This window comes from Pseudomonas sp. GW821-FHT04D07 (assembly GCF_059420225.1).
Genome location: NZ_JBWKTH010000010.1, coordinates 1 through 56,179, shown reverse-complemented (window position 1 = coordinate 56,179; position 56,179 = coordinate 1). Strand labels below are relative to the sequence as shown.

Here is a 56,179-nt window from a genome sequence, read left to right as displayed (position 1 = left end):
TGGCTGCCGCCGGCGATCAGGAACTCTTCTTCAGTGCCCACGATCAGGTCGAAGCGTGGAAGGATGCTTTGCACATGCTGGCTGACCTGCTGGTCGGCGACAAACCGGGTTGCGCCATCGGCCTTGCCGGCCAGCCCCCAGAGCACCGGGCGGTAGTCGATATCGAGCACGCGGCGGACATTGTGTTTTTCCGCGTAGTCCAGGGCCTGGATACTGGCGTTGTAGACGCTGGCGGTGGAAAAATGAGTGCCGGTGATCAACAAGGCCTTGCTGGAGGCGACGAAGTCCTCGCGGATGTCTTCGGCGCGCAGGGCCATGTCGGCGCAGTTCTCGCGGTAGAACACCAACGGAAAGGTTTCGCGGTCCTTGAGACCGAGCAGCACCATGGCGGTGAGGCGTTCCGGATCGACCGTGATACCGCGGGTGTCGCAACCTTCGCGGGCCAGGGATTCGACCAGGAAACGCCCCATATGGTCGTCTCCCACCCGACTCAACATCGCCGACTTCAGCCCCAGGCGGGCCGTGCCGAAGGCAATGTTGGCGGAGGACCCGCCAAGGTATTTGGCAAAGCTTGAGACATCCTCCAGCCGCGCCCCGACTTGCTGCGCATAGAGGTCGACGCCAAGGCGCCCGAGGCAGATCAGATCCAATTGACGCCCACTGGCAAAACGAGTCTGGCCCATGCTGGCTCCTGTTATTTTTATCAGCCTGCGTTCGCCGCGAGGTAGCCGCGAACACTTTTGGTGTGAGGCCAGACTAGAACGTCCGCCAGAGACATTCAATATATTTTCTATTATTTTTTATATGGAATATATTTTCCATTATACTTGAATGTGACAGAACTTCCGAGGTGGATCGATTCAGCATCGCCCTACCTGACTCCACACTCAAGATTTTATTGGCATCGCCCCTGTAGACTAGGCGCAGCTACCCAGCCACAAGCACACACCAGAAGGATTTTCTATGTCCCGCACCGATCAGCCGGCCATGACCGACAGTGCACCCGAGGGCGATATCGCCAGCCCTCCGATCAATGCCGAGCGTCTGCTGCAACTGATCACCGAGGAATACGAAAGCCTGCCGCGCCAGCTCAAACGCATCGCCACCTATATGAGCCAACAAAGCGACCGGATCATGGTCGACCGCATCAGCGATATCGCCCAGGAATGCGAAGTCCACCCCTCGGCCATCGTGCGCTTTTCCCAGCGCTTCGGTTTCAGCGGTTTCAGTGAAATGCAGGCGTTGTTTCGCCAGGCCTATACCCACAAGACCACGCCGGCACAGAACTACCAACAGCGCATTCGCAGCCTGATCGACAACAAGACGCAGAAAGCCAGCGCCGCCGACCTGGCGCGCGAATGTATCAATGCCACGCTGTCGGGTATTGAACGCCTGGGGTTGGAACTGGACGATCAGGCATTCGACGACGCCGTGGACCTGGTGGTCAATGCCGATAACATTTATGTGGTGGGGGTGCGCCGCTCATTCGCGGTGGCCGATTACCTGGTCTACAACCTGCAGCACACCCACAAGCGCATTCACCTGGTCTCGGGCCTGGGCGGCAGCTATCGCGAGCAGATGCGCAGCGTGCGCGCCAACGACCTGGTGATTGCCATCAGCTTCTCGCCGTACGCCAAGGAAACCCAGCAGTGCCTGCGGATCGCCCAATTGCACCAGGCGAAAACCCTGACCATCACCGACAGCAACCTGTCGCCGCTGGTCAAGCGCGCCAGTACGGCGCTGCTGGTGAATGAGGGCAGCTCGTTCGCCTTTCGCTCGTTGAGTGCGAGCCTGTGCCTGTGCCAGGCGCTGTTTATCGCCGTGGCCTATCGCCTGGAATTGAAGGTGGATGGGATTCACGAGCAGGTCGGCTTCGAGGACTGACCCGGTGGCGACCTGAATACCTAGTCGTCCAACTGCAGGTTCTCGGCCATCAATGCCACCATGTCCATCGGGCTGCGACTGTTGATCACGTTGTAGATCAGCTCGCGTTTACCACGGGGCAATTTTTTTACACAGCTCCTGGCCGATGCCCGCACGGCGTCATCCGTGCCATGGATACGGGCTGCCAGCAGCAGAATCAGAACAGCGTCGGTGAGGGTCATCGAAAACGCACTCGAGCAATCAGGACAGCAGTGTATCGGCTGCGCCTGGGTTTTCTCCACTGCATCTGCGCGCTCTTCGATCGATTGTAGCCTCAGAGTCGCAATCTGCTATTTTCCAGTCTTTCAAATCTGTCCTGCAGCTTGTGGAGCTCCTAATGACAACCCTTTCGCCATCCGCCGAGCGCAAACCGGACCCGCAAGCGGTCTATAGCCCCATCACCAGCAGCGCGATTTTCATCGTCGCCACCTTGGCCCCCGGTGGCGAGGCTGCCGAGAAAGTACGCGGCTGGTGCGAAGATGTCGCCGCCCTGACACGATCCGTGGGCAAGCGTGTGCCTTCCGGCAATTTGTCCTGTGTCTGCGGTTTTGGCTCCAGTGCCTGGGACCGCCTGTTCGGTGGCCCGCGCCCGGCCTCGCTGCACGGGTTTCGTGAAGTCGGTGTAGAGGGCCGGCGCGCGGTGGCGACGCCAGGCGATATCCTGCTGCACATCCGCGCCGATCAGATGGACCTGTGTTTCGAATTGGCCACGCAATTGCTCGCGCCGTTGGGCGATGCCATCGCGGTGGTCGATGAAGTCCAGGGCTTTCGTTATTTCGACATGCGCAGCATGGTCGGTTTTGTCGATGGCACGGAAAATCCGGTCGGTCACGCAGCGGTCGACTTCACCATGGTCGGGGATGAAGACCCGGCGTTTATCAACGGCAGTTATGTGTTGGTACAAAAGTACCTGCACAACATGGCGGCGTGGAACAAGCTGTCCGTCGAAGCACAGGAGCGCATTATCGGCCGCACCAAGCTGTCCGATATCGAACTCGACGAATCGGTCAAGCCGAGCTGTTCCCACAGTTCCCTGACCACCCTCGAGGAGGACGGCCGGGAAGTGAAGATCCTGCGCGACAATATGCCCTTCGGCCGGCCTGGTGCCGGCGAGTTCGGCACCTACTTCATCGGCTATGCGCGCTCGCCCGCCCCTGTCGAGCAGATGCTCGAGAACATGTTTATCGGCCGGCCAGCGGGCAACTACGATCGCTTGCTCGATTTCAGCACCGCGGTCACCGGCGGCCTGTTCTTCGTGCCTTCCGCCGATCTGCTGGAAGAGCTGGCTGGGCGCAAGCCAGCATCACCGTGATGGCGGCGAATAGGCAAATATCAGCTCCACTTGTATGCCATTCGGATCCTCCACGAACAGCTGATGTTCCAACAGGTCAGGCACCACGCGCTCGTTGAACGGCAATCCCTGGTTGAGCAGACGTTGCCGATGACTCTCCAGATCGCTGCCACGGAACGCGACGTGATCAAGCGCGCCCGAGCCCTCTGCCAGGACACGGGTTCCAAGATAGGCGTCAAGCTGCGCACTGCTGTTGTCCAGGTTGGCGATATGCAAAAGCGCGCGACCCGCCGAGTAGAGCCAACTACCCGGGAATGGGAACGCAGGGCGCCAGCCCTCTTCGAGCCCGATGGCATCACGAAAGAACGCCACCGTCTCATCGACTTTGGCCGTGCGCAATGTGAAGTGATCGAGATGTTGAATGGTCATGCTTGATCTCCTGTCGATTGATTGATAAGAACCCCGTTCATTGCTGCGCTTACCGTCGACTTCAGATGCCGTCGCTCATAACGCACCAAGCTGCTTCATCAAGGTCAGGTTGTCTTCGAGGTGCCAGTTCGCGGCAATCTTGCCGTTTTCAATCTGGTAGATATCGGTAGCAATGAAATCCACGGTTTGACCACGACCTTTGATCTCGCCAAAGGTGCCGCTGAAGTGCCCGCGAAAGTGCAGGTGCGCCACCACCCGATCGGCGGCGATGATCATCTGCTCGACCTCGCAACGGAGGTCGGGCACCGCACCACGAAACGCCCGGGAAGCCAGCAAGGGTCCCTCCGGCCCCTGCTTGCGACCCGCTGGCGGGGTCTTGTCGATGAAGTTGTTCGCCAGAGCTTCAAGGGCGAAGCTTTCGTCGCCGCTGTTCCAGAACGTGTCGTAACGTCGGGCGGCGGTTTCCATGATTTCCAGTTGTGCGGGCGCCAGACTCTTGTCGATCACTAATACGCCAGGCTTCACCAGATCGACGGTTGCGGCAGATGCAGCGCCTGCAAGTGTCAGGGCGAAGAACACTGCCGCGACGCGGAAACGGGGCAGGTTGGAATGTTGTTGCATGGTCAGGATTCCTTGATGAAGGGCAAACACGCGAGACCGTGGCGATCCGCTATGGAGAGTGTTGCTCCTTGCCTCAATGATGAGAATATGGCTATTGGTAGATGGATTATTGAATAGGGGTTGAGAATATGTTGGACGACCTCAATGAGCTTCGTACCTTCCAGCGGATCCTGGTCTGCGGCAGCCTGTCAGCGGCAGCCCGCGACCTGGGCGTAGGGCTGGCGGTGGTCAGCAAACGGCTTATGACACTGGAGCGCCGCGCGGGACAGCGGCTGATCAACCGGACCACCCGCACACTGTCCGCGACCAATGAGGGGCTGGCCCTGATTGCCCATGTCGATCGAATCCTCGAGGAGCTGGAGGCGGCGGAGTCGCGCATGACGCAAGGAGGTGAAGAGCCGTTCGGCAGGCTCCGGGTCAGCTCGCCCATTTCTTTCGGGCGGATTCATCTGGTGCCCTTGGTGGCGGAACTGATTGAGCGTTATCCGAAGCTGGATATCGAGCTCAGGCTCGACGACCGCCTGGTTGATCTGACCTATGAACGGATCGATGTCGCGGTGCGTATTGGCCAACCTCGAGACAGCAGCGCGATCCTGCGCAAGCTGGCTGACAACCGGCGGATTCTGGTAGCCGCGCCCACGTATCTCGAACGCCATGGGGAGCCCGGCTGTGCCCAGGATCTGGAGCGGCATGGGTGCCTGCGCTACGACGACCCTTCCCTACCCTGGCGCCTGGAAGGTCCAGACAACGAAGTGATCGATGTCCAACCGCGCTCGCGGCTCCAGGCCAACAGTGGTGATGCGGTGCGCGACTGGGCGATTGGCGGCCACGGGATCATGCTCAAATCCAGTGTCGACGTTGCCGACGACCTGACTGCCGGCCGCCTGGTGCATATCCTGCGTGACTGGCACAGTGCCCCGGCACCGATCTACGCCCTGCTGCCTTCCAGACGTTTTACCCCGAGCAAGACGAAGGTGTTTCTTGATGCGCTCGGTGCTCGGTTGGCGGCTCTTAATGAACAACCATCAGCCTGAAGCGATGACGTATGTCGCAACCACCGGCTAATAGAATTTTCCAACGTAGCGAACGGAGCAACAGGTGTCACACTGTCGACCCAATGGATTTTTCAAAGGAATTGAATTGTCATGACCACACTGGATAACGTTTTTCACAGCCTGCATCAGCATGGACTTCTGGTCCTGGCCAACGTGGCCGATGCCGGCGGGGCGCGCATCGTCGAACGCCTGGGTGGCAAGGCAGTGGCGACCAGTAGCGCGGCCATGGCCTGGTCCCATGGCTACCAGGATGGCAACCAGCTGCCGCTCGACCTGCTGAGCACCACCGTCAAGTCGATGGCACGGGTACTCAGCGTCCCGCTCACGGTGGATATCGAGGCGGGTTACTCGAATGACCAGGAGCAGGTCGGCCAGGTGATCAATGCTGTGAGCATCGCCGAGTTCCTGCACGGCGCCATGGACACATGGGTCCGCAGCTTCCTGGACCACGGCCAGCTCGACACCCACGCCTTGAAAACCCACACCTACGCTGAGCTGAATGCCTTGATGGCGGCGAAAACCGAGTAATTTATTGGCCCATTGCGGACCTGAACTCCCCCGGCGTCGTTCCACTCCAGCGTGAAAACGCCCGAACGAACGCCGGCGGCTCGCTGTAGAAGAGCTTGAAACTGATGGTTTTGATCGAGTCCTCGGAGTGACGCAGCAGGTAGATCGCCCGCTCGAACCGTAGCTTGTCCAGCAACGCGGAATACTGCACCCCCTCCTCCTCCAGATGCCGCCGCAGACTGCGCTCCGAGCAGTTGAGCTTGGTGGCCATGGCGGCGGCGTTCGGATAGAAGTCGATGCAGGCCAGGATGCTGCTCACCCGGCTTTGCCAGGACAACGATGCACGCTCGGCCTGGGCTTCGCGGCACAGTCGTAGATACAGGTGATAAGCGTGCGGATTTCGCCGGGCATTGCGCAGGCAGCCCAGTTCATTGTCGTAGGTGACATAGGTGTAGTCATGACCAAAACTCACCGGGCAATCGAACTCGAGCGGATAGCGCTCCGCATCTTCGGGCTCGGGATAACCAAATGCCACTGCGCGGACATAACCCTCTGCCGCCACGCCAAAGATGTCACGTAACAACTGGCGCGTGCCGAGGATATCGCGGTCGATAAGAAACCGGTACAGAGAGGGCAATCCGCCGGCCTGACGGTATCGGACAGTCGATTGGCCTGTCGCCAGACTACCGATCAGTTCGGGCACGATCCAGGGATTGGACAGCGAATAGAACCGCCGCGACAGATAGCCGGCATGGCCCAGGTCGATCGCGTTTGCCAGCAGCGCGCCCAGCACACCCACGCTATTCACATTGGTCAGTCGACCGAGGTCCAGCCCGGCCGCCGTGCCGCGGTAAAGACGCAGGATGTTCTCGTAGACCCTCTGCTCCTGACGGCTGTTGGGAACCGATTCCGGTAGCGCAAAACTGTCGACATCCAGACCACTCCCCGCCAGCACCTCATGCAACGCATAGCCCCAAGCGTCCATCTGCGCGATGCAGAAGCACAGCGGTGCCTGGCTGGCACGGGGAAACAGGGAAAGGCTCATGGCAGCTCATGCTTCGCACAAAGGGCTATTTAATGTCTTTTTGGCCGGAATAATCAATCATCTGACACGTTCGAACATCGCCTCAATGGGACCGGCTTGGCTTAATGCGCCTGGAGAAAAACAATAATGAGGCAGCGTTCATGAGCAAATCGGTCTTCATCACCGGCGCATCTTCTGGCCTGGGGCGCCAGCTGGCGGGTGAATTCGCCAAACGCGGCTATGACCTGGCGTTGGCAGCCCGTCAACTCGACGTCCTGCAAATCATCAAGTCCGAACTGGAGGAACACCATGGCGTGCGGGTGCGGGTCTATCCGCTGGATGTCAGTGATACCGAACAGGTACGCGACACACTGAATACCGCCAGCGCCGAACTGGGCCAGCTCGATATCGTGGTGGCCAACGCCGGGTTGGGTAGCGACGGACGCATAGGCCGCATCGATTTCGCCAATTCCCGTCAGATGTTCGAAGTCAACGTCATCGGCGCCTGCGCCACCATCGACGCCGCCATCACCCTGTTCAAGAACCAGGGTCATGGCCAGATTGTCGCGATGAGTTCGGTCGCCAGTTGGCGCGGCCTGCCCGGCAGTGGCACCTACAGCGCCAGCAAGGCCGCCGTCAGCGTCTACATGGAGGCCCTGCGTGCCGAATCGCTGGGCAAGAACCTCACCGTGACCGTCATCTATCCGGGCTTTATCGATACGCCGATGAACAACAAGCTCAAGCACCGGCCCTTCCTGCTGTCGCTGGAGGACGGTGGCAAACGGATCACCGATGCCATTGTGCAACGGCGCAAGCGTGCAGTGATTCCCGGCTATCCCTGGCTGCTGCTGCGCCCCCTGCTGAAACTGCTGCCGACCGCGCTGATCGGCAAACTCTTCTGAGCACACGACCATGACCGCCAATATCTGCCAGATCGCGCTGAGCGTGCGCGACACCACCGCATCCCTGCATTTCTACCAGAAACTGTTCGGCCTCAAGCATGTCTTCGGCACCCTGTCCTTTCGCGGCAAGCAGGCCGAGCGGATACAAGGTCTGGCCGGTGTGGCATCGCGGGTCAGTTGGCTGATCGACGACCGGGCGTTCTTCCAGCTGGAACTGTTCGAATTCGAGTCGCCGGTCGCCGCCGCCCTCTCCCCCGAGGACGACGAGCGCGTCGGTTATCGACGCATCCTTGCACGGGTCGATTCGCTGGCACGTTTCGAGGCGCTCGCCCAGTCCCTGGGCATGGCCCTGGAAACCCGCCAGGTTGCCAATCGCCGTTTCATCCGGGATCCGGACGGCATTCTCATCGAACTGATCGAGGACCGCTCGCTGCAAGGGTCGCCCTACCAGTGCAAGCTGACAGGCCTGGGTCTGATTGTCGCCGATTGCGCACACACCGTAGCGGCCTTTGTCGACGGGTTGGCTTTCCAGCGTGGCGACGCGGCTGTTGATCCGGATAACGCTAGCGTCGCCCACGCCCGCCTGAGCAAAGGCGACATGTGGCTGGACATCCGCCAAGCAGCAGCCCCCAAGCCCTGGCCGCCGCGTTACCGACTGAGCGACATCGGCATCATGAACCTGGCCGTCGGCTTCGACAGCCAGGAGGGGTTCAGCGCACTGTTCGAACGGGCGCTCATGGCCGGCTTCGTGCCCAACTACAAACCGCTGGGTCAGGCGGGACTGGTGCAGTGCGTCTACGTCAACGACCCGCAGGGGTTTTCCGTGGAGATGCTGTACTGCTCGCCGCGACTGTACGCCCTGGTCGGCTTCAGCAAGCCGGACTGGAAAGCCCGGTTGTTCAACCGCCAACGCGAGAGGCAGGCCTACAAAGCGCTGGGCACTCGCCGCGACAGTCTCTTCTCGCGGCAGATCAGGACCGAAATCGAGATTGATGCAGCACCCGGCGTGGTGTGGAACTGCCTCGTCGACTTCGAGCGCTACGCGCAGTGGAACCCCATGCTGGAAATCCAGCAGATCGATCACCGCCCCGGCGGCCAGGTGCGCTTCGCGGTCAAGCTGGGCAAGGAACGCAAGGCCTCCTTTCAGGCCCGCATCAGCAGCGACGAAGCACCACACCGTTTCGCCTGGCGTGGCGGCAACCCTTTCACGGTGGCCGGCGAACACTTCTTCCAGCTGATGGAGAACGCCGATGGCTCCACCCGTTTCATCCACGGAGAGCGTTTTTCCGGCCTCTTGCTACCGGCACTCTGGCAGCGCCTGAGCCAATCGAAACGACTCTATCAACGTATGAACGAGGCGCTGAAACAGCGTGTCGACACCGCCCATCAGGAGGTAACAGATGAAAGACTTGAACGGTAAGGTCAGCGTGATCACCGGCGCTGGCGGAGGCCTGGGCCGCGAGCTGGCGATGGCTTGCGCGCGACGGCGAATGAAGCTGGTACTGGCCGATGTCGAAGCCGGCAACCTGGAGACCACCCGCACCTTGATCCAGCAGGAACTCCCTGGCACCGACATCGCCACCCAGCAAGTAGACGTTTCCAAATTCGAGCAAGTTGCCGCGCTGGCGCAACTGGCCATGCAGCGTTTCGGTGGCGTCCATCTACTGTTCAACAACGCCGGCGTGGGCGTCACTGCCCCTATCTGGGAAAACACCGTCTCCGATTGGCAATGGGTCACCAATGTCAATCTGTATGGCGTCGCCTGGGGCGTGAAAGCCTTCACGCCGATCATGCTCGACCAGGGCGAGGGACACATCGTCAATATCGCCTCGGCGGCGGGTTGGATGTACTCGGCCGGCAGTGGCATTTACAACGCCACTAAAGCGGCGGTGGTGGCGCTCTCGGAGAGCTTGGCCAATGACCTGAAAATGGCCCACAGCACGGTCGGTGTCAGCGTGCTCTCACCGGCCTTTTTCCCCACCGGCATCATCGAGGCCGAGCGCAATCGTCCGGCGGAATTCGCCGACGCTGCGGCCGACAGCGAGATGAAGCGTCAGTACGAGGAACGGGTGAGACGCGCGGTGGAAGCCGGCAAGATTTCCGCCTGGGAAATCGCCGAAATAACCCTGAAGGGCGTGGAGGAGAACCGCTTCTACCTCTTTCCCCATGCCTGGGTACCCGGCGCGATAGCCCTGCGCAGCCAACAGGCGCAGGCGGGCATGACAGCTTTCGATCCCCATGCCGGATCAGTCTGAGCAGCGGGCACGAACAATAGGCCCTGGCAATCATGCAGATCGTGGACTCGCCGACGCCACCGGCTCACCTGCTGCTGGGGTGCGATGCGGTGCAATTGCTGAAGGAAAAACTCACGGCGCTGCAGGCTGAAATCCAGCAATGGGAAACGCTTTCGCAAAGTACCGATTTCGCCTGATTTACAACGCCAGTTCCGAGCTGATGGTGTCAATCAATGCCCGGACACGGCGCGGCACGACGTTAACTGGCGGATACACGATCTGCAGCGCCGTCTGGCCGGGCGAATAATCCGGGAGCACCTCCACCAGGCGCCCGGTGGCGATATCGGCCTGGACATCCCAGATGGACTTGTTGCAGATACCGTGCCCGTCCAGGCACCACTGCCTGACCAGCCCACCGTTGTTCGCCACCCGGCGCCCCCGGACTACAACACGGTAGGCCTCGTCCGCCACCCGGAACGTCCAGACCCGATCGATGTTGCTGCCAAAGCGCATGACCAGGCAATCGTGCCGCGAAAGATCGTCCGGATGCCCGGGGACGCCATGGCGTTCAAGGTAACTGGGAGCGGCACAGACAACCCGGCGGTTCTCGCCAATCGGCTTGGAACGTAAGGTGCTGTCGGCGAGGATCCCGTAGCGGATGGCGAAGTCGATCCCCTGGCTGACCAGATCGACAAAGCCATCGGTGAGATTGAGATCGATGGTCACGGCGGGATGCTCGGCCAGGAAACGATCAAGAATCGGCACGATCCGCGCTTGCCCGAGATCGACCGGGGCACTGAGACGGATCAGCCCCGAGACCTTCTGCGTCCCCAGTCGGATGCTGCTTTCCAGCTCATCGGCTTCCGCCAGCAGGCGGCGGGCACCCTCGGCCAGCAAACGGCCCTCGTCGGTCAGGCTGATCGAGCGGGTGGTGCGAGTCAGCAGGCTCGCGCCGTAATAGCCCTCCAGCAGCGCCAGGCGCTCGGACATCGACGCCGGGGACAACCCCAACTCCCGCCCGGCGGCGGACAGGCCGCCCTTCTCGACGATCATCAGGAACAGCGCCAGGTTATCCAGGGTCATTATTCGGAATCTCCGAAATATAATTTCGAATCCTAAGCAATTATCAAACCAATCCGCAATGTCTATCTTCGCCACATCAACCGACTGATCCACTGTTTTTTGCGCAAGGAGAACTCCCATGACACTGACCTCAAGAATGCCGATCCAGATCTGGATCCTGACCCTTTCCGCCTTTGCCATCGGCACCGCCGAATTTCTGATCGCCGGCATCCTGCCCCAGGTCGCCGACAGCCTGAAGATCAGCACCGGCCAAGCCGGCAACCTGATTACCGCCTATGCCCTCGCCATCGTAATCGGCGGCCCCCTCCTGACGTTGTGGCTGGCGCGCTTCGAAAAACGCAACGTACTGATTGCCCTCATGGGGTTGTTTGTCGCTGGCAACCTGATTGCGGCCTTCAGCACCGACTACACGACACTGCTGATCAGCCGCGTGGTCGCCGGTCTGACGCAAGGCCCGTTCTACGGCATCGGCGCGGTCGTGGCGACCCGCATGGTGGCCGATAATATGGCCGGCCGGGCGGTGGGCCAGATGTTCGGCGGCCTGACACTCGCCAACGTCCTCGGCGTACCGGCCGGCGCCTGGATCGGCAATGCCTTCGACTGGCACAGCACCTTTCTCGTCGTGGCCGTCATGGGGGTCATCGCCCTGCTGATGATTGCCGCCACCATTGCCCGCAGCCCCGAAAACAAACCCGCTTCGATACTGACCCAACTGTCGGTTTTCCGTGACCGCAACCTCCTCGCCAGCCTGGCCTTCACCACCCTCGGCTGGGTCGGCTTCATGACGCTGTATGGCTATATCGCTCCGGTTGCCGAACAGATCGCCGGGTTCGACCGCAGCGCGATCACCTGGGTCCTGGTTGTGGTGGGTGCCGGCCTGGTGGTCGGTAACAGCATTGGTGGCCGTACCGCGGATGCCAACCTGCGCCGCTCGCTGAGTGTCTGGCCGCTGGCAATGATCGCCGCACTGATCCTGGTCGGCTTCCTGGCCCCTTACAAATGGCTGTTCCTGGCGGCGGCCTTCATCTACGGCGTGACGACGTTCGCCAATCTGCCCTCCATGCAAATGCGGGTCATGAAGTACGGCGCCAAGGCACCTGAACTGGCGGCGACCGCGAACATCTCGGCCTTCAATATCGCCAATGCCCTGGGCGGATTCATCGGGGGCGCGGTGATCGACAGCCATCTCGGTGCCGCCGCGATCCCGTTCGCGGCGGCCATAGTCCCGGTGTTCGGCCTGCTCTTGATCTGGTCGCAGGAAGCCCGGCTGTCGCTACAGCCGAAGGTGAGCACGGCGGGCTTGGCGCTGGGGGACTGATCCCTTCATCTCCTCGGCGCCTCAACAAAAAATCACTTAAATCTCATAATATGAAATATTTGATAAATCCCTATTTACAGAATTTTTGATTGAGCATAAATTGGACTCCATGGCCCACCTGCCGAAACACGGGCCGCAAAACAAAAAAAAGAGTCCATGCCATGCAAACCGTGCCTGCAACAGAAAACGTCCTGAGCGACGTGATCGACCAACGCCCCATGGGGCGTCTACAGTTCGAATTGATCGGCCTGTGCGTGATCCTCGCCGCTATCGACGGTTTCGACACCCAAGTCATGGGCTTTCTGGTCGGCCCGATGGCTGAATCCCTTGGTTTGCCGGCGGCCAGTTTCGGCCCGGTGTTCGCCAGTACCCTGCTCGGGCTGATGATCGGTGCATTGAGCCTGGCGCCCCTGGCGGACCGTATCGGGCGCAAGAAAGTCCTGCTCGGCTGCGTCGCCACCTTCAGCCTGTTTTCACTCCTCACCGCCATGAGCCACGGCTACGAACAACTGCTGCTGGCGCGCTTTCTCACAGGTCTGGGGCTGGGCGGCGCGATTCCCAACCTGATTGCTCTGGTCTGCGAGTACACCCCCAAACGCCACGCCCGCAGCGCCGTCACCCTGGTGTTTTGCGGCATGCCATTGGGAGCCATGGCGGCGGGTCTGATTGCCGAGCAAGTGTTGCCGGCCTTGGGTTGGCGCGCGGTCTTCATCTGCGGTGCAGTGCTGCCGCTGATCTTCGCCGACCTGTTGTGGCGCAGCCTGCCGGAGTCGGTGGAGTTCCTCTCGCGGACAGCGGCCAACCGCGAGCAAGTGCTCAGGATCGTTTCACGGCTGGTGCCGAGCCTGAAAACCCTGCCGGACTCGCTGTTCAACCGCCCCCTGGCGAAGACCCCACGTATTTCCCCACGCCGCCTGTTCGAACAGGGCATGTGGCGCCGGACGCTGCTGCTGTGGTTGCCCTACGCCATGAACCTGCTGATCCTGTACTCGATCATGAGCTGGGTGCCGACGGTATTGAGCAGTGCCCAACTGCCCGCCCAGACCGGCGTCCAGGCGATCGTCCTGTTCAGCCTGGGTGGCGTCGTCGGCTCGCTGGTACAGGGCCGGTTGATGGATGCCCTGGGCGCCCACCGGGTGTTGATCGGGCAGTTCCTGGCCTATCAAGTGCTGGTTCTGCTGCTGGTGATGCTGCCGCTCACGGCGCCGAGCTTCCTGACCCTGCTGTTGCTGATGGGCCTGCTGATCCAGGGCGCCCAAGCCGGGCTGAACGCCCTGGCCGCCGAACTCTATCCCCAGGAAATCCGCTCCACCGGCATTGGCTGGGCCCTGGGCATCGGCCGGATCGGTTCGATCCTCGGCCCCTTGCTCGGCGGCCTGATGCTCGGCCTCGGCTGGCAGGTCCAGCAAGTGTTCATGGCGGCCCTGATTCCCAGCCTGATTGCCCTGGGTGCGCTGCTGGCGATTCATTTCAGCCAGCGCCGCGACCACGCCTCTCACCCTACCCCGACTTTTTGATCCTTCCAGGAGACACACCATGAAAATTGCCAGCTTCCTCAACCAGGGAATCCCGAGCTACGGCATTGTCGACGGCGATCAGGTGCTCGACCTGCAATCGTTGAAAGCCGAACTGGGCTATGACCTGAAAGCCGCGATCACCCACGGCCTGTTCAGCAGCCTGACACCCGAGCGCCTCGCCGCGTTGCCACGACTGGCCCTCGGCGAAGTCACCTTCATGCCTGTGATCCCCAATCCCGGCAAGGTCCTGTGCATCGGCATCAACTACGCCACCCATGTCCGCGAAACCGGCCGGGACATGCCGACCTATCCGATGATCTTCACCCGCTTCGCCGACAGCCAGGTCGCCCACCAGCAAGCCATCCTGCGTCCCAAGGCCTCGCACAAGCTGGACTTCGAAGGTGAACTGGCGATTGTCATCGGCAAGAAGGCGCGCCATGTCAAAGCCGAAAACGCCCTCGACCATGTGGCCGGTTATGCCTGCTACAACGATGGCAGCGTGCGCGACTGGCAGAAACACACGATCCAGTTCGTGCCCGGCAAGAACTTCCCACAGACCGGTGGTTTCGGGCCCTGGCTGGTGACCGCCGATGAAATCCCCGATCCACAGGCGCTGGAGCTGACCACCCGGCTCAACGGCGAAGTCATGCAGCACACCCCTACCGGCGACATGATTTTCGACGTGCGCAAACTCATCGAGTACTGCAGCACATTCACTGAGCTGGCGCCCGGTGATGTGATCGTCAGCGGCACCACCGGCGGCGTCGGTGCGTTCCGTGAACCACCGGTGTGGATGAAACCGGGCGATGTGGTCGAGGTGGAAATTTCCGGCCTGGGCATTTTACGCAACACCATCGCGGACGAGATCTGAATCATGACTGACACCAATCAACCCGCCGTTGCCGAGACATTGACCGAGGCCCCGGAAAGCGCCGCCGACGCCAAGGGCTCCAGCCTGGAGCGCATGCTCAAAGTGCTGGACCTGTTCACCGAGCACCAACCGGTGTGGACCGTCGACGACTTGGGCGCTGCCATGGGCTTCACCCGCTCGACGATCTACCGCTATGTGCGTGAACTGGCCGAAGTGGATCTGTTGTTCCAGGTCGAAGCCGGTCGTTATGCACTCGGCGCCCGGATCATTACCTGGGATCGGCAACTGCGGGTCAGCGATCCGCTGGTACGCGCGGCCAACCAGCTGTCGAGCGAATTCCCGCAGTGGAGCCCATCACAGGTCTGGCTGACCTGCCGGTTGTTCAAGGACCAGGTGGTCTGCGTGCACCAGAGCGGCAGTATCACCAGTGAAGTCAGCTACACCCGTGGCACGCCACGCCCGCTGTTCCTCGGCGCGACGTCCAAGGCCATTCTCGCCAACCTGGGTTCACGCCAGCACAACCGCCTGTACCTGGAAAAGCACGAAGAAGTCCGGCTCAGCAACCTGGGGCAGAACTGGGAAGAGTTTCGTCGCGCGATGCAGCGCCTGCGCAAGAAAGGCTATGTCGTCTCGCGGGCTGAAGTCGACAGCGGCATCTGCGGGGTCGCGGCGCCGATCTTCGACAGCGACGGCAAGGCCATCGGCAGCATCAGTTGCGTGCGGCTGGACAGCGAATGCGATGCCGCGCGCGATGACGAGTACGGACAGCAAGTCGCGCAATTGGCACAGAAGCTTTCGCAACTCATGCAGGCTTTTTCCGGGCGTCCCCGGCCGTTGGACTGAACAACCTCGGTATCGATCATGACCACTTCCAATATCATCAAGACCGGCGTGCTGATCAGCGGCGCCGGTCCCACGGGCCTGACCTTGGCCAATTATCTGGGTCAGGCCGGCGTGGAGACCTTCATTATCGATCGCAAGCAGAGCACGGTTGGCGAACCGCGGGCTGTCTCGATCGACGACGAATCCCTGCGCACCATGCAAGCCGTGGGCATGGATCAAGCCGTGCTCAAGGACGTGGTGCCGGGCTATGGCGTGCACTACTACACCCGTCCGGGCGGCCGCTGCTTCGGCAAGGTCGAACCGACCTCGACCCTGTATGGCTTTCCCAAACGCAATGCGTTCCGCCAGCCACTGTTCGAGGCAACCCTGCATGAAGGCATGCGGCGCTTCGAAAACCTGCGGGTCGGTTTCGCTCATGAACTGCTGAATGTCGAACAGGATGCCCACGGGGTGACCGCCAGCGTGCGTAACGCCGCCGGCGAAATCCTCACTGTCCACGCCCGCTATCTGGTGGCCTGTGACGGCGGCCGCAGCCCGGTGCGTAAACAGCTGGGCATCGATCTGGTGGGTTCGAGCTTCCAGTCGCGCTGGCTGGTAGTGGACACCGAGCAGGATGACGATCCGTTCTGGCAATGCCGGATGTATTGCGACGCCCGCCGACCGACCGTGGATGTACCGGGGCCGCATCGTACCCGGCGCTTCGAATTCATGCTCAAGGCCGATGAAAGCGACGAGCAGATGCTCGGCGAAGAGCAGCTCAAGGCGTTGCTCAAGCCGTTTCGCGGCGACAAGCCGACCTCGATTGTGCGCAAGACCGTCTACACCTTCCACGCCCGGGTGGCCGAGCGCTGGCGCGAAGGGCGGATCTTCCTGGCCGGCGACGCCGCGCACCTGACCCCGCCCTATGCCGGGCAAGGTATGAACAGCGGTGTTCGCGATGCCCACAACCTGGGCTGGAAGCTGGCCGGCGTATTCAAGGGGCAGCTCGGCAGCGATGCACTGGACAGCTATGAAACCGAGCGCCGCGATCACGCCTGGGCCCTGATCAAACTGGCCCTGGGCCTCGGGGTGGTCATGGCGCCGTCCAGCGTCTGGCGGGCCAACCTGATCAGTGGCGCGTTCCGCCTGATCGGCCTGCTGCCACCGCTGCGCGACTACTTCTTGCAGATGCGCTTCAAGCCCAAGCCACGCTTCACCCAGGGCCTGGTGATCGGCAACGGTAGCAGCGGACAGTTGAGTTGCGGACAGATGTTCCCGCAGCCCCGGGTCGAGGATGCAAAGGGCAATGGCGTACTGCTGGATAAAGTCCTCGGTACCGGCTTCGCCCTGCTGCAATACGCCAGCCTGGCCGAGAGTCGCTTGGGCGCGTTGCAACACCCCCTGTGGGATCGCCTGGAAGCCCGGCGAATCCTGATCCTGCCCAAGGGCAGCCCGCTCGATCCGGCGCACACGGACGCATGGGTCGACAGCCACGGTGCCCTGGCAACGCTACTCGGCGAACCCGCGGGCCAACTGCTGCTGTTGCGGCCCGACCGCTATGTCGCGGCGATTTTCCCGCTCGCCGAAGAGCTGGCGATCGCCGAGGGTTTCGCCGCCCTGCTGGGCATTCAACAGCTCCCTGCCAGTAGCCTGATCGATCGGCTCCCGCTCGACGAACCGTTACTGCGAAATTCACGCTAAGGAGACCGTCATGCACACTTTGCAGACCCAGACCCCTGCGCACCTGCTGTACCTGCACCTCTCCAGCAAGGAGCCGCAGCGCCAGGTCGACTTTTACCAACGCATGCTTGATTTACAGGGCTACCGGCAGGCCGATGGCACCTGGGTGCTGACCGGACCGCAACGCGCCGTGCTGATCAGCCCGGCCGACCACAATGGCTTTCTCGCCGCCGCCTATGGCGTCGCCGACCAGGCCAGCCTCAGCCGGCTGCGGGTCAACCTGCAGGCCCGCGACTGCCAGACCGAAGACGCCCGCTCGCCGCTGCTGGAAGACAACGCCTTCAGCATTCGTGACCCCCAGGGCCGGCAACTGCTGTTCGGCGTCGGCCGCGATATCCCCGACGCCAGCCACCCCGGCATGCCGGGCCGCCTGCAGCATGTGGTGTTCCAGACCACCGAGCTGGAAGCGGTGCTGGACTTCTACGTCAACAAGGTCGGCTTCACTGTTTCCGACGATGTGGTCGATGAAGCCAACGGCGCGCTGATGACCCGCTTCATGCGCTCGGACAACGAACACCATTCCCTGGCGTTCTTCCGCGGCTCAAGAAACGAACTGGATCACCACTGCTACGAAACCAACGAATGGAACGACATTCGCGACTGGGGTGATCGCTTCGCCGCCGAGCGCATCAGCATCTTCTTCGGCCCCGGCCGCCACGGCCCCGGCAACAACCTGTTCTTCATGGTGGTGGATGCCGACCGCAACCGCCTGGAGATTTCCTCCGAGCTGGAAATCACCGGTCCGGAACGCCAGGCCGGGGTCTGGCCGCACTGTGAATACTCGCTCAACTCCTGGGGCAAGGCCTGGATCAGGAGCTGAAGCGCAACGCCCTCAATCCACACGACAAAAACAACAGACAGGTGACCTATGAGCGCTTCATTCACTCAGCAACTGCAAGGTGGCTGGACTCGTTTCATGCACGGCGAATTCGAATGCACGGTCATTACCGACGGCCCCCTGCACATGGGCGCGCCGCATCCGACCTTCATCGGAGCTGATCCGAAGGAAATCGATCAGTTGCTGGAAGACAACTTCCTGCCCAAGGACCGGATGTCACTGAACCAGAATATCCTGATCGTCAACACCGGCAGCCAGCTGGTGCTGTTCGATACCGGCGCCGGGATCAATGCCGAATTCGGCGTCAAGACCTTTGGCGCGCAAACCGGCCAGGCCCTGATCAACCTGCGCGCGGCGGGCATTGATCCGGCGGACATCGATATCGTCGCCCTCACCCACGCCCACCCCGATCATTGCTGGGGCCTGGTGGACGATGACGGTCAATTGCTCTACCCCAATGCGCGGATCGCCATCGACCCGCGCGAGCTGGATTACTGGACCGACCTGAGCATTCTCTCGACGCCCAAGGGCGAAGCGATGAACCCGCACATGCGCGATCACTTCCTCGGCGCGCACAAGAACCTCACCCCCTATGTCGAACGGGAACGCATCATCCTGATCGGTGACGGTTTCCAACTGCTGCCCGGCATCACCGCGGTCAGCACCCCAGGCCATAGTCCTGGCCACACCCTGTACAAGATCGAGAGCCAGGAGCAGACGCTGGTGCTCTGGGGCGACCTGTGTCACCACCAGGTGCTGCTGTTGCAGCGCCCGGAATGGGGTTTCCTGTTCGACTTCGACAATGCGGCCGCCGCCCACACCCGCGTGCGGATCCTCGAAGAAGTCGCGCGCAAACGCTACGCCGTCCTGTCCTATCACTTTCCGTTCCCGGGGCACGGCCACCTGGTCGCCCGCGATGGCGGCTACCGCTGGTTGCCGATCGAATTGCAACTGTATTGAGTCGAGGAATGCCCATGTCCCTGCCAACCGATTCGACAGCCCGCTGCCACTGCGGCCTGATCGATGTTCATGCCCATTGCCTGTCGCCTACCTACAAGACGGCGCTGACCCGGGCCGGCCTGCTGACCCTGGACGGCGGTTACCCAGTGCCCGAATGGTCGCCGGAGAAAGCACTCGCCGTCATGGACGCCGGCAATATCGACACCATGATCCTTTCGGTGTCTTCGCCCAGCGTCGGCTTTCTCAAGGAAAAGCGCGAGCGCGTGGCCCTGGCCCGTGCGGTCAACGAAGACACCGCCGCGGTGATCGAGCAGCACCCCGGCCGTTTCGGCGGCTTCGCGACATTGCCGCTGCCCCACGTCGAGGAATCCCTGGCAGAAATCGCCTATGCCTTCGACACCTTGAAATTCGACGGTGTGGTGATCGAAACCAACGCCGACGGCAAGTACCTGGGCAGCGACGACCTGGCACCGGTTTTCGATGAACTGAACCGCCGCCAGGCCACGATATTCCTGCACCCGACCTCGCCGCAGTGCTTCGACGCGGTCGGCCTGGGCCGCCCGGCACCGCTGTTCGAATTCCCGGTGGACACCGCGCGCACGGTGATCGACCTGGTGTTTTCCAACACCTTCAAGCGCTGCCCGGAGCTGAACCTGATCCTGCCCCACGCCGGCGGTGTGTTGCCGTCGATTGCCCGGCGTATCGCGCTGCTCTCCGGCATGCCGGCGATGAAGCCAGCGCCCAAGCCGGGGAGCGAAGTGATCGAGGAGCTGCAACGGCTGTACTACGACGTGGCGATGTCGGCCAACCAGCCGACCTTCGATGGCCTGCGCACGCTGGCGCCGCTGTCGCAGATCCTGTTCGGCACGGACTTTCCATTCCAGCCGGCCGCCAACGTCCAGGCCAACGTAAACCACTTTCGCGCCCTCGAAGGCTTGAGCGCCGACGAGCACGAAGCCATTGCCCGAGGCAATGCACTGCGCCTGTTCCCGCGTTTGCGCCGCTGAGAACGCCAACGAGCGCCCGGCGCTCATCCCCTTCAAGAGAGCGAAGATCATGAGTTCCAGTCATTACACCGGCTTTGCCGGTCAATACATCGACGGTCGGCAACTCCACGGCGGCAGCGGTCATCTGTTGCTGGACAGCAACCCATACAACGGCGAAGTGCTCGCCGAACTGCAACTGGCCGACCTCGCGGACCTTGAACACGCCTGCCAGGCAGCCCAGGCCGCGCAGCTGGACTGGGCGCGGGCACTGCCCGCCGAACGCAGCGCCGTGTTCCACCGGGCGGTGCAGGTCATGCAGGCACGCCGCGAGGAAATCGTCAGTTGGCTGATCCGCGAAAGCGGCAGCACCCGCACCAAGGCCAATATGGAATGGGCCGCCGTACACGCTGGCATGCTCGAAGCCGCGACCTTCCCCAACCGCGTCGTCGGGCAGATCCTGCCGATCGATATCGCCGACAAGGAAAGCCGCGTCTACCGCAAGCCGCTCGGGGTGATCGGGGTCATCAGCCCCTGGAACTGGCCGATGCACCTGTCGCACCGCTCGATCGCCCCGGCGCTGGCCCTGGGCAACGCCGTGGTGGTGAAGCCGTCGCAGGAAACCCCGATCACCGGCGGCCTGCTGCTGGCGCGCATCTATGAAGAAGCCGGGCTGCCGGCCGGGCTGTTGAATGTGCTGGTCGGCCAGAACAGCGAGATCGGCGATGCCTTCGTCCAGCACCCGACATTGCGCTTCATCTCCTTTACCGGCTCGAACAATGTCGGGCGCCATATCAATGCGCAGATCGCCGCCGCCAGCACCCTCAAGCATGTCGCGCTGGAACTGGGCGGCAACGCGCCACTGGTGGTCCTCGACGATGCCGACCTGGAGCATGCGGTGCATGCCGCGGTCGTCGGGCGCTTCCTGCACCAGGGCCAGATCTGCATGAGCACCAACCGGATCATCGTCGATCACTCGCTCTACAACGACTTTGCCGCATTGTTCGTCGAGCGGGTAGCACGCCTGAAGTTCGGTGATCCGGACGCCGCCGACACGGTGATCGGCCCATTGATCAATCGTCGTCAACTGGACGGCGCCCTGGGGCATATCGAGCGGGCCCGGGCCGATGGCCTGGCACAACTGCTCGGCGCTGGTCCGCAGGGGCTGGTGTTGCCACCCCATGTGTTCGGTCCGGTCGACAATCACTCGGCACTGGCCCAGGCCGAGCTGTTCAGCCCGATTGCGCAACTGATCCGCGCCGACAGCGAAGCGCATGCCTTGAGCATGGCCAACGACACCGAATATGGCTTGAGCAGCGCGGTCTTCACCCGTGACGAAGGCCGTGGCCTGCGCTTTGCCCAGCAGCTTCAGGCCGGGATGGCGCATATCAATGACATCCCGGCCAACGACAGCCCCAACAGCATGTTCGGCGGGGTGAAAAACAGCGGGCTGGGGCGCTTCAACGGTGACTGGATCATCGACGCCTTCACCACCGACCACTGGATCAGCGTGCAACACGCACCGCGTCCCTATCCGTTCTGAGCCGAGGAGTGCCTGCTCATGCAACAGCCACAGTCAAACCCGCACCGCGCCAAAGCCGCGGTGATCCGGGAAAAAGGCGGTCGCTTCCTGATGGAAGAGATTCAACTGCAAGCCCCGCGTGCCGATGAGGTGCTGGTGCGGGTGGTCGCCTGCGGGGTGTGCCACACCGACCTGATCGTGCGTGACCAGTATTTCCCCTGCCCACTGCCGATGGTCCTCGGCCACGAAGGCTCGGGGGTGATCGAGGCGCTCGGTGCCGATGTGAAGGACTTCAGCGTCGGCGACCACGTGGTGATGAGCTACCTCTCCTGCGGCCACTGCGAACCCTGCAGTACCGGCGAGGCGACCTATTGCACCCACACCTTCGCGTTGAATTTCGGTGGCAGCCGACTCGACGGCAGCGGCTCGACCCAGGATAGCCACGGGCAGGCGATCCACGACCACTTCTTCGGTCAGTCATCGTTTGCCACCTACTCGATTGCCAACCGCCGCAACCTGGTCAAGGTCGACAAGGACCTGCCACTGGAGTTGCTGGGGCCCTTGGGGTGTGGCGTGCAGACCGGTGCCGGCGCGGTGCTCAATGTCCTGCAGCCGAAGGCCGGCAGCTCATTTGCGGTCTTCGGCGCCGGTGCCGTGGGCTTGAGCGCGCTGATGGCGGCGCGCATTGCCGGGGCGACCACGCTGATTGCCGTGGACATCACCCCCGGCCGGCTGGAACTGGCCAGGTCGCTGGGGGCCACCCATGTGGTCAATAGCCTGGAAGTCGACCCCGTGGCAGAGGTACGACGCATCACCGCTGGCGGTGCGCATTGCACCCTGGAAACCAGCGGCCGCCCCGCGGTGTTACGCCAGGCCATCGATGCGCTGCGGGCACGCGGCACCTGCGCCATTGTCGGCGCGCCGCCAGCCGGCACCGAAGCCAGTTTCGACGTCAACGAGGTGATGACCCAGGGCCGGACCATTCGCGGCGTCATCGAGGGCGAAAGTATTCCCTCGGTGTTCATTCCGCGCTTGCTCGAGCTGTATCGCCAGGGTCGCTTCCCCTTCGACAAGCTGGTGCGCTTCTACGACTTCGATGACATCAACCAGGCCGTTGCCGACGCCCAGAGCGGCCTGACCGTCAAACCGATTTTGCGTATGGGTTGAACCCCGCGCAAACAACGCGCTGCCCGTCGGATACGGGCGGGCAGCGGATTCGCCTACCTATAAAAACAAGAGAAAGGCAATGCATACCATCAAGATCTCTAGGCTTGGTGCGGTTCTGGCCGCCTGCGTAACGCTCACCGCCCATGCCGCACCGTCCGAAGACCGCGGCGAAGGCGCCCTGTTTACCTCGCTTTTTGGCGACAGCCTGGAAAAGCAAACCGGGATCATAGTATCGGGGCTTTCGGAAACCACCTACTCCAGGAACAACCGCTCCACCGCGAACGAACGCCAGGCTGGCATGAGCAACTTCCCGGTGATCGGTGCCGGCGACGAAGGTCTGGAATTCGGCTCGTTGCACTTGTTCGTCGACAAACCACTGGACTCGAACATGATCCCGCGGGTCACCCCGCTGCCCGGGCCGACACCCGACAAGTTCTCGTTCGGCTTCACTTTCGAGGGCAACTACGGGCGCAACGCCCAGTTCGCCCGGACCTTCGGCTGGGACATGCATTGGGCGGCGAATGCCCCTGGCGACAATGACCCGGCCAAGGCCCAGCGCGACAAACAACGCTTCCTCGCCGTACCCAACCTGGCCGCCACCGCCTACCTGCCGATCGGCACCGGCCTGACCGTCATGGCCGGGATCTTCGGCCCGGGTATCGGCTATGAAATCCCACCGGATATCCGCGAGGCGCGCAATGCCTTCGCCACCAAGACCTACGCCCTGGTCTCGGAACCGGGAACCTTTTCCGGCGTGCTGCTGGGTACGCGCCTGATGAGCAACGACAGCGGCGTACTGGGGGTCGAGCTGGGCGTGGTGCAAGGCTGGAACAACCTGAGTGACAACAACGACAGCAAGACCCTGACCGGCGCGCTGCGCTGGCGCACGCCGGACATGAAAACCTGGGTCGACTATGAGTTCGTCGTCGGTAACGAGGAGAACTCCAGCGCCAACGATGTCCAGGCGCCGATCGAGCGGCTGATCTCACCGAACGGCCAACTCAAGCAGCAGCACTCGCTGAATGGCTGGCATGCCTTCGACGAGCACTGGTCGATGGGCGCCGAAGTGCTCTACGGCCATCAGGCCGGCGACGGCAAACCCAGCACCATCGATATCGTCAATGGCCCGGGCTTCGACGGGGCCCGTTGGTGGGACGCGAACGCGGTGCTGACCTATCGCTATCGCAAGAACCTGGCGTTCTCGGTACGTGGCGAGCACTTCAGCGACCCGGATGGCTTCGCCCTGTTCCCGGTCAGCAGTGCCCGCGGCGACTTCAACGCCGTCACCGCCGGTTTTCGCTATGACGTCAACCGCTACCTCTCGTTACGTCCGGAACTGCGTTACGACTGGTTCGACGGCAACCGCCAGGACCACCCCTTTGGCAACGGCCGCGACCGCGATCAGCTGACCGCCAGCATGGATGCGTTGTTCTACTTCTAAACCGCTGTTCCCTAGCCGCACCTGGCCCTGGGAAACCCCGGGCCATGGGCACGCCTCATCCTCAAATCTGGAAACCCGAACCATGAATGACAACAAGACTGCATGGGACTCGCGTTACGAATGGAAAGCCATCCTGCTCCTGGCTTTCGGTTTCGGCCTGGTCGGCCTGGACCGTTTCATCATCCTGCCGCTGTTCCCCGCGATCATGAAGGACCTGGCCCTGGACTATCAGGACCTGGGCAACATTTCCGCGGTACTGGCCCTGGCCTGGGCGCTTTCCTCGATCCTGATCGGGCGGATCTCGGACACCTTCGGTCGACGCAAGGTGCTGATCCCCTCGCTGATCGTCTTTTCGCTGTTGGCCGGCGTGTCCGGGTTGGCGACGGGCATCGCCTCGCTGCTGATGATCCGCGCGATCATGGGGATTGCCGAAGGCGCGTTCACCACCACCTCGATCGCCACCAATGCCGAAGTCTCCCATCCGTTGCGCCGGGGGCGAAACATGGGTATCCAGTTGAGCTTCTTTCCGCTGCTCGGGCTGGGGCTGGCACCGATCATCGCGACCCAATTGCTCGCCGTGGTGCCGTCCTGGCGCTGGGTCTTTGCCCTGGTCGCGCTGCCGGGCTTCGTGCTGGCCTGGTTGATCTACCGCAACCTGAAGGAAACCCGCCCGCAGGCCGCCCGGACCGCGACAGTCGCCGCTGAAACGGTCGAAAAGCACAGCTGGCTGAGCATCCTGCGCCATCGCAACATGCCGCTGAACATCATTGCCATGTGCTGCGCGCTGACCTGCCTGTTCGTTGTCAGTGTGATGACCGCCAACTACCTGACCGACTACCTGCACCTGAGCATCGCGCAGATGGGCTTCGTGATGTCGGCCATCGGCTTCGGTGGCTTCGCTGGGGACATGAGCATGCCCAGCCTGTCCGACCGCCTCGGACGCAAGCCGGTACTGTTGTTGTCATTCGTGGCCACGGCGGTGTCCCTGTGGCTGCTGATCAATACCGGGGCCGAACCATTGAAGTTGTTCGCCCTGCTGTTCATGACCACCTTCTTCAACTTCAGCATGATTTGCCTGATCAACGGGCCACTGACCAGCGAGTCGGTATCGCCAGCACAAATCGCCAGCGCGACCGGGCTGGTGGTCGGCGCCGCGGAATTGTTCGGCGGGGCTGTCGCGCCGGCACTGGCGGGCTTTATCGCGCAGCATTACGGCATTGAGAAAACCCTGTTGCTGGCGCTGGGCAGCTTGGGAATCGGCCTGGTGGTGAGCCTGTTCCTCCAGGAAACCCTGTCGAGCAAGCGCAAAGCAGCGACAGCCCAGGCGTTCCCGGCCCCCGGGCTGGCCGACAGCAAACCCGACTGAGAGCCGGATGCCGGGGATCAAGGCAACGACCAGGGCGCGCGCGGACTGAACGCATTGACAAGGAAGTCGACCATCACCCGGACCTTCGCCGGCGGCGTTCGGTCGGATGAGCGCAACAGGTGAATCCCACCCATGTCGGCCGACGGCGCGTCCAGGCTGACCGGTTCCAGTTCACCCCGACGGATCGCGTCCGTGACGATGAACTCCGGCTCGTAAAGCACCCCCAACCCGGCTACAGCGGCGGCGACCAGAGCGTCGCCGTTGTTGGTACGCAGACTGCCCTTGACCGCTACCCGCTGGTCGCCATCCTTGCCAAAGCGCCACTCATCAGGACGCGACAGGTTCGACAAGGTAAAGCTCAGGCAATTGTACCTGGGCAAATCGGCCCAACGCTCAGGTCGCCCTTGCCGTTTCCAGTAGTCGGGAGCGGCACAGACGACCATGGCGCTGTCGGCCAGCTTGCGCGACACCAGGCGACTGTCTTTCAACACCCCGACGCGGATCGTCAGGTCCCAGCCCTCTTCCATCAGGTCCACCACGCGATCATTGAGCCCCAGGTCAACCGTGACCCCAGGGTGTTGGCGCTTGAACTCCGGCAACAACGGCGCGACGAAGCGCACCCCGAAAGACAACGGGACATTGAGCCGCAACAGCCCGGTAGCCTCCACACGCTGCGAGGCAATCATGGCTTCCACATCCTCAAGGTCGGGCAGGATCCGGCTGCACGCCTCCAGATACTGCTGGCCTGCTTCCGTCAGGGTGAGTTTGCGCGTACTTCGATGAAACAGCCGCACGCCCAGGCGCAACTCCAGCGCATCCACATGCTTGGTCGCCATCGCCGGCGACACGCCCATCTGTCGGGCGCCGGCCGACAGGCTGCCGAGATGGGCAGCATGGGAAAAAATCTGCATGCCGGTAATCCGATCAAGCATTTCAATTCCTCACTCTGATTAAAAACTGAATCGCCAGATCAGCACATTATCACCCCTAGAGTGAATAGATAGAGTGTCGGGCAACGGCGTCATCCTGCTGGAGAACGGAGTCCTCCAAGCGCTGAGCCCTAGCCGATGACCCAACCTTGAGGCAGAAAATGAAGGCTTATCAAATCCTCGCCGGTAGCGGCATTGTCGGGCTCGAACCCGTCGAACGTAGCGCTCGCACGCCCGACGCTCACGAAATCAAAGTGCGTATCGACGCCACCTCACTCAATCACCGCGACCTCAGCTTCGCCCGGGGTCAGTTCTATAACCCGCCGAGCGAGCCGATCATCCCGCTGGTGGATGGCTGCGGGGAAATCATCGCGATGGGCGAGTCGGTCACCCGTTTCAAAGTCGGTGATCGCGTCATCACCAGTTATTACCCGCGCTGGATTGACGGTGCGCTGTCACTGGACAAGACCGCTGTTTCGTTCGGCGCCCAATTCGACGGCACCCTCGCCGAGGAAATCGTCGCCAGCGAGACGTTTTTCGCGCGAGCCCCCGTCAGCCTGAGCGCCGCGCAGGCGGCGACCTTGTCCTGCGCGGGCGTGACCGCCTGGAACGCACTGTTTGTTGCCGGAGCCGCCAAGCCGGGCGCAAGCGTGCTGATCCTCGGCACCGGCGGCGTATCGCTGTGGGCGCTGCAACTGGCCAAGGCCGCGGGGCTCTTCACCCTCGTGACCTCGTCTTCGGACGAAAAACTCGAACGGGTAAAAGCCCTCGGTGCCGACGCCACGATCAACTATCGCACCACGCCGCAATGGCAGGACGAAGTCCTGCGGCTGACCGCCGGCAGCGGCGTCGACCTGGTGGTCGAAGTCGGTGGCGAAGATACCTTGGCCCGCTCGCTCAAAGCCGCCGGTCCCGGCGCAACCGTCGTGGTCATTGGTCGGGTCAGTGGTGGCGGTGGCGTGTCGATCGAACCGGGCATGCTGATCGGCGGCGCCAAACGACTGGTGGGGGTGACGGCGGGTAGCCGAGCCATGCTCGAAGACCTGGTGCGCTTCGTCGACGTCAACCGGATCGTGCCAAGCATCGACAAGGTCTTCCCCTTCAATGAAGCCGTTGCCGCCTACGAATACCTGCAATCAGGCCAGCATTTCGGAAAGGTCGTGATCGAGGTTCGACGAGCGGCTGACGACTCATAGCGACGATTTATTAATTAAATCCCACATTACAAGATTTATGTTGAATGATAATGCCAATATCAGCATTCTCTACCTCCTTACCCTTGCAAAGGTTTTCACATGGGACAGCTAGCAAAGCACTGGATCAATGGCGAGTGGATGGACAGCGGGCAACTGCGCGACAGCCGCAACCCGGCCACAGGAGAAGTCTTCGCCTGCTTCTATGACGGCGGCGTGACCGAAGCGCAAAAAGCCGTGGCGGCGGCCAGGCGGGTCTTTCTCGAAAGCGACTGGAAAGTCGATGCGATGCAGCGCTCGACCGCCCTCAGTCACCTGGCCGATGCCTACGAGCGTCGTTCGCAAGAGGTGATCGACTGCCTGACCACTGAGAACGGCAAGCTGAAAATAGAGGCCGGCTTCGAGGCCATGCAAATCGTCCGCGCCCTGCGCTTTGCCGCCGGCCTGGCGCTGCACACCTACGGTCGAGTGGCCGAGCCACGCCCTGGCACGCAATCCATGGCGTTGCGCCAGGCCGTGGGCGTGGCAGGCCTGATCGTGCCGTGGAATTCCCCGGCGTTCCTGCTGATCCGCGCACTCGCTCCGGCACTGGCCGCCGGCTGTACCGCCGTCATCAAGTTGCCGGCCCAGGCCGCACAGACCGCCTGGTTGTCGGCGCAGATTCTGGCCAGCGTTGCGGAGATTCCCCAGGGCGCAGTGAATATCTTTGTCGAGAGCGGCGCCGAAGGCGCGAAGTTCCTGGTGGACAGCCCCGACGTGCCGGTGATCAACTTCACCGGCAGCACCTCGACAGGCCGCATGATCGCCGTGGCCGGCGCTGCCCGCTTCAAGCGCATCGGCCTGGAATTGGGCGGCAAGACCCCACACCTGGTGTTTGACGATGCCGATCTCGACGCCGCGGTGCCGGCCATTGTTGCCTCATCGACGGTGTTTGCCGGCCAGTTCTGTGTGACCGGCAGTCGAATTCTGGTGCAACGTGGCATCGCGGAAAAACTGAAAGGGCTGCTGGCGCAAAGACTGTCGGCCGTGCAACCGGGGCCCGCGACAGACCCGGCCAGTCAAATGGGGCCACTGATCGACCGCCAGGCGGCGGAACGGGTGGACCAGACCGTGAAGGTCGCCCTCGACGACGGTGCGACAGCCATTGTCCGTGGCGGCCTGATCAGCGAAGGCCTCCTGGCCGGCGGCGCGTTCTACCGGCCCACGCTGCTGGAGGTGCCGGCCGCCGGCCTGACCATCTCACGCGAGGAAGTCTTCGGCCCGGTCCAGACATTGCAGGTGTTCGATACCGAGGATGAAGCGGTGGCCATGGCCAACGACAGCGAATACGGGCTCAGCGCCTGTATCTGGAGTCGGGACGTCAACCGGCCGATTCGGCTCGCTCGACAGCTCGACGCCGGTCATATCTGCATCAACGACTGGGCCGGCATGCAGGTCGAGTTCGAAGAAGGCGGCTTCAAGAACAGCGGACAAGGTCGACTGGGAGGCCTGGCCTGCCTGGACGATTTCATGGAGTACAAACAGATTCTCCAGGTTTTCCGCCAGGGCTGAATCCTCTCGGCAGCAGGCGGTCCAGCCAGTCTGGACCGGCCGGCGGCTACCAGGACTCCCCACTTTCAGTCCCGGCAGCTGGCCTTCAGGTTCAGCGTCGGGTCGCCAGCTCGGCCCCCTGGCGCAAGGCTTCGAGCAAGCTGCGCTCGTCGGCGATCCCTTTGCCGGCAATATCGAACGCGGTGCCGTGATCGACAGAAGTACGCACCACTTCCAGTCCGACCGTCACATTCACACCCGCCTCCAGCCCCAACACCTTGACCGGGCCATGTCCCTGGTCGTGATACATCGCGACCACCAGGTCAAAGTCACCGCGCCCGGCGCGGAAGAACAGCGTGTCGGCGGGCAGCGGGCCGGTCACATCGAAGCCACGCGCTTGCAGTGCCTTGACCGCCGGAATGATTTTCTCTTCTTCCTCGCCATAACCGAACAGGCCGTTCTCACCGGCATGCGGGTTGATGCCGCATACCCCGATGCGCGGCCTGGCGATACCGGCCTTGATCAGTGTCGCGTTGCCACGCTCGATGGTGCGCTGCACCAGGCCGGGCTCGATCTTGCGGATCGCGTCGATGATACCGATATGGGTGGTCACGTGGATCACCCGCAGTTGCGGCGCAACCAGCATCATCGACACTTCGTCGACGTGCGTCAGGTGGGCGAGCAATTCGGTATGGCCAGGATATTTGTGGCCGCCAGCGTGCAGCGCTTCCTTGTTCAGCGGCGCGGTGCAGATGGCGTCAATCTGCTTGGCCTGCGCGAGCTCAACGGCGCGGGCGATATATTGATAGGCCGCATTGCCGGCGACCGCCGACAGTTGTCCGAACGGCAGGTCATCGGGGATCAGGTCCAGGTCGATGCAATCGATGGTGCCTGGCTGGTACAGCGCTTCGGAGGCGTCCTTGATACGCCTAATCGTGGCGCTGCCATTGACGATCCGGTTGGCCTGCTCCAGGCGGCGGGCATCACCGATCACCAGCGGTCGGCATTGCTGGTAGACGCTGTCATGGGTCAGGCTCTTGACAATGATTTCCGGCCCGACGCCCGCGGCGTCGCCCATGGTAAGACCGATAACGGGAAGATAGTTGCTCATAAGACTGACCTTGATCCTTTCAATGCATGAAGTGGAACGCCGGACTTGGCGTCCGCGCTCAAATGAAGCCAGGCGGCATACAGCGCCTGTTCACTGCCGAACGCGCCGGCCTTGGTGACGATGCCCGGGCGCCGGCCGTGTTCGAGGGCCAGCGGGCGCCCCACGGCGACACCGGCTTCGATTTCCGTGATCAGTTCCAGGCTCTCGATACCGACGGCCGTGAGCATCGCTCGCGCGGTTTCTCCCCCCGTGGCAACAAGACCGCTGACCAGTGCGAAGCAGGGCTTGACCATGGCTGCCAATTGGCTCGACAAGTGCGCGCCTTCGGCCGGATCGAAGGCGGCGTCGCGGCCGATGCGCAGTAACAGATCCTCGCCATGACTCAGGTGCTGGGCGATACGAGCCGCCCATGGGGCCCAGTCTTCGTGCCCCACGCCCTGGCGCAACACCACCGACGGCACTATCAGCTCGGCAATCCCACTGCGCGCCTTGAGTTCCGCGCATTGGCGCTCGGAAACGCCGGACAGGCTGCCGACCATGACCAGCACCGGGCCGGGTCCTTGCTCACACGCCGTGGCGCTAGGTGCCGAGGCCTGCAGCAGTTCCGGCAGACGGGTGATCTCGCGGGCCAGGCCACCGGAACCGACCCAGAAAAACGGCTGTTCCAGATGCACGGTGAGATCCGCGAGGATTCGCAGATCGTCACAAGTTTGCGCATCGACGATCAACGCTTGAATACCACTACGCCTGACCTCGAGCAGATGCTGGATGAGCAGCGCGGGGTGGCCGCGCAACAGTTCGACCCCCATGTGGCAGGTGGTCAGCCCGGCAGCGGCGAGCATCCCGGCGACATCAGCGGGGCGACCGGCATTTTCCAATTGCCAGGTATCAGTACTTTCCAGGGGGGCGCCGTTGACCAGCACACGACCGCCGCGCAACGTACGGCCCGTTGAGGGAAATGCCGGGGCGACAATCGCCAGACCGGCCAACCGCTGAAGCGCCGCGACCTCAGCCGCCCAGTTACCGCGCAACGTTGAATCGATTTTCTTGTACAGCCGCTGTCCCGGCTTGATCAACGCCTGGAACGCAGCAACGACGCAATCAGCCGCTTCCTTGGGTGGCAGGCGCCGGGAGTCGGTGTCCACGGCGATGACTTGGGCATCACCCATGACTTGCGCCGGACTCAGCGCCACCACCGTGCGCAGGCCGGCGCAGACAAAGCCGATGGCACAGTCGGCAGCGCCCGACAGATCGTCGGCGATGATCAGCACACTCATCGTGGCACTCCTTGCTCGCTCGGTGCCTGCCTCTCGGCAGCCAGGGCTTCCCGCGCCTTGGCCCGCTTGGCGATGGCCGAGACCAGCAGCGGCGAGATGATCGCCGTCACCACGACACAGGAGGCGACCAGCAAGGTGGCGCTGGCGGCGGCCTGTTCATAAACCGGGTTCGCCGCGGCAATCAGCGCCGGCACCGCGGCGGCATTGCCGGCGGTGTTGGCCGCCGCCGCCCCCGCCACGCCGGTACCACCGGACAAACGATCGGCGAAATACAGGGGGATGCCGGTGATCACGACCACGGCAAAACCCAGGCCGATACCGAGCAACCCGGCTTGCCAGACTTTGTGCAGGTCCAGGGTCGCGCCCAGGGCCAGGGCAAAGAAGGGAATCATCACCGGCACGGCCTTGGCGAGAAAGTCGCGCATCTCGCGATCGAGGTTGCCCAGCAGCATACCCAGCAGCAACGGCAGGATCGCGCCGACCAGGGTTGGCCAGGGGAATGCCGACAAACCTGCGACACCGAGCGTCACCATGGTCAGGAACGGGCCAGACTCCAGCGACATCACCGAGTACGCCCCCACATCTTCAGAACGACCGTACTGCCCCATCAAGGCCATGTACAAACCGCCATTGGTATCGTTCATGGCGGCGACCAGGGCCAGGGTCGACAGGCCGGCAAACAGCCCGGACGAGATCGGCTGCTCACCCAGGAAATGCCCCATCACGATACCGATGAGCATGGCGGTGCCGACTTTGGTACCGAACAGCACGCCACCTTTCTTCAGCAGGTAAGGCGTTGCCTTGACGTCGATGCTCGCCCCCATGCAGACATAGAAGACCGCCAGGATCGGCAGGGCACCGGTAAACAGTGCATTGGTAAAGGAACCGAAGAACTTCGGCATATCCGGCAGGAAGGTGGCAACGAGTGAACCGATAAGCAGCGGGACAATCATCATCCCGCCCGGGACGCGTTCGATTGACCGCTTGATGGGGAACTGGGCCATGCGGGTACTCCTTATTTTTATGTGGGCGCTGCTGAGCAAGCCTGACTGAATCAGTCATCGATATGATCGAAACGGTCACAATAACGATATGACAAAGCGTAAAAATGCGCAAGTAATCATTTTTATGATCATTTCAATCATTTTTACGGCGTCATATTCAAAAAGCTGCTCATTTGCCGCGGCTCAAGACGCCACTTGCGCAGCCACGACTTCTTTCAGACTGCGCCCCTGGTCCTGCAGCACCGCTTGTGCCGTATTACGCCCCGGCAAGCCGCTGATGGATCCACCCGGTGCCGTGCAGGCGCCGGTCTGATAGAGACCGGGAATGCCCATGCGACAGGGCGCGAAGTTGCCACCGCGATTGTCGAAATGGTGCGCGCTGCCGCGCCACATGGAAGGGTTCATCCGCTCGATATCCAGGGGACTGAGCAGGAATTTGGCGAGTAGTTTGTCTTTGCTCAGGTTGCTCGTGTAACGCAGGTAGCGCGTCAGGACCGCATCGGCGACCTGCTCCTTGATCTCGTCCCAGTGTTGCGGCCCGCCCTTGAGGTGGTAGGGCATGCACCCTTCGATTTTCAGCAGCCCCTGGCCGGCCGGTACCCGCGTGCGATCGAACACCGAGGGATGGCAGACCTGCAGCGGATAGTCCGCCAGGTTCAGTTCGCCACGGGCATCGTCCGGGGTCAGCGTGAAGATGCTCGCGGGGTCCTCCATCAGTGAAGCTTCGCAACTGGCAATGCTGCCTCCCGAGGCCAGCGCATATTCAGGCTCCTGGGTAAATGCAAAATGGAACTGGAACATGGCCAGTTCCGGCTGCATGAGGTTGACGCCATCCAGCACGGCATCGCCAAACAGTTCACGCGGCGCCATATCGACCAGGTGCTTGACATGGATGCTCGACACCACGCCCTTGTCAGCCCTGTATTGGCTGCCGTCGGCGCACTCGACACCTTTGCACGCGCCCTTGTCGATCAGCAGTCGGACAATCGACTTGCCGGTGAGAACGACCCCGTCGTGGGCTTCGATCAACCGGCCAAGCGCCACGCTCAACATCCCCGAGCCACCTTTGGGAATGGGCCGTCCCTTGAGGTGATCGAGCATTGAAAACGCCTGCCTGCCCGTGCCGTAATCACTGCCCTGCGGCCCGAAAAAGCGACCGCCGGAAAGGGCTGCCGCGCGCATCTGCGGGCTTTCCCAGACGGCCTGGGCGGCAGTGAACCCGCTCATCTCCCCGAGCCGACGCAGGTAGAGGCCGTCACGAGAAGCGGCCGCCACCTCCACGGTCATGGCCGCCAGTCCCGCACGGGCCGCCGCCGCGCGCCGGAAAGTCTGGGCATCTTTTTTCGACACTGGCTCGATGGTCGCGGCCGTACGCTCGACATCATTGCGAAACACCGTAAAGGAGGCGCCATCGAGGAAGGGATAGTGCAGCACGACCTCTGGATACAGGAGTTCGTAACCGTACTGCGCCAGGTCCAGCTCATGGTCGCGTATCAGCGGGTTGCCGAGAATGGCGCCGTGGGCGCTGGAACACAGGTCTTCCTTGAAGCCGGGCAGCAGCGGCTCGGTGGTCTTGCAGCCGCCGCCAATCACCGAATCGCCTTCGAGCACCAGTACCCGGTAACCCGCCTTGGCCAGATAAGCGGCGCAGACCAGGCCGTTATGACCGGCGCCGGCAATCACATAGTCGAACTGCCCGGAGGGTAGTGGTGTTCGCTTGACCACTGCCGGCGGGGTATCGCTGGCGTTAACCAGGGAGGTATCCGCAAGACCGGCAAACGCCGCCGGAATGGCCATTGCGGCCTTGAGGAAGTCTCGACGATCGATCGGCGGCATTTTCTACTCCTGTGGGCGCAATTTCGCTGTGACACTAGCGCCAATCCCCAGGCGGGATTAGAGGCTGGGCATGAAATTCACTTCCTACCGAGAGCGGGGAATACAACGTCTCCAGGTCGAGCAAGCAGGACCCGCTAGGCCATGCCGAGTTTTTTCAAGCGCGAAGCCAGGGTCGTCGGCTTGATCCCCAGCAACTCGGCGGCGCCATCCTTGCCGAACAACTTGCCGCCGCAGGCCGCCATTGCCGCGCACAAGTTGTCGCGCTCCAGCGTCCGCAGCTCTTGCTCGGTCATGATCCGCGAATGGCGCTCGACCAGCGGCGCCTGGCCGGGCACCACGGCATTGGGCAGGTCGATATTCAGCTCCGCACCGGTCGCCGTGATCAACGCGCGCTCGATCACGTTCTGCAGTTCGCGGATATTGCCCGGCCAGTCGTAGGCCTGCAGGCGGGCCATGTCGCCCTTGTTCAAACGGTGCCCGGGCATGTTCAAGCGTGCGCCGATCAGCTGGAGAAAGTGCGAGGCCAGCAAGGGAATATCGGAGCGCCGCTCGCGCAAGCTCGGCGAATGGACGGGAAACACATTCAGGCGGAAAAACAGGTCTTCGCGAAAACGCTTGGCTTGCACTTCAGCCCGTAAATCGCGATTGGTGGCGGCAACGATCCGCACATCCACGCTGCGGGTACGCTCCTCCCCTACCCGTTCGAATTGCCCCTCCTGCAGCACGCGCAACAGCTTGCTCTGCAGTTCCAGGGGAATCTCGCCAATCTCGTCGAGAAACAGGGTGCCGCCATCGGCCAGCTCGAAGCGCCCAACCCGGTCGCGTACCGCGCCGGTGAAGGCGCCACGCAGATGGCCAAAAAACTCGCTCTCGAACAGCTCAGCCGGAATCGCCGCGCAATTGACTCGGATCAGCGGCTGGTCACGGCGCTTGCTGACCTGGTGAATGGCCCGGGCGATCAGCTCCTTGCCGGTGCCGGACTCACCATGGATCAGCACGTTGGCATCGGTGGGGCCGACCACATCGATCTGCCGGACGATCTTCAGGATCGGCTCACTCTGACCGACGATATCGCGGTAGTTGTGCTCGATATGAATCTCTTCCTGCAAGTAGGCGTTCTGCTCCTCGAGACGCTGCTTCAGGGCCTGCAATTCGGCCAGCGCGTTTTGCAGTTGCAGCTCGGTGGTACGCCGCTCGGTGATATCGCGAAACACCACCACCGCCCCGACAATCCGGCTGTCGCTGATCACCGGCGTGCTGGTGAACTCGACGGCAAAGGAACTGCCATCGCGCCGCCAGAACACCTCCTGGCGCCCCTCGTGGACCAATCCGTCATGCACCGCCTTGTAGATCGGGCACTCTTCGACCGGGTAGTGACTGCCGTCGGCGTGGGTATGGTGGTGGATACGATGGATGTTCTTGCCGATCAACTCCTCGGGGGCCCAGCCCAGCATGCGCGCGCCGGCTGGATTGACGAAAGTGGCCAGCCCTTCGCTGTCGATGCTGTAGATACCATCCCCCACCGAACTGAGCAGCAACTGCTTGTCGCGTTCGGTTTCCTGGAACAGGTTCATGATATTGCGCCACTCGAGAAGGCCGCCACGCATGGTCCGTTCGGTTTCGGCCTGGTCGCGCTGGTAGCGCTGCCGGCTTTGCTCGCGCAGCACCAGGATCAGCTGCGGTTGGCCCTTGACCTGGAGAAGCGTGGCGGATATTTCGAGCTCGATGCGCTCACCGCTCTTGCAGTTGCAACTGAGCCCGTCGGTCCAACCGCGGCCCTTGTCCATCACCGCCTGGGTAAAGACGATCAGGTCCGCCAACTGATGACCGAACAGCTTGCTGACCGGCAACTCCAGCAACTCCTGACGGGGGTAGCCGAGCAACTGGCAGGTGGCGATGTTCAAGTCGCCGAAACGGTCGCCATAGGGGTTGAGCAAGGCGATGGCTTCGGCGCAATGCTCGAACACCATATGGCGGGAGGAATAGGCCAGGTCGGCCCAGCCATTGAGGAAGTCAGTGTCGCTCATGCCTACGAAATTCCGTAACCGCCTGCTGTCGAAGCGCCTATTTATACGGAAGTTCGTAATATCTCGATAGGATCAGATTGATCTGAAAAAGCCGCATCAGATAGCAGAATCGAGCCAAAGCAAACCGCCGCCTGATAGTTGAGAAAAATGGAATGATGTTGTCCGTTTTACTCTGATTATCTTTGCAAAAGTACCGCCCATCATGACGTCCGCTCGCCAACCCGCCTCTGGAAACGACACATGCCCACTCCGCCGCCAGCCAAACAGCAATGACGCCCTGCTCAAACACAGACACGCCGGTGCTACGCCGCTGCCTGCAGATTGCAAGCCTTGGACTGCTCGCCGCGATGACGCTCATGGCATGCGCTACGACGCGAAGCCCCGATGCCACACAGGAGATGACCATGCAACCCTCCATTACCTATTTGCATCTGCTGCGGCACACGCCGTTTTTCACAGCGCTGTCGACCGAGCAATTGCAGTGGGTGATCGATCATTCGCAGGAATGGGCAACCGAGGACGGCGCGGTCGTCGCCAAGGGTGATCGGAGCGGCACCTCGGCCACGGACTACTGGATCCTGCTCGACGGCGGATGGCGGCTGGACTACCACGGCCGTTCGTTTCCCAGCGGGCACGCCGATCCCGGCCAGTGGTTCAATATCCGCGAAGCCCAGGGGGCGAACTGCGCATTGATCACCACCGAACACAGTTACGTGATGCGCATTACCGAGGCCGAGATGCATACCATGCTGGACAAAGGCTTTGCGTTCGGGCCTCACCTTGATAGCGGTCGCGCCTACTACGGCTCGATATTCCAGGGCAATGTCCAAGCGCTGGCCCCCTTGCTTCACTAGGACGTGATCGATGCCACGGAACGAAGGGGCCGCGCGACGGCAGCCCCTTGCAAACTCAGGCACCCAGCCCGAGTTTCCTGGCCCATACATCGTATTCGTTGATGTCGCGCACGGTGTCCGGGCTCGCCGCCGCAAAGCGGGCGATTTCATCTTTACGCATGAACACCACCCCCGGTTGCTTGAGGGCATACTCGAGGAATCGTCCCAGGGAGCGAACCCGCGCCGGTCGACCGGCGATGCGATCATGGGTACTGATCGACATCATCCGCCGACGACTGCCGGCTTCTTCGTAGAGCTGCTCGAACTCATCGTGCAACTGCCGCTCGAACGCGTCGACGCTGTACTGGTAGCCCTCGAACTGGATGATGTCGTTCAGGTTCATCGTATAAGGCACCACGACAAAATCCTTGCCCCGCACCGGAATCAGGAACGGCTCGTCGCGACTGACATCATCGATGTGATACTCGAAGCCCAGGTCCTGCAGCAGGTTGAGGGTATTGGGGGTACCGCGCATGGCGGCGCCGTTGTAACCGACCGGGCGCACGCCGGTAGCCTTGACGATGCTGTCGATGTTGTCGGCAATGAACTGGCGCTCGTCCTCCAGCGACAGGTCGTACTGTGGAATCCAGTCACGCCCGTGAGCTGCCGCTTCGTGGCCGCGCTGGACGATTTCCCTGGCCACCTCCGGGGAACGGTCGACCGCGCTGCCGACCATGTGCGAGGTGACCTTGATGCCGTACTTGTCCCAGAGGTCGAGCATCCGCTGAATCCCTTCCCGGTAACCGTACTTGTACCAGGACTGGGTGGGGAAGTCCGGATAGCCGTCCTTCATCCCGAACATGTTGCTGAACGGCCCCATCGCACCAAAGGGGGCTTCGCCGCCCGCTTCGAACTGCATGGAAACCGATATCACGAGCCGGACACCTTCCGGCCAGAACGCCTTGGTCATTTTCTTGCCTCTTTCAGGGTGATGCGGGGATCGAAAGCCAGGTCCGCACTGGCCTGGCCCTGGCTTGCAAGAACGGACACGCGCTACTGGCGGGCCCAGATGCCGCGATAGACATCCCGGTAGTGGTTGTCCGGGTCATACAGGTTGCGGGGCCCGCCATCCGCGGTGATATTGCCGGCCACTACCAGGTGCACCGGCGCACTGAAGCCGCTCGGTGCCTGCCCGGCAAACGCCCGGTTCAACTCGTCGACTGCCTGCCAACCCTGCTGGGACACCGGCTCGGCGACCGTGGCGCTCTGGTATTGCCCGGTCCGAATGCGCTGGAAAGCGGTTTCGCTGCCGTTCCCGGCGGAAATCCCGAGCAGCGGCCCATCCGGGGCATAACCCGCCTGCTGCAGCGCCGGGGCCATGAAATCGAACGTCAGGTCATTGATCGACAAGGCGTAGGTCCATTTCGCCCCGAAACGCTGCAACAGCGTGGTGGTCAGTTGTGGCATGCGCGTCGCGGAATCGGCCAGGGGCGCGTCCTCGACTTTCAGTAGCTGGCAACCCGAACACTGCTTGACCAGGTCAGCCATCGCGTTGGATTTGCTGATCGCAATTTCGTAGGTGGAGTCGGTGAAAATCACCACCCCGGCCTTACCATAGGACTGCGCGACGACATACATCACCGCCGCCTTAGCGACTTCGAGCGGATCAGTGGCCAGATTGGTAAACAGACCCGTCGCGGGCGCCGGACCGGGCCTGGACAACGAGTGCCAGCCCACCACGCGGATGCCCCGCGCACTGGCATCCTTGATCAACTGCGCCTGCTCATTGCCATCCACGCTGCCCAGCACGATACCGTCCGGCTTGAGGGCGATGGCCTGGTTCAAGGCCGCCGAGCGCCCCGAAATGGAGCCTTGCCCATCCAGCGAGCGGAAGCTCCAACCGATGGATTTTGCAGCTTCCTGCACCGCCTGGCCGACGCCCCGCGGGCCACTGTCACGCTGGTCCGCGGAGACGAACACAATGCTCTTGCGCGGTTGCGCGGGCACGCCGGTAGTGGGACCGGTCCAAGGTTGGCCAGGCTTGGTGACCTCAAGGGTATAAGCCCGTGCGGCGTCAAGGAAGGCATCGTCGGCATGGGCCGGTGACGACAGTGGCAGCCATGCCGCCATTGCCACGCAGAGGTGTAGCCGCTTCAGGTTGAGCATTTTCATGGTGTCCCCTTTTGTTGTTTTTGGAGGAGGTGCATCGCTGAAAAAAGGGTGTCAGGTATGGGCCGGCTTACCCTCCGGATTGGCCGGTGTCTGCGCCGGAACAGCTGGGCGTTTACGCGCTACGCCACGCCGGCGCTGGGCGTAGCCGGCAATGCCGATGGCCACCAGCAGCGTCATGCCGTTGAACAGCGGCTCGACATAGAACTCGCCACCCAGTTGCTGGATACCGGAGATACCCACGGCCAGGATCACCACCCCGACCACGGTGCCCCAGACATTCACCCGTCCCGGCTTGAGGGTGGTCGAACCGAGGAACGCGCCGACCAACGCCGGCAACAGGAAGTCGAGCCCGACACTGGCCTGGCCGATGCGCAGCTTGGCGGCCAGGATCACCCCGGCGAACGCCGTCAATACGCCGGACGCGACGAACGCGCCGATCACATAACGGCGGGTGGGAATGCCATTCAGCGTGGCCGCCCGGGGGTTGGCGCCAATCGCATACAGGTAGCGGCCGACCGGCAGGTAGTCGGCCGCGAGCCACAGCAGCAGGCTGATGACCAGGACATACACCGCGACAATCGGCATGCCCCAGAGGTGACGGGTGAACAGTGCCGTGAACGAATCCGGCAAGCTGCCAATGACTTGCCGGCCCTGGGTATGCCACATGGCAATGGCGTACAGGACGGTGCCGGTGCCCAGCGTGGCGATGAACGAGTCGATCTGGGCAATTTCCACGAGCAAGCCGTTCAACAGACCCAGCAGCGCTCCCAGGAGCAGGACGATGACGACGGCCGTGATCCAGTCGAGCCCATAGACCGTCTGCAGGCTGATCGCCAGGATGTGCCACAGCACAATGCCGTAGCCCACCGTGAGGTCGATGCGCCCGCTGGACATCGGGATCATCGCCGCCAGCGCGAGGATGGCGATAATCGCCTTGTCACCGACGATCGAGCGCAGGTTGAGCAGTGTCGGAAAGGTGTCCGGCAGCAGGACCGAGAACAACACGATCAACAGCACGGTCAGGATCGGCAGGCCGAACACCGGTAGCCGGCGCAACAGGCGCGCGCCGCCCGAGAGCTCGGCCAGCTCCCGCCGGGTCGGTTCAAGCGCATTGGATTTAAGCGATTGCATGGTGGAACCTCACTCGGGTTGGATTATTGTTGTGGGAGCAGGATCGACGGCATCCAGGGACGCGCAGCGCAGCAGCGCATCGACGCTCAGTTGAGCAACCGATAACTCACGGGCAATCCGGCCCTCGCGAAAGATCAGGGCGCGGTGACAGATCTGTGCGGTTTCTTCGAAGTCCGAGGAGATCAGCAGCACCGCCATGCCGGTCCTGACCGCCTCCCCGAGCAGGCGGTAGATCTCCACCTTGGCGCCGATGTCGACACCGGCGGTGGGATCCTCGAGCATCAGTACATGGGCGCCAATGCGCAGCCAGCGGGCGATGACCACCTTCTGCTGGTTGCCGCCGGACAGGCTTTCAATCGGTGCCGCCGGATCATTCGGCGCCAAGGCCACGCGTCGCCCCAGGTCGAGGGCTTCACGGGTTTCACTGGCTGCCGGGCGCAATGCAAGCCCGCCGCGACCGCTGGCCAACGGATTGAGAAAGAGGTTTTCCCGGATACTCAGGCCCGGGGCGATCGATTCCCCGTAGCGGTCGCCGGCCACCAGGCAGACCCCGCTGGCGATGGCGGCGGCGGGTGTCGAAAGGTCCACCCGGGCGCCATTGAGCAAGACTTCGCCGCAGAGGATCGGAGCCGCCCCGAACAGTGCCTTGCCCAAGCTGTCGTGCCCGGCCCCGCGCAAGCCAACCAGGCCAAGGATCTCGCCACGGCGAACGTCGAAGCTCAACGGCCCGGCCTCCTCCGTCACCAATCCCCTGACGGTCAGGACGGTCGGTGCGGCGCTGAGCAGTTGCGGACGGATAAAGACCGCATCGGGTTCGCGTCCGATGATGTGCCGGATCAGTTCGTCCGGACGGGTTTGCCGGGTCAATTGCTCCGCCACCTTACGACCATCGCGCAATACGACGATGCGATCCGACAGGGCAAAGACTTCGTCGAGCCGGTGCGACACATAAATCATCGCCACACCGCGGGCTCGCAGCCCCTTCAGGACTTCATGGAGCCGCAACACCTCATTCTCGGGAAGACTGGCACTCGGCTCGTCCAGGACCAGCACATCGGCGTTACTGGAAAGCCCACGGGCAATGGCCACCAGGGACTTTTCCGCCCGGCTCAATTCAGCGACCCGTCGCTCCGGATCGATCTCGCCCCCCACCAGCGCCAGCGCCTCACGGGCCCGGCGGGTGACCGACGACCAATGGATAAGTCCGGACTGCCTCGGATAGAAGGTCGAGAGTGCGATGTTCTCCGCCACGCTCATCCAGTCAACCAGCCCCAGGTCCTGGTGCACGAAGGCAATACGCTTGCGGTTGGCCGCGGGATCGAAGGGCTCGCCACGAAACAGCAAGCGGCCGCTGGAAGGCAGGTGGACGCCGGCGAGGATCTTGATCAGGGTCGATTTTCCGGCACCGTTTTCCCCCAGCAGGGCGACGATTTCGCCGGGGGCGATAGCAAAACTCACGGCCATCAGGGCCGGCACGCCGTTGAATTTTTTCCCGACCCCTTCAACCGTGAGAATGGCCGGACGGGTCGCATCATGCGTGAGACTTCCAGGATGTAGATCAACGGGCATATCATCCTCCGTGGCCGATTTTCGTTTTATCGGCCTGTTATTTTTGTTTTCGGCTATTATCCGCTTCAGAAAAATTGCCACCGACTGAAATCGGCCAATCAATCATCGAATATCGGCCAGCGGTAAAACACAGTTCGGCCCACAGCGACGAATCGGCGGGAGTGATGAGATGGGCGATGCGGCAGAGTTATCGGCCTGGATCGAACCGGAGGATGACCGACACAACCCGTTCCGCTGCGAGGCTGTCATTCCCGAATGCGTGGAACGCATCGAGCCGGGACAACTGACGGTCGGTTCCCGGGGCGACTGCAAAAACAAGATTCTGTGCGTGGAGCGTGGCCGGGTAAAACTCGAAGGCCCCCATGGCCAGTGGCTGGTATTGCCAGCGCATATGGTGTTCATTCCCCATGATCGGGCCTACCGGATCTGCACCAGTGCGGATGCCGTGCTGGTGGTCATCCACCTGAGTGCGCAACATACCGTCTGGCAACACGAGGGTTGCTGGGCTGCGTCGATCAGCAGCCTGGCCCGGGAAATGTTCGGCTATGCCTTGCGCTGGGGGCGCACGCGCAATGCCGACGATGCCGTGGCCAACGGCTACCTGAACACCCTCGGCCTGCTCTGCAAGGACTGGTTCGAATGCTCGAGAATGATGTGGGTGCCCTATGGCGAGTCGCCGATCATCAAGCGTGCCGTCGCCTATACCCGCACGCGGCTGGATACCGCGACCATTGAATTGGCCGCCGATGCCGCCGGCACCTCGACCCGAACCCTGCGCCGACATTTCCAGGAGGAGTTGGGCATGAGCTGGCGCCGCTTCCTGCAGGAGTTGCGCATGGCCCGGGCGATCGAATTGCTCACCCGCAAGCAGATGTCGGTGACCCAGACCGCGCTGGAAGTCGGTTTCAACAGCGGCGCCGCCTTCACCCTGGCGTTTACCACCTTCACCGGCAAAACCCCGAGCGCCTACGTCCGCGACTTCCTCAGCAACGGCTCGATCATTCAACAGACCTGAGCACGGCTGGGCGTCAGGCCGCGACGCCCGGCCCAATACGAACTCTCGTCATACCCGCTACGAAAAATCGTATTACTACGTAATTACGTAGCCGATCAGTTGCCCAAGATCGCCGGAAAAGTCTCTTTAAATTATAAAATACCCATATTTTTCAAAGAGATAAAAACAACCTTCAGCCACCCTGAAAAACTGGCACGTCCTTCGCTCTAGGCCTTGCAACGATCCGCCACTCCCGGCCATCGAGAACAGCAACCCTAACGGAGACGACAACATGCCAAACGTGGAAATTGCCCATTACCAAGACGGCGACTTTCTCGTCAACTACGAAGAGAAAGTCTTCGAAGACGTCAAGGCCGAACCGGGCGCCAAGGCCCTGATGACCTTCCACACCATCGCCTTCGAAGGCTCCATCGGTCTGGTCAACCTGCTGCAGGCCAAGCGCCTGCTGCGCAAAGGCTTCGAAACCAAGATCCTGCTCTACGGACCCGGCGTGCAACTGGGTGTACAACGCGGCTTTCCTACCCTCGGCGCCGAGGCCTTCCCCGGCCATTTGGCGGTGAACAACCAGATCAAGGCCTTCATGGCCGAAGGCGGTGAGGTCTACGCCTGCCGCTTCGCCCTGCAAGCCCTGTACGGCCAGACCGAAAAAGCCCTGATCGAAGGCATCCGCCCGATCAACCCGCTGGACGTGATGGACCTGCGCCTGCTGATGCGGCGCGAGGGCGCCATGATCATCGACACCTGGACCGCGTAAGACAGCACCCGGACTCGTAAAAAGAGCCTGGTTTGCCGGCGATGGCGAGCTCAAACGCCATCGCAACGTCCAACGCCATTCAAGCGTCGATCCCCCGACAGGAATCCCCGACATGCCTACTATCCGCGCCGCCGCCGTCCAGTTCAGCCCCGTGCTGTACTCCCGTGAAGCCACGGTGGCCAAGCTCTGCAACACGCTCCTGGACCTGGGCCGCGAGGGCGTTCAGTTCGCCGTGTTCCCGGAAACCGTGGTGCCTTACTACCCCTATTTCTCCTTTGTCCAACCGCCTTTCTCGATGGGCAAGGAACATCTGCAACTGCTGGAACAATCCGTTAGCGTGCCGTCCGCTGTGACCCGGCAGCTGGGCGAGGCCTGCCGGGAAGCCGGGATCGTCGCCTGCATCGGCATCAACGAACGCGACGGCGGCACGCTCTACAATGCCCAGCTGCTGTTCGATGCCGACGGCACGCTGATTCAGCATCGCCGCAAAATCACCCCGACCTACCATGAGCGCATGGTCTGGGGCCAAGGCGATGGCTCGGGCCTGCGCGCCACCGACAGCGCCGTCGGCCGTATCGGCGCACTGGCCTGCTGGGAGCATTACAACCCGCTGGCACGCTATGCGCTGATGGCCGATGGTGAGCAAATCCACGCGGCGATGTTCCCCGGCTCCCTGGTCGGGCAGATCTTCGCCGAGCAGATTGAAGTCACCATCCGCCACCATGCTCTGGAATCCGGCTGCTTCGTGGTCAATGCCACGGCCTGGCTGGATGCCGGACAACAGGCGCAGATCATGGCCGACACCGGCTGCGCCCTGGAGCCGATTTCCGGTGGCTGCTTCAGCGCCATCGTCTCGCCGGAAGGCAAGCTGCTGGGTGAGCCACTGCGCAGTGGCGAAGGCGCGGTGATTGCCGACCTCGATTTCAATCTGATCAATAAACGCAAGCGGATGATGGACTCGGTGGGGCATTACAGCCGCCCGGAATTGCTCAGCCTGCTGATTGACCGGCGCCCTACCGCGCACCTGCATGAGCGCCGCGAAAGCTTCGAGGGACAGGCCCATGAATAACCTGAGCGCGCCCCCTGCCCGCAGTGACCTGCTGGCCGAACTGCAATGCCACGGCGTGCGCTGGCAAGGCGCCGACGGCCTGTCGCGCAAAGGCGGCGCCGGGCCGTCGGACCACAAGGCACTGAGCCTGGGCGAACACACCGCCATGGTGCCGATGCTCAACCGTGCCTCCCTCGACTCGCCCTACTCCGCCATCCCCGATGCGGCCGGGAGCCAGGCGCTGATCTTTCGCGAAGGCCGGCAAGTGGGCCAGGTGCAATTGCCGGGGGTGCCGAACTTCTATGCCCTGAGCACCGCAGACGGCACGCCCTACTGGAAAATCGCCACCCTGCACAGCAAGGACGTGCTGGCGACCACGATCCTGCAGCACTGCATCCGCATGAACGAAGCCGCCACTTCCTGCCAGTTCTGCGCCATCGGCCAGTCCCTCGCCGCGGGCAAGACCATTGCCCGCAAGCGTCCGGCGCAATTGGCTGAAGTGGCCAAGGCCGCCGTCGAACTGGATGGTGTCAAGCATATGGTCATGACCACCGGCACCCCGCAAACCTCCGATCGGGGCGCGGCGATCCTCTGCGAATCGGCGGCGGCCGTGACCGCCGTCGTCGACCTGCCGATCCAGGCCCAGTGCGAGCCGCCGGACGACGACGCCTGGTTCCAGCGCCTCAAGGACAGCGGCGTGGTCTCGCTGGGCATGCACCTGGAAGCGGTCAGCGACACCGTGCGCCAACGCATCATGCCGGGCAAGGCCGAGGTGCCGCTGGCGCGCTATTTCAGCGCCTTCGAGGCTGCCGTCCAGGTGTTCGGCCGCGGCCAGGTCAGCACCTACATTCTCGCCGGCCTGGGCGACAGCGAAGATGCCATCGCGCAGATGAGCGAACGCCTGGCCAGCCTCGGGGTGTACCCCTTCGTCGTGCCATTCGTGCCCATCGACGGCACGCCCCTGGCCCATCACCCCAAGCCTGACAGCGCCTTCATGCAACGGCTCTATCCGCGCATCGGCGCCAGCCTGCGCAGGCACGGCCTGCACTCGGACCAGATCAACGCCGGCTGCGCCAAATGCGGTGCCTGCTCGGCCCTGAAACACCACGAGTAACCGGAGTACCCGCCATGGCCGAACATGCCTTTGCCCTGATCGACAGTACCTTCAGTGATTTTCTCGCCGACGACCTGCTGGTCAAGCCCGCCGCCGAAGCCTGGGAGCGCCAGGACTATTATGCGTTGCGCCGGGCGGTGTTCAGCACCGAGCAGCAACTGCTGGCCCAGGACAAGGACGAAAAGGATTTCCAGGCCATCCCCATCGTTGCCGTGGCCCATCACTGCGGCATGCCTGAACAGGTGGTCGGTGCCGTGCGCATCTATGAGAGCGCACCCGGCGTCTGGTATGGCGGGCGCCTGTGTGTCGAGCAGGCCTACCGGCGTCACGGCATGATCGGCAAGGCGCTGGTCAATGAGGCCGTGTCGCGGGCCATCGACCTCGGCTGCCAGACCTTCCTGGCCACCGTGCAGCAAGCCAACGAGAGCTACTTCCACAGCCTGCACTGGCAGACCCTGCACCCCATGGACTTGCTCGGCCAGCCGCACTGCCTGATGCAGGCACAACTGCAGTGCTATCCGTTCATGCCACGACAGGTCGCGCTGTTGACACGCAAGGTACGCCGGCATGACTAAGCCACAACGCCTCGAAACACCGTTGCAAAGCATGCTGGCCAGGCTGTGTGACACCCCGGCGATGCGCGCCAAGCAAGCGATTCAACGCCCGGCGCGGGCACTGCCGCCACACGCAATCAACCATGACGATCGCTATGCATTGCCGGGCGACGACACGGCGGCGATTCGCTGCGGCGATCAGTATCAGCTGCTCGCCATCGAGGGCATGATCCCGGCCTTTGTCGAACAGGCACCGTGGTTCGCCGGCTGGTCGGCGGTCATGGCCAATGTCAGCGACATCACCGCCATGGGCGGCCGCGCCAACGCCGTGGTCAACGCCTATTGGCACCATGACAGCCTGGCCGCCGACAGTGTACTGGCCGGCATCCACGACGCCTGCCAGGCCTACGGCCTGATCCTCGCCGGCGGTCACACCAGCCAGGCAGCGGGCAACCCCGCAGCACTGGCGGTGGCGATCAGCGGCTGGGCCCGCAGTTTGTTGTCGACCCTGCATGTCGCGCCGGGCCAGGTCATTGCCATGGCCGTGGACCTCGACGGCCAGTGGCACGGTCATGCGCCCTACTGGAAAGCCTTCGAGAATGTGCCCGCCGAGCGCCTGCGGGAAAAACTCGAAGTCATCCCGCGTCTGGCCGAAGCCGGGCTCCTGCTGGCCGCCAAGGACATCAGCAACGCCGGGATTCTCGGCACCTTGCTGATGCTGCTGGAGCCCAACACCTGTGGCGCGAAAATCGACCTGGACGCCCTGCCCATCCCGACCGATGCGCCGCTGGAGCGCTGGCTGCAAGCCTTCCCCAGCTACGGCTTCCTGCTCACCCTGGAGCGCAAGGACCTGGCCACCGTAGAGGCCGCCTTTGCCTTTGAAGGCATTCACTGCGCCTGTATCGGCGAGGTCGATGACAGCGCCCGACTGCGGGTCAGCCAGGGCAACGAACAGCGCGAGTTCTGGAACCTGGCCGCCCAGCCTTTCACCGGATTCAGTTACCCCGAACGCCAACCTTCAGCCGTATCAAAGGAACCCTGACATGCCCGCCGTCAATATTCGCCTGCGTTGGCCCGATGGCCAGGAAAGCAACGCCTATTCACCCTCGACCACCATCTACGAGCACCTCGAAGCCGGCCGCGCCTACGTCATGGCCGAGTTTCTGCGACGGGCGGAAACCGGTCTGAACGCGGCTTCGGAACGGGTCAGGCAGGTCAAGGGGTTCTATTGCAGTGCAGCGATGGACAGCCTCGGCGGCTTGCGCTTGAGGGCCCGGGCCTTTGCCGATCCCGCCGCCCAGGTGGAAGTCCTGGAAATCAGCAACCAGGGCGCCGGCAAGGTTCACTACTCGGGCTTCGGCGATATCTGACCGCCCCCCTTCATCCCCCAGAGGACTTCAACATGACTCACTACAAAGCAATCGTCGTCGGCGGCGGCCAGGCCGGACTTTCCGCCAGTTACTACCTGCAGGAGCGGGACATCGATCATCTGGTGCTGGAAAAACACACATTGACGCACACCTGGCGCAACCAGCGCTGGGACGCCTTTTGCCTGGTGACGCCGAACTGGCAATGCGCGCTGCCAGGCCATCCCTATGAGGGTGACGATCCTCACGGTTTCATGAAAAAAGCCCAGATCATCGACTACCTCGACGGTTTTATCGCCAAGGTCAATGCCCCGGTCAAGGAAGGGGTTGCGGTGCAGCGCATGAGCGCACGCCCCGAGGGTGGCTACCTGCTCAACACATCAAAGGGTGACTTCACGGCCGATCAGGTGATCGTTGCCAGCGGCGGCTATCACACGCCCATCATCCCACGCCTGGCCGAACGTTTGTCCGACGAAATCACCCAGCTTCACTCCGAGCAGTACCGCAGCCCCCAGGCCCTGCCCGCAGGCGCCGTGCTGGTGGTCGGCTCCGGGCAGTCCGGGGCGCAGATCGCCGAGGACCTGCACCTGGCCGGTCGCAAGGTGTTCCTGGCCGTCGGCGATGCGCCGCGTTGCGCTCGCTTCTATCGCGGCAAGGATGTGGTCGATTGGCTGGCACAGATGGGCTACTACGACATCGGCGTCGACACCCATCCGCTGCGCGAAGGCGTACGCGACAACACCAACCATTACGTTACCGGGCGTGACGGCGGGCGCGATATCGACCTGCGGCGCTTCGCCAGCGAAGGCATGGAACTGTTTGGCCGACTGGACAGCCTGGACGGCAGCATCCTGAAATTCGCCTGCGACCTGGGGCCCAACCTGGATGCCGCCGACGCGGTGTACAACCGCATCAACAGCAGTATCGACAAATACATTGCCGACAACGCCATCGATGCCCCAGCCGGCACAGCGTATACCCCGCTCTGGACCCCGCAAGCCGAAAGAAGCGAACTGGATCTGGCGGACAGCGGCATCACCAGCATCATCTGGTGCATCGGTTTCCAGCCGGATTTCAGCTGGGTCGATGTAGCGGTTTTCAATGGCCGCAGCTATCCCGGTCACAGCCGTGGCGTCACCGCTCGACCCGGCCTGTATTTCCTCGGTCTGCCATGGCTGCACACCTGGGGCTCCGGCCGGTTCTCGGGGATTGCCCGGGACGCGCAGTACCTGGTGGAGCACCTGGCCGCGAGACAGCACGACTGATCAAAGCGGCCAGCACCGTGCATCACCGGATCCTACCTTGAGCAGAGCATTGCCGACCGATATCCCGGTCGGCAATCACCCGAGACCGCCATGCCAGACAATCCCCTCTTTCATGTTTCGCGCGAACAGACCTACCTGGCCAGCATGCCCAATCTGGCCTTTAGCGGGGTCTGCGAAAACTGGCTGCTGAAAGAATGCGGCCATCAACACTGGCTGGCATTGGCTAATCTGCATAATCGCCCTTTACCAGACTTTCGAGATGACCGTGGGCGTATTGCCTACGCGGCGTTTACCGCCGTACGCAGCTGGGACATGGCCCTTGAGCAGATCACGGAAAATCGCCACTTTCACATTCATACCCGCCTGAGCCGTGCCGGCCTTGCCCGACACTTCAGCGAACATCAGATCCTGCTCGGCGAGCGCACGGTGGGTCGACTGGCGTTGATCTCGACCTTCGTCAGCCGGCACACGTCCGGAGACAATCGCAGCGTCAAAAAAGCCTGCCTCGCCGGCTCGAATGCCCGAATCGCCCCACCGTCGACACGGCTCGAAGAACTGCACGCGGACAATCGACGGCTGCGCAGCGGAGAGTGGCAAAGTCACTATGGTATCCATCGCGAACAATGCGCACAGCCAAACGTGTTCGATTTCAGCCCGTGCCCGGATGTGGATTTCAACGGCGCGGGCTTCCTTTATTTTGCCAATTTCCAAGCCATGGTCGAACGGGCGGAATGGTCGCTTCCGGGACTGCGTCGCCCCGGTCATATCCGGCGCAGGGAGCTGCACTTTCATGGCAATCTGAACATCGGCGACAGCCTGCGGATCAAGCTGCATCCCAGCCAACCGGGCAACAGGAACCTGCACTGGTGCGAGCTGTATCGGCGTGGCGATGACTACAAGCTGGCCGACATCTTCACCGAGAAAGTCTACCTTTCGGATTGCAGCAGACCATGACCCGCCCCCCTCTCTGGCGCCCTCAGGGTCTACAGTTGAAAGCAGTTTACCAAGCCAGCGACCTGGAGGGGCTGGAACACCTCGACGGCCGCCCCGGTCGGGCCCCTTTCATACGTGGCCCTTATCCCGGCATGTACACCGAAAGGCCTTGGACGTTGCGCCAATACACCGGGTTTGCCGGCGCCCAGGCGTGCAATCAACGCCTGCGCCAAAGCTTGGCGGAGGGTGCCCAAGGTCTGTCGCTGGCTTTCGACCTGCCCACCCATCGCGGCTACGACTCCACCGCCCCACAGTGTCACGCCGACGTAGGCAAAGCCGGGGTTGCCATCGACAGCGTCGAAGACATGCATGAGTTGCTGGCGGGCATCGAGCTGGACAAGGTGTCGGTGTCCATGACCATGAACGGTGCCGTCCTGCCGATATTGGCCGCATTCATTGTGGTGGCCGAGGAAAGCGGCGTAGCGCCTGAACACCTGCACGGCACCATCCAGAACGACATTCTCAAGGAGTTCATGGTGCGCAACACTTACATCTTCGGCCCTCAGCCGTCGATGCGCATCAGTCTCGATGTCATCGAATACCTCAGTAAGACGATGCCAAGGTTCAACCCGATCTCCGTCTCCGGCTATCACTTTCAGGAAGCCGGGGCCGATGCAATAACAGAACTGGCGTTGACCCTGGTGAACGCCCGCACCTACGCGCAAGCGGTAGCGAAACGCGGTCTGGACCTGGAAACCTTTTGCACACGAATGAGTTTCTTCTTCGGGGTCGGCAGCGATTTTTTCAGCGAAATTGCCAAGCTGCGCGCCGCACGGCTGCTGTGGTGCGAAATGGTCAGGGATTTAGGGGTCGAGGGTGAAAAAGCCCAGGCGCTGAGAATGCACTGTCAAACCTCGGGCTGGTCACTGAGCGTCCAGACCCCGCTGAACAACGTTGCCCGCACCACTGTTCAAGCAATGGCGGCGGTGTTCGGCGGTACCCAATCGTTGCACACCAACGCCTGGGACGAAGCGCTGGCCTTGCCCAGTGAAAGCTCGGCCCGGCTTGCCCGCGATACACAACACATTCTTCAGCAGGAAACCGGGTTATGCGATGTCATCGATCCCTGGGCGGGCTCGTACATGATGGAAGCCCTGACCGCAAACATGGCGACGCAGGTACGCCAGCTCGTCGCCCGGATCGATTGCGAAGGGGGCGCGCTGAAAGGCATTGAGTCAGGCTGGATCAGCCGCCTCATTCAAGCACAAGCCATCGCCACACAAGCCCGACTCGACAGTGGAGCCCAACCGCGCGTCAAGGGGCGCGCGCTCCTGTGCACTTCGACACCCTTGCAAACCGCCTCCCCCATTGACAGCGCCGCACTGCGCACCCGCCAGGTTCAGCGCCTCGATACGCTACGACTCACCCGTCAAAGCCTGCAGGTTGAACAAACGCTGGATGCATTGACCGCCTGCGCTCAAACCGGCCAGGGCAATCTGTTGCACGCGACCATCACGGCGATCAGGGCTCGGGCAACCGTGGGCGAATGCACCCAGGCACTCGAACGCGTGTGGCCGCGCTTCAAGCTGCCGAGCGAATTCCTGCCGGGTTGCTATGGCGCACAAATACACGCGGAGCCACGATGGCACAGGCTGTGCCGGCGCGCGCAGGCGTTCAGTAGCCGACATGGTCGCCCCCCCACGGCCATTTTGGGCAAGCTCGGCCAGGATGGTCACGACCGCGGCCTGCGCCTGATTGCCGCCGCGCTGACAGACGCCGGGGTCGAAGTGCGGATACTGCCCATGTTCCTGACCCCGGACGAATTTATTGCTGCATGCCAAACGCAGGGAAACATCGATCTAATCGGCATTTCGAGCCTCGCCGGCGCTCATATCGAACTGCTGCAACAACTGATGACGTTGTTGAAGGGATTGGACTTGAAGGTCCCGGTGGTTGTCGGCGGAATCCTTCCCGAGGCGGACATTCACCGGCTTTGTTCATCGGGTGTCGCCGCCTGCTTCGGCCCCGACCAGGATGTGCTTGAGATCCTCGATCAGTTGCTCCATCTGCTCGAACAGCCTGTTCAGGATAGGACACCAGAGATCCCGTTATGACAAACCGCTGGCGTCATCCCATCTGCAGCCACGCATGGCGCTTTACAGCCTGAAACGCTCAACCAGCCCCTGGAGACCGACGGCCAACCGGGAAAGCTCGCCGCTGACAATGGACGTCTGGTGTGAGCCGGTCGCCGTTTGCGTCGACAGGTCGCGAATACTGATCAGGCTTCGATCCACCTCCCGGGCGACCTGCGCCTGCTCCTCCGCCGCCGTCGAGATCAGCAGGTTGCGCTCGTTGATCTGCTGGATCGACTCGGTGATCTCGCTCAAGGCCTGGCCCGCGGCCTCGGCCAGGCGCAAGGTGGCTTGCGCCTGCACGGTGGTCTGGTCCATGGACGCCACGGCATTACCGGTCCCGGCCTGGATATCGCGGATCATCGTCTCGATTTCCTCGGTAGACACCTGGGTCCGATGGGCCAGTGCCCGCACCTCGTCCGCCACCACCGCAAAACCGCGCCCGGCCTCGCCAGCGCGGGCAGCCTCGATCGCCGCGTTCAGGGCCAGCAGATTGGTCTGCTCGGCAATGGCGCGGATCACATCCATCACCTTGCTGATATCCACGGCCATCACCGACAGACTTTTCACATCGGTGGCAGTGGATTGCACGCTCGACACCATCTGGCCAATGGCACCGAGGGTCTCATCGACGCGAGCGCGCCCACTCGAAGCCGTCAGGCTTGAGGTGGTCGCCGCCGCCGAGGCTTGCGCCGCGTTGCTGGCCACCTCGTCGACCGCGGCGCTCATCTCGGTGACCGCCGTGGCCGCCATTGCGATTTCATTGTCCTGGCGGACCATACCCCTGGCGGCGGCCTCCGTCACCGCATGCATCTGCTCGGCGGTCGCGGCCAACTGGGTCGATGAGCCGCCAATCCGGGTAATGGTCTCGCGCAGGTTGGCCTGCATGGTCGCCAGCGCCGCCAGCAGTTGCGCCAGTTCGTCCGCCCCCTTGATCACAATGGGCTGGCTGAGATCGTTGCGGGCAATACGCCGGGCGATTTCGAGGGACTGCTCGAGAGGTGCCATGACGCTACGGGTGTACAGCCAGGCCAACAGCACCGTGGCAATCAATGACACCAGGATCAGTGCACTGACCATGACCCGTGTTTGCCGATAGACGGCGTTCGCCGCCTCGCCGGCATCCCTGGCCTTGAGTTGCCCCTGCTCGATCAGGGCCTGGATAGCGGCGGACACCTGCTCACCCCCGGGGCGCACATCCGTTTGGGTAAAACGATTGGCGCCGATCAGGTCGTTCGCCGTCATAAAGGCCAGGTACTGGTCTTCGATGACATTGAAGGCCTGGATGCTGCTTTGCAACGCATCGAACAGTGCCCGCTCTTTCGACGTTACCACCAGCCCGGACAGGCGCTTCATCTTCTCCCCGGTACTGGCACGCAGCGCGGTAATCTCCTCCAGGCCATGGGCATTGACCTCTTCAGTTTCCAACGGATTACGCAGGCTGGCATTGTCGGCACGGAGCAGGACAACGCTTTTATCCAGTTCTCCCAGTACCTGGACTGTCGGCAGGACCCTGCCTTCGACAAGATCTTCGGCGTCATTCAAAGCCGAGGCCTGCCTCAACGCAAACAGGCCCATGCCAACGATCAACAGGCAAAAAAGCCCGAAGCAGACAACCGAACGCGGCGCAAGATTCAGCTTTCTGAGAAGCATATATCACTCCAGGCAAATAAATTGGGCACGAGCGCCGGCCACCGCGGGCGAACAAGCTGAACCTGTTGTTCGCCCGCGGTGGCTGTCTGGCTCAGCCGCGATGACGGCGGCGGAAGTAGTCGACCAGGCCCTGCGTCGAGCCATCGTCGGCGGGAGGCACATCGAACCCGGTCAGACTGGTGTAGACGCTCGTGCCCAGTTCCTTGCCCAGCTCCACGCCCCACTGGTCGAAAGAGTTGATGCCCCAGACCACGCCCTGGACAAAGACCTTGTGCTCATACAACGCGATCAAGGCGCCGAGACGCCGCGGATCGAGGGTCTCCATCACCAGGGTGTTGCTGGGGCGGTTGCCCGGGATCACCTTGTGCGGGGCCAGGCGCTGCACATTGGCTTTCGACAGCCCCTTGGCCCGCAACTCGACCTCGACCTCCTTCAGACTCTTGCCGCGCATCAGCGCCTGGCTCTGCGACAGGCAGTTGGCGTACAGCCAGTGATGATGGTCGGCGACCGGCTTGTGGCTGACCACCGGCACGATAAAGTCCGCCGGGATCAACGTCGTGCCCTGGTGCAGCAATTGGTGATAGGCGTGCTGACCGTTGCAACCGACACCGCCCCAGATCACCGGCCCGGTGGCGCAGGACAGCGGCGAGCCATCCTGGCGCACGCTCTTGCCGCTGGACTCCATGTCCATCTGCTGCAGGTGCTTGACGAAGTTGCGCAGGTAATGGTCGTAGGGCAGGAAGGCATGGGCCTGGGCGTCCCAGAAATTGCGATACCAGATGCCCAGCATCGCCAGCAGCAGCGGCATATTGCTTTCGAACGGTTGGTTGAGGAAGTGCTCGTCCATGGCATGGGCACCGGAGAGCAACTCCTTGAAGTTGGTCATGCCGATGGCCAGGGCGATCGGCAGACCGATCGCCGACCATAACGAATAACGGCCACCGACCCAGTCCCACATGGGGAAGATATTCTTCTCGCGGATGCCGAAATCGAGCGCCGCCTGGTTGTTGCTGGTGACGGCAATGAAGTGCCGGTAGAGCTTGTGCTCATTGCCACCGCTGCTCAGGTACCAGGCGCGCGCGGCCTGGGCATTCTTCAAGGTTTCCAGGGTCGCGAAGGACTTGCTGGAAACGATGAACAAGGTGGTTTCAGCATTCAGCCGCGCGGTCAGTTCGTGGAACTCACTGCCATCGATATTCGCCAGGTAGTGGCAACGTACCCCGGACTGCTGGCTGTAGGGCAAGAGCGCCTCGGACACCAGCTCCGGCCCCAGGAAAGAGCCGCCGATGCCGATATTGACCACATCGGTGATCGCCTTGTCACTGTAGCCACGCCATAACTGGCTGTGAATGCGGCCGACAATATCGGTCATTTTCCCCAGGGTGTCGTGGACATCGCGCATCAGGTTATGTCCGTCGACCATCACCCGATCCCCCACCGGTCGGCGCAAGGCCGTATGCAGTGCCGGGCGGCGTTCCGAGGCATTGACCGGCTCACCGTCGAACATCGCCTGGATCGCTTGCGCCACTCCGCTTTCCCGAGCCAGGCGGATCAACAACTCTCGGGTTTCCCGGGTGATCAGGTTCTTCGAGTAATCCAGGAACAGCCCACAAGCGGAAACGGAAAACTCGTTGAAACGCCCGGCATCCGCCTGGAACGCCTCGCGCATGTTGAAGCGCTGCATGGCCAGCCGATGCGTATCAAGCGCCTGCCAGGAAGCCAGGCCCGTCGCATCGAGGGGTTGCAGATAGTGCTTGGCTGGGCAGTGTCCGTCAGACGCCGACTGCGGCGCCTGTACGGTCATTCCCCCACCCGCGGCTTGGCCAGCAGGGCTTGCGCGGTTGCAAGCAGGTTGTGCAGGGTAATGCCGAAGTGTTCGTACAAGGCTGGCGCGGGCGCCGACTCGCCGTAGGTGGTCATACCGATCACACGACCTTCCAGGCCCACGTACTTGTACCAGTAGTCCGCGTGCGCGGCTTCGATGGCGATCCGCGCACCCACTTGCAGCGGCAATACCGCCTGCTTGTAGCTCGCATCCTGCGCATCGAAGATGCTCGTGCACGGCATCGACACCACACGGACCTTGCGGCCCTGCTCGGTCAGCTTGTCGTACGCCTG

General features: G+C 62.4%; 53 protein-coding genes and 1 pseudogene (1 of these 54 cut by a window edge). 33 read left to right on the top strand and 21 right to left on the bottom strand.

What is annotated here, in order from left to right:
• Nucleotides 1–683, bottom strand: partial view of a bifunctional 5-dehydro-2-deoxygluconokinase/5-dehydro-2-deoxyphosphogluconate aldolase gene (locus AC07T0_RS14515; protein WP_495001839.1) — the start only. It extends 1,255 nt beyond the left edge of the window; 683 of the gene's 1,938 nt are visible here — the first part of the coding sequence; it begins with the start codon at nucleotides 681–683; its stop codon lies beyond the left edge, outside the window.
• A 280-nt stretch (nucleotides 684–963) separates the two neighbouring features.
• Between AC07T0_RS14515 and AC07T0_RS14510 the strand changes: the two genes are divergently transcribed.
• Nucleotides 964–1,884, top strand: a complete 921-nt coding sequence (locus AC07T0_RS14510; RefSeq protein WP_495001838.1) for a MurR/RpiR family transcriptional regulator — start codon at nucleotides 964–966, stop codon at nucleotides 1,882–1,884.
• Nucleotides 1,885–1,904: 20 nt separating this feature from the next.
• Here the strand turns inward: AC07T0_RS14510 and AC07T0_RS14505 are convergent, their stop codons facing one another.
• On the bottom strand, nucleotides 1,905–2,105 hold the full coding sequence (locus AC07T0_RS14505) for a DUF7740 domain-containing protein (protein ID WP_495001837.1): 201 nt from the start codon (nucleotides 2,103–2,105) through the stop codon (nucleotides 1,905–1,907).
• 155 nt (nucleotides 2,106–2,260) lie between these two features.
• Between AC07T0_RS14505 and AC07T0_RS14500 the strand changes: the two genes are divergently transcribed.
• Nucleotides 2,261–3,235 carry a Dyp-type peroxidase gene (locus AC07T0_RS14500; RefSeq protein WP_495001836.1) on the top strand — a complete coding sequence of 325 codons (975 nt, stop codon included), beginning with the start codon at nucleotides 2,261–2,263 and terminating at the stop codon, nucleotides 3,233–3,235.
• On the opposite strand, the gene AC07T0_RS14495 is transcribed toward AC07T0_RS14500, so the two are convergent.
• Together AC07T0_RS14495 and AC07T0_RS14490 are read right to left on the bottom strand one after the other, a co-directional pair.
• A complete protein-coding gene (locus tag AC07T0_RS14495) occupies nucleotides 3,227–3,643 on the bottom strand; it encodes a VOC family protein (protein WP_495001835.1) in 417 nt (138 codons plus the stop codon). The genes AC07T0_RS14500 and AC07T0_RS14495 overlap by 9 nt on opposite strands.
• Nucleotides 3,644–3,718: 75 nt before the next feature.
• Complete coding sequence (locus tag AC07T0_RS14490; protein ID WP_495001834.1) at nucleotides 3,719–4,264, bottom strand: ester cyclase; 546 nt, start codon at nucleotides 4,262–4,264, stop codon at nucleotides 3,719–3,721.
• A gap of 128 nt (nucleotides 4,265–4,392) precedes the next feature.
• Here AC07T0_RS14490 and AC07T0_RS14485 point away from each other — a divergent pair, with 128 nt between their 5' ends.
• On the top strand, nucleotides 4,393–5,298 hold the full coding sequence (locus AC07T0_RS14485; protein ID WP_495001833.1) for a LysR family transcriptional regulator: 906 nt from the start codon (nucleotides 4,393–4,395) through the stop codon (nucleotides 5,296–5,298).
• A gap of 111 nt (nucleotides 5,299–5,409) precedes the next feature.
• Nucleotides 5,410–5,847 (top strand): isocitrate lyase/phosphoenolpyruvate mutase family protein, encoded by a 438-nt coding sequence (locus AC07T0_RS14480; protein WP_495001832.1) that lies wholly within the window; start codon nucleotides 5,410–5,412, stop codon nucleotides 5,845–5,847.
• Nucleotide 5,848: 1 nt separating this feature from the next.
• On the opposite strand, the gene AC07T0_RS14475 is transcribed toward AC07T0_RS14480, so the two are convergent.
• Entirely contained in the window at nucleotides 5,849–6,871 is a 1,023-nt protein-coding gene (locus AC07T0_RS14475; protein ID WP_495001831.1) for an AraC family transcriptional regulator, read from the bottom strand.
• A gap of 140 nt (nucleotides 6,872–7,011) precedes the next feature.
• Between AC07T0_RS14475 and AC07T0_RS14470 the strand changes: the two genes are divergently transcribed.
• From AC07T0_RS14470 to AC07T0_RS14455, 4 genes are read left to right on the top strand one after another with little or no spacing between them, the layout of a single operon-like run.
• The gene (locus tag AC07T0_RS14470) at nucleotides 7,012–7,752 is read left to right on the top strand and encodes an SDR family oxidoreductase (protein WP_495001830.1); all 741 of its coding nucleotides are present in this window, start codon (nucleotides 7,012–7,014) and stop codon (nucleotides 7,750–7,752) included.
• Between the two features lie 10 nt (nucleotides 7,753–7,762).
• Entirely contained in the window at nucleotides 7,763–9,172 is a 1,410-nt protein-coding gene (locus AC07T0_RS14465) for an SRPBCC family protein (protein WP_495001829.1), read from the top strand.
• Nucleotides 9,153–10,007 (top strand): SDR family NAD(P)-dependent oxidoreductase, encoded by an 855-nt coding sequence (locus tag AC07T0_RS14460; RefSeq protein WP_495001828.1) that lies wholly within the window; start codon nucleotides 9,153–9,155, stop codon nucleotides 10,005–10,007. The genes AC07T0_RS14465 and AC07T0_RS14460 overlap by 20 nt, the downstream gene beginning before the upstream one ends.
• A 32-nt stretch (nucleotides 10,008–10,039) precedes the next feature.
• Complete coding sequence (locus AC07T0_RS14455) at nucleotides 10,040–10,183, top strand: hypothetical protein (RefSeq protein ID WP_495001827.1); 144 nt, start codon at nucleotides 10,040–10,042, stop codon at nucleotides 10,181–10,183.
• Nucleotide 10,184: 1 nt separating this feature from the next.
• Here AC07T0_RS14455 and AC07T0_RS14450 read toward each other — a convergent pair whose 3' ends face one another.
• A complete protein-coding gene (locus AC07T0_RS14450; protein ID WP_495001826.1) occupies nucleotides 10,185–11,069 on the bottom strand; it encodes a LysR family transcriptional regulator in 885 nt (294 codons plus the stop codon).
• A gap of 118 nt (nucleotides 11,070–11,187) precedes the next feature.
• On the opposite strand from AC07T0_RS14450, the gene AC07T0_RS14445 reads away from it, so the two are divergent.
• From AC07T0_RS14445 to AC07T0_RS14390, 12 genes are all read left to right on the top strand, one after another.
• Entirely contained in the window at nucleotides 11,188–12,387 is a 1,200-nt protein-coding gene (locus tag AC07T0_RS14445) for an MFS transporter (RefSeq protein WP_495001825.1), read from the top strand.
• Between the two features lie 161 nt (nucleotides 12,388–12,548).
• Nucleotides 12,549–13,904 (top strand): MFS transporter, encoded by a 1,356-nt coding sequence (locus AC07T0_RS14440; RefSeq protein WP_495001824.1) that lies wholly within the window; start codon nucleotides 12,549–12,551, stop codon nucleotides 13,902–13,904.
• Nucleotides 13,905–13,923: 19 nt separating this feature from the next.
• The gene (locus tag AC07T0_RS14435; RefSeq protein WP_495001823.1) at nucleotides 13,924–14,775 is read left to right on the top strand and encodes a fumarylacetoacetate hydrolase family protein; all 852 of its coding nucleotides are present in this window, start codon (nucleotides 13,924–13,926) and stop codon (nucleotides 14,773–14,775) included.
• A gap of 3 nt (nucleotides 14,776–14,778) precedes the next feature.
• A complete protein-coding gene (locus AC07T0_RS14430; protein ID WP_495001822.1) occupies nucleotides 14,779–15,618 on the top strand; it encodes an IclR family transcriptional regulator in 840 nt (279 codons plus the stop codon).
• 18 nt (nucleotides 15,619–15,636) lie between these two features.
• On the top strand, nucleotides 15,637–17,298 hold the full coding sequence (locus AC07T0_RS14425) for a bifunctional 3-(3-hydroxy-phenyl)propionate/3-hydroxycinnamic acid hydroxylase (protein ID WP_495001821.1): 1,662 nt from the start codon (nucleotides 15,637–15,639) through the stop codon (nucleotides 17,296–17,298).
• 10 nt (nucleotides 17,299–17,308) lie between these two features.
• Nucleotides 17,309–18,157 (top strand): VOC family protein, encoded by an 849-nt coding sequence (locus AC07T0_RS14420; RefSeq protein WP_495001820.1) that lies wholly within the window; start codon nucleotides 17,309–17,311, stop codon nucleotides 18,155–18,157.
• Between the two features lie 48 nt (nucleotides 18,158–18,205).
• Nucleotides 18,206–19,135 carry an MBL fold metallo-hydrolase gene (locus AC07T0_RS14415; RefSeq protein ID WP_495001819.1) on the top strand — a complete coding sequence of 310 codons (930 nt, stop codon included), beginning with the start codon at nucleotides 18,206–18,208 and terminating at the stop codon, nucleotides 19,133–19,135.
• A 14-nt stretch (nucleotides 19,136–19,149) separates the two neighbouring features.
• Nucleotides 19,150–20,142, top strand: a complete 993-nt coding sequence (locus tag AC07T0_RS14410; RefSeq protein WP_495001818.1) for an amidohydrolase family protein — start codon at nucleotides 19,150–19,152, stop codon at nucleotides 20,140–20,142.
• A 49-nt stretch (nucleotides 20,143–20,191) separates the two neighbouring features.
• Nucleotides 20,192–21,661 carry an aldehyde dehydrogenase family protein gene (locus AC07T0_RS14405; protein ID WP_495001817.1) on the top strand — a complete coding sequence of 490 codons (1,470 nt, stop codon included), beginning with the start codon at nucleotides 20,192–20,194 and terminating at the stop codon, nucleotides 21,659–21,661.
• Between the two features lie 18 nt (nucleotides 21,662–21,679).
• Nucleotides 21,680–22,807, top strand: a complete 1,128-nt coding sequence (locus AC07T0_RS14400; protein WP_495001816.1) for an NAD(P)-dependent alcohol dehydrogenase — start codon at nucleotides 21,680–21,682, stop codon at nucleotides 22,805–22,807.
• A 79-nt stretch (nucleotides 22,808–22,886) separates the two neighbouring features.
• Nucleotides 22,887–24,248, top strand: a complete 1,362-nt coding sequence (locus tag AC07T0_RS14395) for an outer membrane beta-barrel protein (RefSeq protein ID WP_495001815.1) — start codon at nucleotides 22,887–22,889, stop codon at nucleotides 24,246–24,248.
• Between the two features lie 82 nt (nucleotides 24,249–24,330).
• A complete protein-coding gene (locus AC07T0_RS14390; RefSeq protein WP_495001814.1) occupies nucleotides 24,331–25,614 on the top strand; it encodes an MFS transporter in 1,284 nt (427 codons plus the stop codon).
• 17 nt (nucleotides 25,615–25,631) lie between these two features.
• Here the strand turns inward: AC07T0_RS14390 and AC07T0_RS14385 are convergent, their stop codons facing one another.
• Nucleotides 25,632–26,546 (bottom strand): LysR family transcriptional regulator, encoded by a 915-nt coding sequence (locus AC07T0_RS14385; protein ID WP_495001813.1) that lies wholly within the window; start codon nucleotides 26,544–26,546, stop codon nucleotides 25,632–25,634.
• Nucleotides 26,547–26,704: 158 nt separating this feature from the next.
• Here AC07T0_RS14385 and AC07T0_RS14380 point away from each other — a divergent pair, with 158 nt between their 5' ends.
• Both AC07T0_RS14380 and AC07T0_RS14375 read left to right on the top strand, forming a co-directional pair.
• Nucleotides 26,705–27,739 carry a zinc-dependent alcohol dehydrogenase family protein gene (locus tag AC07T0_RS14380; RefSeq protein WP_495001812.1) on the top strand — a complete coding sequence of 345 codons (1,035 nt, stop codon included), beginning with the start codon at nucleotides 26,705–26,707 and terminating at the stop codon, nucleotides 27,737–27,739.
• 99 nt (nucleotides 27,740–27,838) lie between these two features.
• Entirely contained in the window at nucleotides 27,839–29,287 is a 1,449-nt protein-coding gene (locus AC07T0_RS14375) for an aldehyde dehydrogenase family protein (RefSeq protein ID WP_495001811.1), read from the top strand.
• A gap of 91 nt (nucleotides 29,288–29,378) precedes the next feature.
• On the opposite strand, the gene pdxA is transcribed toward AC07T0_RS14375, so the two are convergent.
• The 6 genes from pdxA to AC07T0_RS14345 all read right to left on the bottom strand — a co-directional run bounded on the left by pdxA (nucleotide 29,379) and on the right by AC07T0_RS14345 (nucleotide 36,927).
• Nucleotides 29,379–30,377, bottom strand: coding sequence for a 4-hydroxythreonine-4-phosphate dehydrogenase PdxA (gene pdxA / locus AC07T0_RS14370; protein WP_495001810.1), 999 nt, complete (start codon nucleotides 30,375–30,377; stop codon nucleotides 29,379–29,381).
• Nucleotides 30,374–31,654: a four-carbon acid sugar kinase family protein gene (locus tag AC07T0_RS14365; RefSeq protein WP_495001809.1), complete on the bottom strand. Its 1,281-nt coding sequence runs from the start codon at nucleotides 31,652–31,654 to the stop codon at nucleotides 30,374–30,376. The genes pdxA and AC07T0_RS14365 overlap by 4 nt, the downstream gene beginning before the upstream one ends.
• Complete coding sequence (locus tag AC07T0_RS14360) at nucleotides 31,651–32,658, bottom strand: 2-keto-3-deoxygluconate permease (protein ID WP_495001808.1); 1,008 nt, start codon at nucleotides 32,656–32,658, stop codon at nucleotides 31,651–31,653. Before AC07T0_RS14360 ends, AC07T0_RS14365 begins: the two co-directional genes overlap by 4 nt.
• A gap of 183 nt (nucleotides 32,659–32,841) precedes the next feature.
• Entirely contained in the window at nucleotides 32,842–34,494 is a 1,653-nt protein-coding gene (locus AC07T0_RS14355; RefSeq protein ID WP_495001807.1) for a phytoene desaturase family protein, read from the bottom strand.
• A 134-nt stretch (nucleotides 34,495–34,628) separates the two neighbouring features.
• Nucleotides 34,629–36,521 carry a sigma 54-interacting transcriptional regulator gene (locus AC07T0_RS14350; protein ID WP_495001806.1) on the bottom strand — a complete coding sequence of 631 codons (1,893 nt, stop codon included), beginning with the start codon at nucleotides 36,519–36,521 and terminating at the stop codon, nucleotides 34,629–34,631.
• A 37-nt stretch (nucleotides 36,522–36,558) separates the two neighbouring features.
• Nucleotides 36,559–36,927, bottom strand: coding sequence for a hypothetical protein (locus tag AC07T0_RS14345; protein WP_495001805.1), 369 nt, complete (start codon nucleotides 36,925–36,927; stop codon nucleotides 36,559–36,561).
• Here AC07T0_RS14345 and AC07T0_RS14340 point away from each other — a divergent pair.
• Entirely contained in the window at nucleotides 36,926–37,375 is a 450-nt protein-coding gene (locus tag AC07T0_RS14340) for a cyclic nucleotide-binding domain-containing protein (protein WP_495001804.1), read from the top strand. The two genes, AC07T0_RS14345 and AC07T0_RS14340, sit on opposite strands and share 2 nt — an antisense overlap.
• A gap of 55 nt (nucleotides 37,376–37,430) precedes the next feature.
• Here AC07T0_RS14340 and AC07T0_RS14335 read toward each other — a convergent pair whose 3' ends face one another.
• From AC07T0_RS14335 to AC07T0_RS14320, 4 genes are all read right to left on the bottom strand, one after another.
• Nucleotides 37,431–38,324 carry a polysaccharide deacetylase family protein gene (locus AC07T0_RS14335; protein ID WP_495001803.1) on the bottom strand — a complete coding sequence of 298 codons (894 nt, stop codon included), beginning with the start codon at nucleotides 38,322–38,324 and terminating at the stop codon, nucleotides 37,431–37,433.
• Between the two features lie 83 nt (nucleotides 38,325–38,407).
• Entirely contained in the window at nucleotides 38,408–39,526 is a 1,119-nt protein-coding gene (locus AC07T0_RS14330; protein ID WP_495001802.1) for a substrate-binding domain-containing protein, read from the bottom strand.
• 51 nt (nucleotides 39,527–39,577) lie between these two features.
• Nucleotides 39,578–40,657, bottom strand: a complete 1,080-nt coding sequence (locus AC07T0_RS14325; protein ID WP_495001801.1) for an ABC transporter permease — start codon at nucleotides 40,655–40,657, stop codon at nucleotides 39,578–39,580.
• A 9-nt stretch (nucleotides 40,658–40,666) separates the two neighbouring features.
• Nucleotides 40,667–42,226 carry a sugar ABC transporter ATP-binding protein gene (locus tag AC07T0_RS14320; RefSeq protein ID WP_495001800.1) on the bottom strand — a complete coding sequence of 520 codons (1,560 nt, stop codon included), beginning with the start codon at nucleotides 42,224–42,226 and terminating at the stop codon, nucleotides 40,667–40,669.
• A 169-nt stretch (nucleotides 42,227–42,395) separates the two neighbouring features.
• Here AC07T0_RS14320 and AC07T0_RS14315 point away from each other — a divergent pair, with 169 nt between their 5' ends.
• The 10 genes from AC07T0_RS14315 to scpA all read left to right on the top strand — a co-directional run bounded on the left by AC07T0_RS14315 (nucleotide 42,396) and on the right by scpA (nucleotide 52,390).
• On the top strand, nucleotides 42,396–43,241 hold the full coding sequence (locus AC07T0_RS14315; protein ID WP_495001799.1) for a helix-turn-helix domain-containing protein: 846 nt from the start codon (nucleotides 42,396–42,398) through the stop codon (nucleotides 43,239–43,241).
• A 271-nt stretch (nucleotides 43,242–43,512) separates the two neighbouring features.
• Nucleotides 43,513–43,995, top strand: coding sequence for an MSMEG_0572/Sll0783 family nitrogen starvation response protein (locus AC07T0_RS14310; RefSeq protein WP_495001798.1), 483 nt, complete (start codon nucleotides 43,513–43,515; stop codon nucleotides 43,993–43,995).
• A 112-nt stretch (nucleotides 43,996–44,107) separates the two neighbouring features.
• Nucleotides 44,108–45,064: a Nit6803 family nitrilase gene (locus AC07T0_RS14305; protein WP_495001797.1), complete on the top strand. Its 957-nt coding sequence runs from the start codon at nucleotides 44,108–44,110 to the stop codon at nucleotides 45,062–45,064.
• Nucleotides 45,057–46,157: an MSMEG_0568 family radical SAM protein gene (locus AC07T0_RS14300; RefSeq protein ID WP_495001796.1), complete on the top strand. Its 1,101-nt coding sequence runs from the start codon at nucleotides 45,057–45,059 to the stop codon at nucleotides 46,155–46,157. Before AC07T0_RS14305 ends, AC07T0_RS14300 begins: the two co-directional genes overlap by 8 nt.
• Before the next feature lie 14 nt (nucleotides 46,158–46,171).
• Nucleotides 46,172–46,732: an MSMEG_0567/Sll0786 family nitrogen starvation N-acetyltransferase gene (locus tag AC07T0_RS14295; RefSeq protein ID WP_495001795.1), complete on the top strand. Its 561-nt coding sequence runs from the start codon at nucleotides 46,172–46,174 to the stop codon at nucleotides 46,730–46,732.
• Complete coding sequence (locus AC07T0_RS14290; protein ID WP_495001794.1) at nucleotides 46,725–47,753, top strand: sll0787 family AIR synthase-like protein; 1,029 nt, start codon at nucleotides 46,725–46,727, stop codon at nucleotides 47,751–47,753. Before AC07T0_RS14295 ends, AC07T0_RS14290 begins: the two co-directional genes overlap by 8 nt.
• Nucleotide 47,754: 1 nt before the next feature.
• Nucleotides 47,755–48,081 (top strand): MSMEG_0570 family nitrogen starvation response protein, encoded by a 327-nt coding sequence (locus AC07T0_RS14285; RefSeq protein ID WP_495001793.1) that lies wholly within the window; start codon nucleotides 47,755–47,757, stop codon nucleotides 48,079–48,081.
• 32 nt (nucleotides 48,082–48,113) lie between these two features.
• Nucleotides 48,114–49,343: an MSMEG_0569 family flavin-dependent oxidoreductase gene (locus AC07T0_RS14280; protein ID WP_495001792.1), complete on the top strand. Its 1,230-nt coding sequence runs from the start codon at nucleotides 48,114–48,116 to the stop codon at nucleotides 49,341–49,343.
• A 144-nt stretch (nucleotides 49,344–49,487) separates the two neighbouring features.
• Entirely contained in the window at nucleotides 49,488–50,297 is an 810-nt protein-coding gene (locus tag AC07T0_RS14275; protein WP_495001791.1) for a Pnap_2097 family protein, read from the top strand.
• The gene (gene scpA, locus AC07T0_RS14270) at nucleotides 50,294–52,390 is read left to right on the top strand and encodes a methylmalonyl-CoA mutase (protein ID WP_495001790.1); all 2,097 of its coding nucleotides are present in this window, start codon (nucleotides 50,294–50,296) and stop codon (nucleotides 52,388–52,390) included. Before AC07T0_RS14275 ends, scpA begins: the two co-directional genes overlap by 4 nt.
• 42 nt (nucleotides 52,391–52,432) lie before the next feature.
• On the opposite strand, the gene AC07T0_RS14265 is transcribed toward scpA, so the two are convergent.
• The 4 genes and pseudogenes from AC07T0_RS14265 to AC07T0_RS14250 all read right to left on the bottom strand — a co-directional run.
• On the bottom strand, nucleotides 52,433–53,161 hold the full coding sequence (locus AC07T0_RS14265; RefSeq protein WP_495001934.1) for a methyl-accepting chemotaxis protein: 729 nt from the start codon (nucleotides 53,159–53,161) through the stop codon (nucleotides 52,433–52,435).
• 126 nt (nucleotides 53,162–53,287) lie between these two features.
• A pseudogene (locus AC07T0_RS14260) lies at nucleotides 53,288–54,061 on the bottom strand (MCP four helix bundle domain-containing protein); the annotation flags it as partial.
• Nucleotides 54,062–54,152: 91 nt separating this feature from the next.
• Entirely contained in the window at nucleotides 54,153–55,865 is a 1,713-nt protein-coding gene (gene pgi / locus AC07T0_RS14255; protein WP_495001789.1) for a glucose-6-phosphate isomerase, read from the bottom strand.
• A partial coding sequence (locus tag AC07T0_RS14250) for a transketolase-like TK C-terminal-containing protein (RefSeq protein WP_495001788.1) occupies nucleotides 55,862–56,179 on the bottom strand: 318 nt, incomplete at its 5' end. The genes AC07T0_RS14250 and pgi, both read right to left, overlap by 4 nt.

Bases quoted from the DNA above. Each gene is read 5' to 3' on its own strand.
- AC07T0_RS14415 (WP_495001819.1), top strand. From the start codon at position 18,206: ATGAGCGCTTCATTCACTCAGCAACTGCAAGGTGGCTGGACTCGTTTC.
- AC07T0_RS14300 (WP_495001796.1), top strand. From the start codon at position 45,057: ATGAATAACCTGAGCGCGCCCCCTGCCCGCAGTGACCTGCTGGCCGAA.
- AC07T0_RS14505 (WP_495001837.1), bottom strand. From the start codon at position 2,105: ATGACCCTCACCGACGCTGTTCTGATTCTGCTGCTGGCAGCCCGTATC.
- AC07T0_RS14355 (WP_495001807.1), bottom strand. From the start codon at position 34,494: ATGCCGCCGATCGATCGTCGAGACTTCCTCAAGGCCGCAATGGCCATT.
- AC07T0_RS14350 (WP_495001806.1), bottom strand. From the start codon at position 36,521: ATGAGCGACACTGACTTCCTCAATGGCTGGGCCGACCTGGCCTATTCC.
- AC07T0_RS14450 (WP_495001826.1), bottom strand. From the start codon at position 11,069: ATGACCCTGGATAACCTGGCGCTGTTCCTGATGATCGTCGAGAAGGGC.
- AC07T0_RS14480 (WP_495001832.1), top strand. From the start codon at position 5,410: ATGACCACACTGGATAACGTTTTTCACAGCCTGCATCAGCATGGACTT.
- AC07T0_RS14365 (WP_495001809.1), bottom strand. From the start codon at position 31,654: ATGAGTGTGCTGATCATCGCCGACGATCTGTCGGGCGCTGCCGACTGT.
- AC07T0_RS14465 (WP_495001829.1), top strand. From the start codon at position 7,763: ATGACCGCCAATATCTGCCAGATCGCGCTGAGCGTGCGCGACACCACC.
- AC07T0_RS14510 (WP_495001838.1), top strand. From the start codon at position 964: ATGTCCCGCACCGATCAGCCGGCCATGACCGACAGTGCACCCGAGGGC.
- AC07T0_RS14485 (WP_495001833.1), top strand. From the start codon at position 4,393: ATGTTGGACGACCTCAATGAGCTTCGTACCTTCCAGCGGATCCTGGTC.
- AC07T0_RS14280 (WP_495001792.1), top strand. From the start codon at position 48,114: ATGACTCACTACAAAGCAATCGTCGTCGGCGGCGGCCAGGCCGGACTT.
- AC07T0_RS14475 (WP_495001831.1), bottom strand. From the start codon at position 6,871: ATGAGCCTTTCCCTGTTTCCCCGTGCCAGCCAGGCACCGCTGTGCTTC.
- AC07T0_RS14265 (WP_495001934.1), bottom strand. From the start codon at position 53,161: ATGGCGGCCACGGCGGTCACCGAGATGAGCGCCGCGGTCGACGAGGTG.
- AC07T0_RS14410 (WP_495001818.1), top strand. From the start codon at position 19,150: ATGTCCCTGCCAACCGATTCGACAGCCCGCTGCCACTGCGGCCTGATC.
- AC07T0_RS14400 (WP_495001816.1), top strand. From the start codon at position 21,680: ATGCAACAGCCACAGTCAAACCCGCACCGCGCCAAAGCCGCGGTGATC.
- AC07T0_RS14290 (WP_495001794.1), top strand. From the start codon at position 46,725: ATGACTAAGCCACAACGCCTCGAAACACCGTTGCAAAGCATGCTGGCC.
- AC07T0_RS14500 (WP_495001836.1), top strand. From the start codon at position 2,261: ATGACAACCCTTTCGCCATCCGCCGAGCGCAAACCGGACCCGCAAGCG.
- AC07T0_RS14295 (WP_495001795.1), top strand. From the start codon at position 46,172: ATGGCCGAACATGCCTTTGCCCTGATCGACAGTACCTTCAGTGATTTT.
- AC07T0_RS14360 (WP_495001808.1), bottom strand. From the start codon at position 32,658: ATGGCCCAGTTCCCCATCAAGCGGTCAATCGAACGCGTCCCGGGCGGG.
- pgi (WP_495001789.1), bottom strand. From the start codon at position 55,865: ATGACCGTACAGGCGCCGCAGTCGGCGTCTGACGGACACTGCCCAGCC.
- AC07T0_RS14495 (WP_495001835.1), bottom strand. From the start codon at position 3,643: ATGACCATTCAACATCTCGATCACTTCACATTGCGCACGGCCAAAGTC.
- AC07T0_RS14340 (WP_495001804.1), top strand. From the start codon at position 36,926: ATGCAACCCTCCATTACCTATTTGCATCTGCTGCGGCACACGCCGTTT.
- AC07T0_RS14470 (WP_495001830.1), top strand. From the start codon at position 7,012: ATGAGCAAATCGGTCTTCATCACCGGCGCATCTTCTGGCCTGGGGCGC.
- AC07T0_RS14435 (WP_495001823.1), top strand. From the start codon at position 13,924: ATGAAAATTGCCAGCTTCCTCAACCAGGGAATCCCGAGCTACGGCATT.
- AC07T0_RS14285 (WP_495001793.1), top strand. From the start codon at position 47,755: ATGCCCGCCGTCAATATTCGCCTGCGTTGGCCCGATGGCCAGGAAAGC.
- AC07T0_RS14445 (WP_495001825.1), top strand. From the start codon at position 11,188: ATGACACTGACCTCAAGAATGCCGATCCAGATCTGGATCCTGACCCTT.
- AC07T0_RS14315 (WP_495001799.1), top strand. From the start codon at position 42,396: ATGGGCGATGCGGCAGAGTTATCGGCCTGGATCGAACCGGAGGATGAC.
- AC07T0_RS14310 (WP_495001798.1), top strand. From the start codon at position 43,513: ATGCCAAACGTGGAAATTGCCCATTACCAAGACGGCGACTTTCTCGTC.
- scpA (WP_495001790.1), top strand. From the start codon at position 50,294: ATGACCCGCCCCCCTCTCTGGCGCCCTCAGGGTCTACAGTTGAAAGCA.
- AC07T0_RS14420 (WP_495001820.1), top strand. From the start codon at position 17,309: ATGCACACTTTGCAGACCCAGACCCCTGCGCACCTGCTGTACCTGCAC.
- AC07T0_RS14440 (WP_495001824.1), top strand. From the start codon at position 12,549: ATGCAAACCGTGCCTGCAACAGAAAACGTCCTGAGCGACGTGATCGAC.
- AC07T0_RS14455 (WP_495001827.1), top strand. From the start codon at position 10,040: ATGCAGATCGTGGACTCGCCGACGCCACCGGCTCACCTGCTGCTGGGG.
- AC07T0_RS14380 (WP_495001812.1), top strand. From the start codon at position 26,705: ATGAAGGCTTATCAAATCCTCGCCGGTAGCGGCATTGTCGGGCTCGAA.
- AC07T0_RS14460 (WP_495001828.1), top strand. From the start codon at position 9,153: ATGAAAGACTTGAACGGTAAGGTCAGCGTGATCACCGGCGCTGGCGGA.
- AC07T0_RS14395 (WP_495001815.1), top strand. From the start codon at position 22,887: ATGCATACCATCAAGATCTCTAGGCTTGGTGCGGTTCTGGCCGCCTGC.
- pdxA (WP_495001810.1), bottom strand. From the start codon at position 30,377: ATGAGCAACTATCTTCCCGTTATCGGTCTTACCATGGGCGACGCCGCG.
- AC07T0_RS14390 (WP_495001814.1), top strand. From the start codon at position 24,331: ATGAATGACAACAAGACTGCATGGGACTCGCGTTACGAATGGAAAGCC.
- AC07T0_RS14425 (WP_495001821.1), top strand. From the start codon at position 15,637: ATGACCACTTCCAATATCATCAAGACCGGCGTGCTGATCAGCGGCGCC.
- AC07T0_RS14335 (WP_495001803.1), bottom strand. From the start codon at position 38,324: ATGACCAAGGCGTTCTGGCCGGAAGGTGTCCGGCTCGTGATATCGGTT.
- AC07T0_RS14275 (WP_495001791.1), top strand. From the start codon at position 49,488: ATGCCCAATCTGGCCTTTAGCGGGGTCTGCGAAAACTGGCTGCTGAAA.
- AC07T0_RS14375 (WP_495001811.1), top strand. From the start codon at position 27,839: ATGGGACAGCTAGCAAAGCACTGGATCAATGGCGAGTGGATGGACAGC.
- AC07T0_RS14430 (WP_495001822.1), top strand. From the start codon at position 14,779: ATGACTGACACCAATCAACCCGCCGTTGCCGAGACATTGACCGAGGCC.
- AC07T0_RS14385 (WP_495001813.1), bottom strand. From the start codon at position 26,546: ATGCTTGATCGGATTACCGGCATGCAGATTTTTTCCCATGCTGCCCAT.
- AC07T0_RS14330 (WP_495001802.1), bottom strand. From the start codon at position 39,526: ATGAAAATGCTCAACCTGAAGCGGCTACACCTCTGCGTGGCAATGGCG.
- AC07T0_RS14490 (WP_495001834.1), bottom strand. From the start codon at position 4,264: ATGCAACAACATTCCAACCTGCCCCGTTTCCGCGTCGCGGCAGTGTTC.
- AC07T0_RS14345 (WP_495001805.1), bottom strand. From the start codon at position 36,927: ATGGTCATCTCCTGTGTGGCATCGGGGCTTCGCGTCGTAGCGCATGCC.
- AC07T0_RS14405 (WP_495001817.1), top strand. From the start codon at position 20,192: ATGAGTTCCAGTCATTACACCGGCTTTGCCGGTCAATACATCGACGGT.
- AC07T0_RS14325 (WP_495001801.1), bottom strand. From the start codon at position 40,657: ATGCAATCGCTTAAATCCAATGCGCTTGAACCGACCCGGCGGGAGCTG.
- AC07T0_RS14320 (WP_495001800.1), bottom strand. From the start codon at position 42,226: ATGCCCGTTGATCTACATCCTGGAAGTCTCACGCATGATGCGACCCGT.
- AC07T0_RS14305 (WP_495001797.1), top strand. From the start codon at position 44,108: ATGCCTACTATCCGCGCCGCCGCCGTCCAGTTCAGCCCCGTGCTGTAC.